General features: G+C 46.5%; 47 protein-coding genes (2 of these 47 running past the window's edge). 24 read left to right on the top strand and 23 right to left on the bottom strand.

Annotated features, from left to right (window positions below; genetic code table 11):
- Together C943_RS17380 and C943_RS17375 are read left to right on the top strand one after the other, a co-directional pair.
- A protein-coding gene (locus C943_RS17380; protein ID WP_008630491.1) for a linear amide C-N hydrolase crosses the window boundary here: on the top strand, positions 1-205 show its end. 1,175 nt of this gene lie to the left of the window's left edge; the window shows 205 of its 1,380 coding nt (coding positions 1,176-1,380); its start codon lies off the left edge, out of view; its stop codon occupies positions 203-205.
- A 143-nt stretch (positions 206-348) separates the two neighbouring features.
- Positions 349-996 (top strand): ROK family protein, encoded by a 648-nt coding sequence (locus C943_RS17375; RefSeq protein WP_040481147.1) that lies wholly within the window; start codon positions 349-351, stop codon positions 994-996.
- A gap of 90 nt (positions 997-1,086) precedes the next feature.
- Here the strand turns inward: C943_RS17375 and C943_RS17370 are convergent, their stop codons facing one another.
- From C943_RS17370 to C943_RS17360, 3 genes are read right to left on the bottom strand one after another with little or no spacing between them, the layout of a single operon-like run.
- The gene (locus tag C943_RS17370) at positions 1,087-2,046 is read right to left on the bottom strand and encodes an MlaD family protein (protein WP_157198592.1); all 960 of its coding nucleotides are present in this window, start codon (positions 2,044-2,046) and stop codon (positions 1,087-1,089) included.
- 20 nt (positions 2,047-2,066) lie between these two features.
- Positions 2,067-2,807: an ABC transporter ATP-binding protein gene (locus tag C943_RS17365; protein ID WP_008630488.1), complete on the bottom strand. Its 741-nt coding sequence runs from the start codon at positions 2,805-2,807 to the stop codon at positions 2,067-2,069.
- A gap of 4 nt (positions 2,808-2,811) precedes the next feature.
- The gene (locus C943_RS17360; protein WP_008630487.1) at positions 2,812-3,591 is read right to left on the bottom strand and encodes an MlaE family ABC transporter permease; all 780 of its coding nucleotides are present in this window, start codon (positions 3,589-3,591) and stop codon (positions 2,812-2,814) included.
- Between the two features lie 339 nt (positions 3,592-3,930).
- Here C943_RS17360 and C943_RS17350 point away from each other — a divergent pair, with 339 nt between their 5' ends.
- From C943_RS17350 to C943_RS17340, 3 genes are all read left to right on the top strand, one after another.
- Complete coding sequence (locus C943_RS17350; RefSeq protein ID WP_008630485.1) at positions 3,931-4,383, top strand: hypothetical protein; 453 nt, start codon at positions 3,931-3,933, stop codon at positions 4,381-4,383.
- Positions 4,384-4,960: 577 nt separating this feature from the next.
- Positions 4,961-14,647, top strand: a complete 9,687-nt coding sequence (locus tag C943_RS22110) for a T9SS type B sorting domain-containing protein (RefSeq protein ID WP_008630483.1) — start codon at positions 4,961-4,963, stop codon at positions 14,645-14,647.
- A 73-nt stretch (positions 14,648-14,720) separates the two neighbouring features.
- On the top strand, positions 14,721-15,746 hold the full coding sequence (locus C943_RS17340; RefSeq protein ID WP_040481190.1) for a PorP/SprF family type IX secretion system membrane protein: 1,026 nt from the start codon (positions 14,721-14,723) through the stop codon (positions 15,744-15,746).
- A gap of 133 nt (positions 15,747-15,879) precedes the next feature.
- On the opposite strand, the gene C943_RS17335 is transcribed toward C943_RS17340, so the two are convergent.
- The 3 genes from C943_RS17335 to C943_RS17325 form a co-directional block, all read right to left on the bottom strand.
- On the bottom strand, positions 15,880-16,647 hold the full coding sequence (locus tag C943_RS17335) for a DUF2490 domain-containing protein (RefSeq protein WP_008630481.1): 768 nt from the start codon (positions 16,645-16,647) through the stop codon (positions 15,880-15,882).
- Between the two features lie 55 nt (positions 16,648-16,702).
- The gene (gene pncA / locus C943_RS17330) at positions 16,703-17,326 is read right to left on the bottom strand and encodes a bifunctional nicotinamidase/pyrazinamidase (protein ID WP_008630480.1); all 624 of its coding nucleotides are present in this window, start codon (positions 17,324-17,326) and stop codon (positions 16,703-16,705) included.
- A gap of 73 nt (positions 17,327-17,399) precedes the next feature.
- A complete protein-coding gene (locus C943_RS17325; RefSeq protein WP_008630479.1) occupies positions 17,400-18,206 on the bottom strand; it encodes a M48 family metallopeptidase in 807 nt (268 codons plus the stop codon).
- 99 nt (positions 18,207-18,305) lie between these two features.
- Between C943_RS17325 and C943_RS17320 the strand changes: the two genes are divergently transcribed.
- The 4 genes from C943_RS17320 to C943_RS17300 all read left to right on the top strand — a co-directional run bounded on the left by C943_RS17320 (position 18,306) and on the right by C943_RS17300 (position 22,785).
- Entirely contained in the window at positions 18,306-18,785 is a 480-nt protein-coding gene (locus C943_RS17320; RefSeq protein ID WP_008630478.1) for a DUF4442 domain-containing protein, read from the top strand.
- A gap of 521 nt (positions 18,786-19,306) precedes the next feature.
- Positions 19,307-21,610, top strand: a complete 2,304-nt coding sequence (locus C943_RS17310; RefSeq protein WP_040481145.1) for a TonB-dependent receptor — start codon at positions 19,307-19,309, stop codon at positions 21,608-21,610.
- Between the two features lie 19 nt (positions 21,611-21,629).
- Entirely contained in the window at positions 21,630-22,235 is a 606-nt protein-coding gene (locus C943_RS17305) for a hypothetical protein (RefSeq protein ID WP_008630475.1), read from the top strand.
- A gap of 64 nt (positions 22,236-22,299) precedes the next feature.
- Positions 22,300-22,785 carry a hypothetical protein gene (locus tag C943_RS17300; RefSeq protein WP_008630474.1) on the top strand — a complete coding sequence of 162 codons (486 nt, stop codon included), beginning with the start codon at positions 22,300-22,302 and terminating at the stop codon, positions 22,783-22,785.
- A 57-nt stretch (positions 22,786-22,842) separates the two neighbouring features.
- Here C943_RS17300 and C943_RS17295 read toward each other — a convergent pair whose 3' ends face one another.
- Positions 22,843-23,769 carry an ROK family protein gene (locus C943_RS17295; RefSeq protein ID WP_008630473.1) on the bottom strand — a complete coding sequence of 309 codons (927 nt, stop codon included), beginning with the start codon at positions 23,767-23,769 and terminating at the stop codon, positions 22,843-22,845.
- 49 nt (positions 23,770-23,818) lie between these two features.
- The gene (locus tag C943_RS17290; RefSeq protein WP_008630472.1) at positions 23,819-24,310 is read right to left on the bottom strand and encodes a YkgJ family cysteine cluster protein; all 492 of its coding nucleotides are present in this window, start codon (positions 24,308-24,310) and stop codon (positions 23,819-23,821) included.
- Positions 24,311-24,413: 103 nt separating this feature from the next.
- On the opposite strand from C943_RS17290, the gene C943_RS17285 reads away from it, so the two are divergent.
- The gene (locus tag C943_RS17285) at positions 24,414-24,773 is read left to right on the top strand and encodes an arsenate reductase family protein (protein ID WP_008630471.1); all 360 of its coding nucleotides are present in this window, start codon (positions 24,414-24,416) and stop codon (positions 24,771-24,773) included.
- Here C943_RS17285 and C943_RS17280 read toward each other — a convergent pair.
- Positions 24,770-25,597, bottom strand: a complete 828-nt coding sequence (locus C943_RS17280; RefSeq protein WP_008630470.1) for a CvfB family protein — start codon at positions 25,595-25,597, stop codon at positions 24,770-24,772. The genes C943_RS17285 and C943_RS17280 overlap by 4 nt on opposite strands.
- Before the next feature lie 149 nt (positions 25,598-25,746).
- Between C943_RS17280 and C943_RS17275 the strand changes: the two genes are divergently transcribed.
- Positions 25,747-26,640, top strand: coding sequence for a 3-hydroxybutyryl-CoA dehydrogenase (locus C943_RS17275; protein ID WP_008630469.1), 894 nt, complete (start codon positions 25,747-25,749; stop codon positions 26,638-26,640).
- A gap of 38 nt (positions 26,641-26,678) precedes the next feature.
- Positions 26,679-27,296, top strand: coding sequence for a deoxynucleoside kinase (locus C943_RS17270; RefSeq protein WP_008630468.1), 618 nt, complete (start codon positions 26,679-26,681; stop codon positions 27,294-27,296).
- A 19-nt stretch (positions 27,297-27,315) separates the two neighbouring features.
- On the opposite strand, the gene C943_RS17265 is transcribed toward C943_RS17270, so the two are convergent.
- From C943_RS17265 to C943_RS22310, 3 genes are read right to left on the bottom strand one after another with little or no spacing between them, the layout of a single operon-like run.
- Complete coding sequence (locus C943_RS17265) at positions 27,316-27,963, bottom strand: DUF7255 family protein (protein ID WP_008630467.1); 648 nt, start codon at positions 27,961-27,963, stop codon at positions 27,316-27,318.
- Complete coding sequence (locus tag C943_RS17260; RefSeq protein ID WP_008630466.1) at positions 27,944-28,423, bottom strand: DUF2452 domain-containing protein; 480 nt, start codon at positions 28,421-28,423, stop codon at positions 27,944-27,946. The genes C943_RS17265 and C943_RS17260 overlap by 20 nt, the downstream gene beginning before the upstream one ends.
- Positions 28,420-28,578 carry a hypothetical protein gene (locus tag C943_RS22310; RefSeq protein WP_008630465.1) on the bottom strand — a complete coding sequence of 53 codons (159 nt, stop codon included), beginning with the start codon at positions 28,576-28,578 and terminating at the stop codon, positions 28,420-28,422. The genes C943_RS17260 and C943_RS22310 overlap by 4 nt, the downstream gene beginning before the upstream one ends.
- 217 nt (positions 28,579-28,795) lie before the next feature.
- Between C943_RS22310 and C943_RS17255 the strand changes: the two genes are divergently transcribed.
- The 3 genes from C943_RS17255 (at position 28,796) to ggt (ending at position 33,281) form a co-directional block, all read left to right on the top strand.
- Positions 28,796-29,128: a hypothetical protein gene (locus C943_RS17255; protein ID WP_008630464.1), complete on the top strand. Its 333-nt coding sequence runs from the start codon at positions 28,796-28,798 to the stop codon at positions 29,126-29,128.
- A gap of 90 nt (positions 29,129-29,218) precedes the next feature.
- Positions 29,219-31,573, top strand: coding sequence for a S9 family peptidase (locus tag C943_RS17250; RefSeq protein ID WP_008630463.1), 2,355 nt, complete (start codon positions 29,219-29,221; stop codon positions 31,571-31,573).
- Position 31,574: 1 nt separating this feature from the next.
- A complete protein-coding gene (gene ggt, locus C943_RS17245) occupies positions 31,575-33,281 on the top strand; it encodes a gamma-glutamyltransferase (protein ID WP_008630462.1) in 1,707 nt (568 codons plus the stop codon).
- Here ggt and C943_RS17240 read toward each other — a convergent pair.
- Positions 33,278-34,663 (bottom strand): Rossmann-fold NAD(P)-binding domain-containing protein, encoded by a 1,386-nt coding sequence (locus tag C943_RS17240; RefSeq protein WP_008630461.1) that lies wholly within the window; start codon positions 34,661-34,663, stop codon positions 33,278-33,280. The genes ggt and C943_RS17240 overlap by 4 nt on opposite strands.
- A gap of 1 nt (position 34,664) precedes the next feature.
- Entirely contained in the window at positions 34,665-35,915 is a 1,251-nt protein-coding gene (locus C943_RS17235; RefSeq protein WP_008630460.1) for an NAD(P)/FAD-dependent oxidoreductase, read from the bottom strand.
- 159 nt (positions 35,916-36,074) lie between these two features.
- On the opposite strand from C943_RS17235, the gene C943_RS17230 reads away from it, so the two are divergent.
- Entirely contained in the window at positions 36,075-37,304 is a 1,230-nt protein-coding gene (locus tag C943_RS17230; protein WP_008630459.1) for a serine hydrolase domain-containing protein, read from the top strand.
- A gap of 23 nt (positions 37,305-37,327) precedes the next feature.
- On the opposite strand, the gene C943_RS17225 is transcribed toward C943_RS17230, so the two are convergent.
- The gene (locus C943_RS17225) at positions 37,328-38,683 is read right to left on the bottom strand and encodes a DEAD/DEAH box helicase (RefSeq protein WP_008630458.1); all 1,356 of its coding nucleotides are present in this window, start codon (positions 38,681-38,683) and stop codon (positions 37,328-37,330) included.
- 39 nt (positions 38,684-38,722) lie between these two features.
- On the opposite strand from C943_RS17225, the gene C943_RS17220 reads away from it, so the two are divergent.
- The 8 genes from C943_RS17220 to C943_RS17185 all read left to right on the top strand — a co-directional run bounded on the left by C943_RS17220 (position 38,723) and on the right by C943_RS17185 (position 47,306).
- On the top strand, positions 38,723-39,859 hold the full coding sequence (locus tag C943_RS17220; protein WP_008630457.1) for a peptidase associated/transthyretin-like domain-containing protein: 1,137 nt from the start codon (positions 38,723-38,725) through the stop codon (positions 39,857-39,859).
- A 1-nt stretch (position 39,860) separates the two neighbouring features.
- Positions 39,861-41,708: a gamma-glutamyltransferase family protein gene (locus tag C943_RS17215; RefSeq protein ID WP_040481144.1), complete on the top strand. Its 1,848-nt coding sequence runs from the start codon at positions 39,861-39,863 to the stop codon at positions 41,706-41,708.
- 251 nt (positions 41,709-41,959) lie between these two features.
- Positions 41,960-42,598, top strand: coding sequence for a type IV toxin-antitoxin system AbiEi family antitoxin domain-containing protein (locus C943_RS17210; protein ID WP_008630453.1), 639 nt, complete (start codon positions 41,960-41,962; stop codon positions 42,596-42,598).
- A 68-nt stretch (positions 42,599-42,666) separates the two neighbouring features.
- Positions 42,667-43,440: a nucleotidyl transferase AbiEii/AbiGii toxin family protein gene (locus C943_RS17205; protein WP_245545562.1), complete on the top strand. Its 774-nt coding sequence runs from the start codon at positions 42,667-42,669 to the stop codon at positions 43,438-43,440.
- A 124-nt stretch (positions 43,441-43,564) separates the two neighbouring features.
- On the top strand, positions 43,565-44,161 hold the full coding sequence (locus C943_RS17200) for a hypothetical protein (protein ID WP_040481143.1): 597 nt from the start codon (positions 43,565-43,567) through the stop codon (positions 44,159-44,161).
- A gap of 195 nt (positions 44,162-44,356) precedes the next feature.
- Entirely contained in the window at positions 44,357-45,649 is a 1,293-nt protein-coding gene (gene tyrS, locus C943_RS17195) for a tyrosine--tRNA ligase (RefSeq protein WP_008630439.1), read from the top strand.
- Between the two features lie 189 nt (positions 45,650-45,838).
- Positions 45,839-46,495 carry a hypothetical protein gene (locus C943_RS17190; protein ID WP_008630437.1) on the top strand — a complete coding sequence of 219 codons (657 nt, stop codon included), beginning with the start codon at positions 45,839-45,841 and terminating at the stop codon, positions 46,493-46,495.
- Positions 46,496-46,604: 109 nt separating this feature from the next.
- A complete protein-coding gene (locus C943_RS17185; RefSeq protein WP_008630435.1) occupies positions 46,605-47,306 on the top strand; it encodes a TetR/AcrR family transcriptional regulator in 702 nt (233 codons plus the stop codon).
- 207 nt (positions 47,307-47,513) lie between these two features.
- Here C943_RS17185 and C943_RS17180 read toward each other — a convergent pair whose 3' ends face one another.
- The 8 genes from C943_RS17180 to alaS form a co-directional block, all read right to left on the bottom strand.
- Positions 47,514-48,791 carry a hemolysin family protein gene (locus C943_RS17180; protein WP_008630434.1) on the bottom strand — a complete coding sequence of 426 codons (1,278 nt, stop codon included), beginning with the start codon at positions 48,789-48,791 and terminating at the stop codon, positions 47,514-47,516.
- A 608-nt stretch (positions 48,792-49,399) separates the two neighbouring features.
- Positions 49,400-51,853 (bottom strand): leucine-rich repeat domain-containing protein, encoded by a 2,454-nt coding sequence (locus C943_RS17175; protein ID WP_008630427.1) that lies wholly within the window; start codon positions 51,851-51,853, stop codon positions 49,400-49,402.
- A complete protein-coding gene (locus C943_RS17170; RefSeq protein WP_008630423.1) occupies positions 51,840-52,679 on the bottom strand; it encodes a hypothetical protein in 840 nt (279 codons plus the stop codon). The genes C943_RS17175 and C943_RS17170 overlap by 14 nt, the downstream gene beginning before the upstream one ends.
- Entirely contained in the window at positions 52,676-53,254 is a 579-nt protein-coding gene (locus tag C943_RS17165; RefSeq protein WP_008630421.1) for a hypothetical protein, read from the bottom strand. Before C943_RS17165 ends, C943_RS17170 begins: the two co-directional genes overlap by 4 nt.
- Positions 53,255-53,276: 22 nt before the next feature.
- Positions 53,277-53,750, bottom strand: coding sequence for a hypothetical protein (locus tag C943_RS17160; RefSeq protein WP_040481142.1), 474 nt, complete (start codon positions 53,748-53,750; stop codon positions 53,277-53,279).
- Positions 53,751-54,010: 260 nt separating this feature from the next.
- Positions 54,011-55,126, bottom strand: coding sequence for a TlpA disulfide reductase family protein (locus C943_RS17150; protein ID WP_008630415.1), 1,116 nt, complete (start codon positions 55,124-55,126; stop codon positions 54,011-54,013).
- A gap of 3 nt (positions 55,127-55,129) precedes the next feature.
- Positions 55,130-56,590: an Asp-tRNA(Asn)/Glu-tRNA(Gln) amidotransferase subunit GatB gene (gene gatB, locus C943_RS17145; protein WP_040481186.1), complete on the bottom strand. Its 1,461-nt coding sequence runs from the start codon at positions 56,588-56,590 to the stop codon at positions 55,130-55,132.
- A gap of 71 nt (positions 56,591-56,661) precedes the next feature.
- On the bottom strand, positions 56,662-57,671 hold the end of the coding sequence (gene alaS / locus C943_RS17140; RefSeq protein WP_008630412.1) for an alanine--tRNA ligase. The gene runs 1,621 nt beyond the window's last position; the window shows 1,010 of its 2,631 coding nt (coding positions 1,622-2,631); its start codon lies beyond the right edge, outside the window — the gene reads right to left on this strand; its stop codon occupies positions 56,662-56,664.

Raw genomic sequence — 57,671 nt, 5'->3', positions numbered from 1 at the left:
CTACAATATGCCGAAGGCGCAGTTAGCCATAGCCTGTTTTCAGGACACCGAATTCAAAGGTAACCTTGAGGCAAAAATTGACGCACATTCAAACGGCTTCTCTTTTCTCAGAACACAAAGTCTCCATTCCGGGAATATCCCAAGGTATGTAGATGCAAAAATTGATTTAAGAACGGCTGCTGATATCACCGTCAGAATTAAATAAGAGCCTGGTAAACGAAAATCCCACTCAAAAATACAATAGGCTGGCTTCCAAATTTATGCGGTCAATTTCCAAATTCAGCGAATTTTTGGGTTGGCAGGCAAACCGAGTTTAATTAAATTGCCATCCCAACAACATGCAAGGAATTGGACAAGCTAGTAATCGATATCGGAGGCACTAACGTAAAGGCTAAAATTGAGGGTCCTGAGGAACGCAGGAAACTTCCCTCCGGCCCTACCATGACACCACAGATGATGGTGGACGGGATCATTGAAATGACCAAAGACTGGCATTATGACGTCATTTCAATGGGCTTTCCAGGAGTCATCAAGCACGGACTTATCCAGACAGAACCTAAAAACCTTGGCGATGGCTGGGTTGGATTTGACTTTAGCAAAGCCTTTGGAAAACCGGTAAAAATCCTAAATGACGCTGCCATGCAGGCCCTGGGATCTTATGAGGGCTCAGGGGTTTTGCTTTTTTTGGGACTCGGAACCGGACTTGGCACCGCGATCATCGCAGAAGGTACAATCCTGCCCATGGAATTGGCCCACCTCAGTTACAAGAAAGGAACCTTCGAGGATTATCTCGGGCTTAGGGGACTGAACAAACTCGGGCCAGAAAAGTGGGAAAAGCACGTTCACTCAGTGGTGGAGCGGTTTGCTGATGCATTTTTACCCGACGATATTGTATTGGGCGGCGGTAACTCCAAATTGCTGACAACCATTCCTCAAGGCTGTCGTCTTGGAAACAACCATCTTGCGTTTGATGGAGGGTTTAAATTGTGGGAGTAAAGGCAGATTATCCAGACTAAATCTGTTCTTTCGGTAGTCCTTTGCTGAAAATCGGATGGCCTGTGTTTTTGACTTCAGCACTTTGTCTGGTTATGGTTGGGACTTTTTCTGCTCTTTTTCCAACTTTTTGAAATACCTTCTAAAAAGGAAATTGTGCCGCATTGCTTCCATGTTGATATTGAACTCCTCCACGCCTTTTTCGATCATCATGATACTCTGATGGATGGATTCACGGGTGGCAGAATCCTTCAGAATCAAGCCCGCAGTGCCCTGCCCTGCTTCCACTTCAGCGACCATCGCTTTGATTTCCAAAATGGTACGATTTGCTTCAGCAGTGGCCTTTTCGGCGTCTTGGATGGTTTTGAAAAAACTATTGCTCATGACTGAGTCCGTAAATAATCTGTTGACAAGTCCGCCTCCGTTTTCCCAGGTATGCAACATCTCGTTGGCGGTCTTCCCAAGAGTCGTTGCTTGACTTCCCGCAGCTCTGAATGCGCCCAAGGTTGACTTCAACTCCTCGCTAATGGTCGTATCCCCCAACAACTTCCAAACACCTTCGCTAAGCTTGATCCGCTCAGTGATTTCAAATAGGTTTTCAGATGTCTTGGCAATTTGACCGGAAGTCACATCCAAGGCCTTGAATATGCGATCGGGATCGACTCCAGGCTGGGCGTAGAGAATATCGCCCTCCTCGATTGGGGGTGCGTCTCCCGCCTGTGGTACGATTTGGATAATTTTGTTCCCCATCAAGCCATCGGTGTTGATGGTTGTCATGGCGTTCTTTCGGATGAAAGGCCGCATTTTATTGAGCACATAGATTGTCACGTGAATGGTAGAGTCGTTGACCATTTCTACCGACTTGACGGTGCCGACATTGATGCCTTGGAATCGGACGTCATTGCCAGGAACCAGGCCGCTGACGTGTTCGACGACAGCCACAACGGTGATGGATGAGCCAAATATGTTCTGATTCTTGCCAATGATGTAGAGCATCATTACCAGGAATATCAATCCGGCCAACACCATCGCGCCCAATTTTGCGGTATTCATCATTTTGCTTTCCATAGTCACTAGGTGAAAAACTCTTTTATCTTCGGATCATTTGATTTTTTCAGGTTTTCAAAGGTATCATCGGCATAATTTCGCCCTTCAATCAGCATGATAACCCGGTTGGATGTAATGCGGATGCAATTCATATCATGGGAGATAATCACAGAAGTCGCATTGTACTTCTTCTGCACGGAAACCATAAGTTCACTGATCTCTCGTCCCGTAACTGGATCGAGTCCGGTCGTGGGTTCATCGTAGAGAATTACTTTAGGCCTTAATATCAGGGCCCTCGCCAAGGCTATCCGTTTTCTCATACCACCCGACAGCTCGCTCGGCATCATATCGATGGTATGCGCAAGTCCCACATCCGTCAAGGCTTCCATCACGGCGCTATACCCATTTTTTAATCTTTCCTCTTTGGTCCAATGTATCCGTAGAGGAAACTCAAGGTTTTGTCGAACGGTCATGGAATCATACAATGCGTTGCTCTGAAACAGAAAACCGATTTTGGATCGGAGATCGTCCAAGGGTTCTTGATCCAAGCCATTTATTTCATTACCCAATACTTTGATCGAGCCAGAGTCTGCATCGATTAGCCTGATGATGCATTTGATCAAAACGGATTTCCCAGAGCCTGATTTTCCCAAGATTACAAGGTTTTCGCCTTGGTTGACATCCATGGAAAAATCCCGCAAAACGTGGTTTTTGCCAAATGACTTGTTGACTTGGCGGACTTCTATGATTGGTTCATTTTCCATCATCAGTCTAGGTAAGTCCAAGTAAATCTGTGATCTGTACTGCAATCAGGTCGATGATAAATACCAGCAACGAGGCGACGATTACCGCTGTAGTCGCGGACCGTCCCACACCCTCGGTGCCTTTTTGGGAATAATAGCCTTTGTAACATCCTATAATGCCGATCGCGAAACCGAAGAAGAAAGTCTTGATCAGGGAGGGTAGAACATCCCCGTAATTCAGGACATTGAAAACCTGAAACCAATATAAATTCCAACTCACATTTCCCCGAATGTTTGCACCAAGGTATCCACCATATAGTGAAATCGCGTTTGCAAGGCTACTCAACACGGGAAGCATCAACGTGGCAGCCATCACCCGCGTCACAACCAGGTATTTGAAAGGATTCGTTCCGGAGACTTCCATCGCGTCGATTTGCTCCGTGACACGCATGGACCCGAGTTCGGCCCCGATTCCAGAACCGATTTTCCCGGCACATATCAGAGCAGTGATCACAGGGGCAATTTCCCGGATAAGGGAAACTGACACCATGGAGGGCAGCATGGATTCGGCACCAAATTCGACAAGTGTCGGCCGCGATTGAATCGTGAGCACAAGTCCCATGATAAAACCAGTCACCCCAACAAGTATGAGCGACTTGTAGCCGATCCAAAAACATTGGTTGAGAAATTCGGCATATTCTTGTTTGGGTTTCGCTATTTCCTTGAAAAAACGCTTGGTAAATAGCGCGATCTCTCCTATTTCTTTAAGGAACGGACTCTCTTTGATATATGTACTAAGCGGGTTCATTTTTCTGCCTTTACCAAATTTGATTAATTGGTTAGCTTAAGTTACCAATGTTAATCAGCCAAAATCATGATTAAAGTCAGTTTCGGTAAATTAGTCGAGAAAAGCAAATGACCTTTGAAAATTGCCGAAAGGAGGTTCAAATGGGATTTCCAATTTTTTCAGGAAACCTATCGATGGTACTTCCGACGCCAACCATCAAGCCTGGAGAGGACATGCAATTTACCATGATTACAATTTCGCCCACGGCCGCTCTCCAACCGCAGTCTCTCCCAATCTACCTCGTAAGGTCATATGCTTAAAAGAATTCCATTTCTCCCAATTTTCAACTTAATTTGCGGCATGAATACGACGACCAAACCTTCTTTACTGGCAAAAGCCCAGGAGATTTTAAAGGAACAAATCAAAGACATCCAGCGCCAATTGGCGGAATTGCAGGAATCATCCGAAGTGGAGGAGAAAAGCTCTGCGGGCGACAAGTTTGAAACCCACCAAGAAATGCTCCACCAAACGAGGGATATTTTGGAAAAAAGACTGTCCTCCAGCAAGGCAATGTTGGCCCAATTAAATGCGGTTCCTATCAAGCAGCTAGACTCCATTCAGGAAGGAACACTTTTCGAAGTTCCGATGGGTAGAATTTGGGTTTCCATCCCCATGGGCAAAGTAGTCATGGACGGAGTGGATTATCAGCTCGTTTCCAAGGACTCTCCCTTGGTGGCTGCACTTTGGAACCTAAGGAAAGGCGAAAAGGCTGATTTCAGGGGAAAAGGAATCGAAATCAAGGAGCTCGTGTGAAACTTCACTCAAGTTCAAGAAGGGTTTTGATTTCCGTTTTTCCCTAACTTTTGAACCGAAAACAGCAGCGATATTTTTCCTCAATATTTTATCCCGACCTGTATCGACAAGTCGGGATTTTGTTTTGTCCAAAGTCAAACCGTTTATACAAATAACTTGTCCTTTAGCATTGTCCTGCGTATAATATCTAAGTCGCCTTTTTTTGAAATCCTGCCAAATCCGGAAAAAAACAAAGCATTGCGAGGCCAAACAAATGTTGTGAATGAGACTTTTAATTTTTTGCTTTGATTCTTTGAATTAAGAATATTATTCCATTTATTACTCTGAATCACCCAATTCAAAGTATTTCTTTTATCTATATATAAAATGCATAGAATTTTATATTAAAGAGCGAAATACCTTTTACAAGGAGTATTCTGCAAAATACCCGAAACAAAATAGCTGGATTAATCACCCAAATCGCCAGCTGTTGTTTAATCACCCTGCAGAATTTCCTTCCAATTGGGCTAAATGTTATGAACGGGTTCGTGGCATGACTTGACCTCATCCAAAGGGTCTTGTTAAAAATTGGATCATTATGAAAAAATTTTACGCTGTATCATTCGCTTGGGCTTTCCTCTTTCTTGGGATGCTTTCCCTTGTAAACGAAGCGGTAGCAGCCCCGATTATCCGAGATGTCTTTATTTTTTCCGAATGTGAAAAGAAAGCCTCAATTCGGGTGAGAAACGGTGTGGCCCCATACACCTATGTGTGGAGTTATGGTGGCAACGTGATCCAAACGGATGCAAATCTGAGCGAAAGTGAATTCAGTACCATCGAACAGGCCCAAGCAGGAGATTATACACTATTCGTCACCGATGCAGGTGGCAATACCTACACAGAGGTCATCAACTTCAAGGGCAGCACCAATTTTATCCTCAATATACTTTATGATGAAGCCCAACAATGTGCTGGAGAAACATTTGGGATAGTATACGGAACGATCGAAAATGGTATACCTCCATTTACGATCAATTTTTATGATGAATCAAACACACTTGTCCGCACCAATATCATCAGTGGACGCAATATAGACCTGAGTGGCGTTCCCGCGGGAAAATACCTCGTTGAAGTGATCGACGCGACAGGTTGTAAAGAGCTTACAGAGATCGAGATCGAAGAAGTCGAGCCTCTTGTCTTAAATCCAGCCTCCGGTGCAGGCACTTTTCCAGAAACCTGCGTAGCAAATGGAGGCGTGAGTTTTGACGCCAGTGATTTCGAAGGCGAGGTAAGGTTTAGAATCAGAAGGTCCAATGGAACCTATGTGACGGATTGGATCGTAGCTCCAGGGGGACAAATCAGGTATGACCAACTTGCCGCCGGTGATTATGTGTTGGAGATTTCGGATCGTTACAGACTACCCGATTGTCCTGAAGAGCTGGTTTTCAATATTGGAAACGAGCAATTGCTCAACATCGTCCCTTCTGCCACGGGGGTGGTTTGTTTTGGGGAAACCAACGGGACGATCAGGCTCCAGGTGAACCGCCTGTTTATGGCGTTCCCATTTCCGCCAAATGAAGTTCGTGTTGACATCATCCGACCCAATGGTACCACTGCTTATAGCAACCAAAGCATTTCGATCGGTGCTACCAATGGAGAGAGAACATTTACAGGATTTGGTGCTGGTACGCATACCATTGTAGTAAGGCATGGAGGTGGGGACTACCCTGAATGTACCTTGACTTATACAGTCAACGTGCCTGCACCACCCGCACCGCTCACCGCATCCGTCACCACGACCTCCGAAATATGCTTCGGCACCAATACCGGAACCGCCAGGGTAAACCGCTCGGGAGGATGGGGCGGATATAAGTTCAAATGGAGCGACGGTCAAACTACAAGGACTGCTTCCAACCTTGCCCCTGGAAATTACACCGTAGAAGTATCTGACGCTCAGGGCTGTAAAATTGTACTAAATGTAACCATCGATGGCCCTCCAGGGCCAATCACCGGCCAAACAGAAGTCCTTAAAGGCCTCACTTGCGCAGGTTCAAACGATGGATCCGCCCGGATCTTCAACGTAGCAGGAGGATGGGGAGGATTCACCTATCTATGGAGCAATGGAGAAACTACAGCGACGGCATTCAATCTTCCTTCAGGCACCAACACGGTTAGGGTAAGGGACTCTAGGGGTTGTGAAGTAAACTATACCGTCAATATCCCGGTACCTGATGCTCCTACGGTTGACTATACGATCACAGACCCAACCTGCTTTGGGGCGGCAGACGGTAGTGTCAGGGTGAGGATAAATGATCCGAGTACCGCATTCAACGTAACGGTAAATACAGTCACCCAAACTGGAAATGATGTCACCTTCAACAACCTTCCAGCCGGACAATATGAAGTGGTTATTTCCTACGGGACAAATTGCGCGATCACGGATTTTGTAGATGTAACCAATCCGCCACAATTGGTCATCAACGAGAATAACCTCCGGATTACTAACATCCTTTGTGCAGGAGACAACAACGGATCAATCACTGGGCTAACCGCAAGTGGTGGTACCGCTCCCCTCAGCTACCAATGGCAAAAGGAAATTTCTGGCGTTTTCACGGATTTGGCTGGAAAGACACAGTTGGATTTGACCAACCTGTCGGGAGGGGTTTACAGGCTAGTTGTAAGGGATGCCAATGGCTGTACCGTCTCAAAAGATTATCCCGTAACCGAGCCAGCCCCCTTGGCCGTAGGACCTCCAACAATCGTCAATGTGGTCTGTGCCGGGGAATTTTCAGGTTCGGTAAGTTTCACTATCTCAGGTGGAACTGCGCCTTATTCCTATGCACTTAACGGCGGAACCGTCACTACGACTTCAATTGGTGATGTAACGATTAGCGGTCTTGGCGCTTCCACCAACAACTTTATTGAGATCCGTGACGCAAATGGCTGCGTGGTTCCCAACATCAACTTTGACATCACCTCGCTCCCTGCGATTTCAATCAGCAACCCTGTCATCCAACAAGAGACCTGTTTTGGTCAAGGAAACGGTGGCATCAGCATCAGTATCGGTGGCGGTACCGGCAGTTTGGGTGTGGAATGGTTCGTCGCAGGCAATTTCTCTACGGTTATTTCAACCAATCAAAACCTTATCAACGTTGGGCCAGGACAATATACCGTGAAGGTTTATGATCTCGGCAACAACTCTTGTTTTGTCCAAGAAACATTCACGATCCCTCCAACCCCCGAATTGTTGCTTGGTTTGGATGGCCCGCCTGTAAATGTACTCTGCTTTGGCGAAAGCACAGGCGCCATCAATATCGCTGTATCTGGAGGTACCGGGACATACACCTATGCTTGGACGGGTCCTAGCGGATTCACTTCTACACAGAAAAACATCAATGGTCTGGCCGCAGGTCTTTACAACGTGACCGTGACCGACGCCAACGGATGTATCAAAGAGTTAAAGGACATCCTGGTTTCACAGCCACCAAGTGCGATTGCCATCAACCTCCTTACCAAAATTGAACCTAAGTGTTTTGATTCCACAGATGGAAGAATCGAGGTCCAAATCGGTGGCGGCGTGCCGACCTATTCGATCCAATGGCAAAAGGAGACAAGTCCCGGCGTTTTTGACCCGATCCCGGGCACGAGCCCTACCCTATCCAATATTGGGGCTGGAACCTACAAAATACTTGTAACAGACGCCAACGGCTGTACCAACGAACGGATCATAGACCTCGCCGCACCCGCACCTTTGGTAGTAACGCTTGTGTCAAAAGATGATGTCACTTGTCATGGCCGCAATGATGGTCGAATCACAATCAACGTGGCAGGCGGTACAGGCTTGTATTTCTTCAGTTGGGATCATGGATTTATCAACCAGAATCCTTCAAACCTCAGCGCAGGAATTTACAGCGTAACGGTCACAGACGCCAATGGATGTAGCACCAGATTGGAAAACATCGAGATCATCCAGCCGGATCCTCTTGATATCAACTTAGTGAATATATCTGGTCCAAGCTGTGCTTACACTGATGGCAGCATCGAAGTAGATTTTGTGGGATGGATCCCGGGCTTGAGTACGAGCAGGTGGATCAAATTGGCAGACAATTCGATTGTGGCAGAAAACACCAACACGATCACAAATCTGGCTCCGGGCTTCTACAGAGTAGAGTACAGCCTTTCTGGCGCATGTACCGTAACCAAAACCTACAGCGTTCCAGGACCAAGCCAGCCCTTGACTTTGTTTACCAATCCACAGGACGCAAGCTGTCCTGGTGAATCTGGTATACTCTTCATCAATGCAATTGGCGGCGTTCCTTCCTACACCTACTCGATATTTGTGGGTGGCGTTTGGCAAGTGATTACCAACTCAATCCTTTCCGGATTGACTGCGGGTACTTATGACGTCAAAGTAACGGATGCTGCAGGTTGCGAGGATTTCTCCACCATCACAATCGACGAACCAAATCCTCCTGTTTTCGATGCTGAAGTAGAAAAACATGTGACCTGCTTTGGCGGGTCTGACGGAGCGATCAGGTTTGCAGTATCTGGTAATACCACAGGAATCGTGGTTCAGTGGTATAGAAGGCCAATCGTAGGCGGGCTTATCCCAATAGCTGAGGCAGATCTGGATAACCTAATCGCCGGTACCTATTTCATGGAAATTACCTACGCGGGAGGTTGCAAAATCAATTCTCCAGACTATATCATCAACCAACCTGATGAAATTGTAATCAATACCTCCATTGTGCAGCCAGTCTGTGAGGGAGACTTGGGAAGATTTACCCTGAACCTCGCCGGAGGATCGCTCGGTAAGACCATTCGTGTCACTTCGATCAATGGCTATTCGAAGGAATTTGTCAATGAAGATGCCGGAAGCTTCCTATTCGAGAACCTCCCAGCAGGTGACTACGAATGGTTGGTCGACGATGCCGGCTGTCCAGACAGGATCGGCACGTTTACCATCATCAATCCAATCAAACCAACTTTCACGGTCACATCCCAAGATGTAAGCTGTTTCGGTGCAAATGACGGCCTATTCCAAGTTGTCAATCCAACGGTACAAGGCGGCAGAACATACACTGTATTTGTGAACGGGGTGTCCCAAGCCACGCAAACTTCGTTCATCAACATTGCTCCAGGAAATTACCTAATCAAATTGGTGGACAACCTTGGTTGCGAATCCGATCCGGTTTTGGTCGTTGTTTCCCAACCATCCAGACCTTTGGAGATTTCTGATTTGGTGGCTGAAAATGTGAACTGCTTCGGCGGAAATGTCGGTGCGATCAAGTTCAAAGTACTTGGTGGCCGACCAACCTACACTGCATTATTGACTCCGCTTTCAGGTCCAACACAGTCACTTTCCGCCATGGTGGAAGACACAGAATACTCTTTCTCCTCTTTGGTAGCGGGTTCTTACACACTTGAAGTTCGGGACAAAGACGGTGTCTGCTTGGCGACTGAAACAGTCACGATTTCAGAACCAGGAACATTGGCGGTTTCTGCCACAGCAGGTGTGATTGCCTGTGTGGGAGGTGCTACCTTTATCGATCTCACTATTTCAGGTGGAACAGAACCGTACACTATTCTTTGGGAAAAATTCAACACGGGTACAAGCACCTGGGAAACCCTTACCGAAACAAACAGACGCATCGAAGGGGCAACTGCTGGTCAATATCGATACACGGTAATTGAGGCAAATAATTGCTCCGTCGTCACAGACACCGTCACAATCGCTGATGGAATACCTGTAACGCTCACCTATGTAGCCAGTCCGATACTCTGCTTCGGCGAATCTGCCCAAGTGACCTTGACAGCATCTTCCGGAAGCTCTACCAACTTCACCTACTTCGTCAACGGCAGCCAGATTTTTGGCAATCAGTTCCCTGCCAGGGCAGGATCATACATCGTCTATGCGGTAGACAATGTCCGCGGCTGTAAATCAGACGACGTGATTATCAATGTGACCCAGCCAGCCTCTCCTTTGAGCCTGAAATCTATCGTGACAGAGGACCTGAGCTGCTTTGAGTCTGCCGATGGCAGCATAACGCTTACTCTTACTGGAGGCACAGCGCCTTACACCATCACCTTCCAAGGAAATACCTATAGTGCCCTAGATGATCAAGCCCTAGTGTTTGGTAACCTGCAGGCAAATGTAACTTATACATTCAGTGCTGTTGACGCCAATGGCTGCTCGGTGAATATTCCTCCGAGAACCCTTGGCCAACCACTGCCATTGCAGGCTACCGCAAGCCTCCAGTCCATCGTTTGCTTCGGTGGTACTGGAGGTATTTCACTCCAGATCACCGGCGGGACCAAACCCTATGCGATTGAGTGGGCCTATTCCCCAGATAACTCCACTTTCTCAGTGATTCCGGCCCATGCCGATAAGACCTCAATCAGCGGACTGGTCGCAGGATTCTACCGCTATAAGATATCCGACGGGGGTTGTGCGGATATTATTGAAACCGTTGAGTTGGCTCAACCGCCACAGGTAATCCTCGCAGCAGTACCTACAGATGTTTCTTGTTTCGGAGGAAACGATGGAACAATCGCTTTCTCTCCATCCGGTGGGGCATTTTCTACCTACAGAATTTTCTTCAATGGCCAGGAAATTGCCGGCAACACGGTCACTGGGCTCACAGCAGGTGTTTACAACGCCTTCGCTATGAACGGAACCTGCCGATCCGATGTCATTCAAATTGTCATAGCGCAGCCTGCAGCTCCTTTGTCAGCGACTGTGACCTATCTCGATGAGGTACCTTGTTTTGGGGACGTTTCAGATATCGGACTAAAAATCACTGGCGGTAACGGAGGATACAGGGCTTTCTTGAATGGAACTGAATTCCCTGTACCGGTAAGCGGTGATTTGACCTTCCCTGACGTGGCGCCTGGATCCTATACCATCAGGGTCGTGGATTCAAAAGGCTGTGAATGGACCACTGCTATCTCGATCGATAATCCTGATCCTGTCGAAATCCTTCTCGAAGATATCATCGATATCTCTTGTTTTGGCGGATCGGATGGACAAATCAAGGTGAATGTCCTTGGTGGATCCGGTGGATACAGATATGAGTGGCGAAACGCCACGGGTCAAGTTGTCGGGAATGCTGAAGACTTAACCGATGTACCCGCTGGATTCTACACGCTGACAGTAACGGACGAAAACAATTGTGTTGCCTCCGAAACCTATGAGGTCAAGGATACCACTCCTGTTGACTTTGTTCTAAGTAGCACGAATGTCAATTGTTTTGGCTCCCAAAACGGAACCATCAGTGTGGTGGCGTCCGGCGGAAAGCCAGGCTACACATTGGTTATTGATGGAATTCAATATGGTAGCTTGACAGCGACAGGCTTGAGACCAAAGAAATATTTTGTTTTTGTCATGGATGCGAATGGCTGCTCCTCTCCTATCCAGGAAGTGGAAATCACGCAGCCGCCTGCGCTGAATCTTTCTGTAAATTCTGCTGACATTACTTGCTACGCGGCAAACAACGGCGAGGCTTCCATTACAATCTCCGGCGGTACGGCCCCATACAGCGTAAGGTGGTCTGACGGAAATGTAAGTGAATCCAGAACCGGCTTAGCTCCTGGAAACTATGAGGTGGTCGTCACTGACGCCAATGGCTGTATCATCAGAAGCAATGTCGTCATCAGACAGCCTGATCCGATTTTTGTTACCGCTACTGCTATTCCGGTGAGTTGCTTTGGGGGAAGTGATGGTGCGATGAATCTGGAAATTACAGGAGGAAATGGAGGATTCTCATTTGTATGGACTGACAAAGCCACAGGCGCGGTCGTCAGTACTCAACAAAATCTTCAAAATGCTCCGGCTGGAACCTACCAGGTAGTTATCAAAGATTCAAAGGGTTGTGAATTGATTCGGGAATACATCGTCACGCAACCTGCAGAACCGCTCACTGTAACTGGAATTGTCAGTGACGTGAGATGTGCCGGAGAAGGAAATGGCGGCATCGAGTTGATCGTAACGGGCGGTACGGGTCCTTACACCTATAGCTGGTCATCCGGCGAAACCACGAGAGGAATTTCTGGTAAATCCGGCGGTTCATTCACCGTAACCGTTGTCGATGCCAAAGGATGTTCCGTAACCCAAACCTACGAGATCGCCGAACCTAAGCCCTTGATCGTCGACCTTGTGGACTTGGTGGATGTTTCCTGCAAGTTTGGATCTGATGGCCGAATTAAATTGAACATTACCGGAGGAACGGGCAAATACAATATCCAGTGGAGCAACGGCCGAAATACCCCAGAAATCACGGGATTGAGGGCTGGGCTTTACACGGTATTTGTCATCGATGAGAACTCTTGTTTTGTCAGCATCCAATACGAGGTAAAAGAACCTGCTGAAGAACTGTCTGTCAAGGGATTCACCTCAAGTGAGTTGTGTAAGTTTGACGGCGTGATGGAACTGGTACTTGAAGTAAAAGGCGGCACCGCTCCATATACTTATGCTTGGTCCAATGGCGCCACCACCAAAGACTTGTTTGGATTGCTACCAGGTGTTTACTCGGTCGTCGTAACAGACGCCAAGGGTTGCGTAGTCCAAGGCACCTACAATGTCCCTGTTCCTTCGCCTCCGATGAATCTGCAATTCAGCGGGAAAATGGCTGTTTGTACTGCAGGTGAGCGTGGACAAATCATCGCCGATGTCACAGGTGGCGTGGGGCCTTACAAATACCTTTGGTCGAATGGAGATACTACCTCCACGATCACTGACTTGCTACCTGGTACTTATGAGTTGGTAGTTACCGACGCAAATGGCTGTACCGTCATGGGTACTGCTGAAATCGCTCCGCCATTGAACTTGAGGGTTGGATTGGTTGCAATCAAGTCCGTCTCCTGCTTCGGCGGACAAGACGGCATGATCCAAGTAGAGATCACCGGCGGAAGGGCTCCTTACAAAGTCTCATGGAGTCATGGACTTAAGGACCAATTGACAGCGACAAACCTATCGGCTGGTATTTACACTGTGACGGTCGAAGATGAAGTAGGCTGTATCGTCACAGGTACTTACAACATCCGTGAGCCAGAATTACTCAACTTCCGCGAGACCGTGGTGGATGTAAGGTGCTTTGGTCAAAACAATGGATCAATCACACTTACAGTGACCGGTGGGGCTGCACCTTATTCCTACAAATGGTCAAATGGCGCCAACAGCCGTGTGGTTAGAAACTTGGCCCCAGGCACTTACAGCGTGATCATCACAGATAGGAACGGTTGTACCACTGGTGGTAGTTTTGCCATCAACGAACCTGAGCCCTTGCAGATCATAGATGACTACAGCGACATTTTGGATTGCCATGGTGATCAAAACGGCTACATCAATATCAACGTGGTGGGCGGTATCCAACCATATAAAATAACCTGGTCCGACGTTCCTGGCCTTGAAAGCTACAATAGGTCCAATCTTGCCGCAGGAACATATACAGTGAAAGTCGAAGATTTCAATGGGTGCGTAGTCACAAAAACTTTTGAAATCAAAGAACCACCTGTCTTGGAAGTGAGGCTGTTCACGCGTTGGGATGTGGATTGTGAGAACAAGTTGTTGACTGGCGTTGCTTGGCTCCAAATCAAAGGCGGAACCCCTGACTACAAAATCGAATGGAACACAGGATCTGCCAATGTGTTGGAAACCAACTTCTACGACGCTGGTGAAATACGCGCTGTGGTCACCGACAGAAATGGATGTCTAGTCGAAGTATCCAGAGTCGTGGATAAGCCGCTGGCATTTACCGAAGCTGAATTCACCTACACAATCATCTCCTTGGGCACATTCGGCGAAATTCTCGTCAACGATCCTGTACAGTTCGTGGACAAGACCCTTGGAAATGTCGTGTCGTGGGAATGGGATTTCGGTGACGGCAATACCAGCACCGATCAAAACCCTGTCCATACCTACAAGAAACCCGGGGTCTACATCATCACCCTCAAGACCTTCGACGCCTTAGGCTGCTCTTCCGAATCGAGTCTTGTGGTCGAGGTATTGGCCTCCTACAGAATCCTCGTTCCGGATGCCTTTACACCAAATGGCGACGGGCTAAACGACTACTTCATGCCGAAGATGAGAGGTATCGATGAATTTGAGATGTTGATCTTCAACAAGTGGGGCGAACTCATCTACACCACGACCAGCAAAGAAATAGGCTGGGATGGTACACTCAACGGCAAGTTGAGCCCTAACGGAAACTATGTATACAAGCTGGTCTTCAAAGCCATGGATGGCGAAAAAGGCAGTCAAACAGGAGTATTCACCTTGGTATTGTAGTCACCATGCAATGCCAAGGCTTTCTATATGATAAGTTCAAATGATTGGTTCTACCAAACAGTTTTTGGTTATGATGAAGCGAATTTTACTTACAATCCTCGGCATCTGGCTTGGCTTCTTAGCTAAGGCCCAAGATGTCCAATTTTCGCAGTTCTATGCTGCGCCCCTGTTTCTTAATCCCGCATTCACGGGCAATACCGAATTGACGCGTATTGGGGCGAATTACAGGAATCAGTGGCCGGGTTTGGACCATTCTTTCAATTCTTACTCCGCCTACATGGACCACTATATGTTTGACATCAATAGCGGCATAGGTTTGATTTTCAATGGAAACAGGGAAAGCAAAGCAAAGCTGAGTACCAATGAAGTCGGACTTACATATTCCTACAGACTACAGTTGGGATTTGAATCGTTTTTGAGGTTTGGCGGGCAGGCAAGTTTCATCACCCGTGACGCCTATTTTGGGGATCTGGTTTTTGGTTCGCAGCTTGACATCAATCGGGGCGTAATCAATCCAATCAGCGGCGAACTCTTGACGGATGATTACAGGCACTCCTTCATGGACTACAATTTCGGGATGCTTTTCCACAACGAAATCTTGTGGCTCGGCGTGGCCGGTCACCACCTTACCCAACCAAACACCTCCTTCATTGATGGGAACATCAGCAAGCTCCCGATGAAACTTTCCGGCCATGGCGGTATCAAGATTGATTTGGGCGAGGGATTTATTAACAACTATTTCAGCAACTCGCGGCAGGAACGTGCACTGTTTTTAGCGTTCAATTACAAACATCAAAATCCATTCAATCAGCTGGATATCGGGACGCAATTCTTTATTCAACCTTTGGTGGTCGGTGTATGGTACCGCGGATTTCCGGTGAAATACAACCTGCCCAACCAAGAGGCATTGATCGGGCTTTTGGGATTGACACTTGAGAGTGGACTGGATATTGGATACAGCTTCGACTTTACGACATCCAAGTTAGGCCTTTCCCAATCCGGTGGCGCACATGAGGTTTCTATTCGCTACTCCTTCCTTTTCGGTGATCCAAACCAGCGCAACAGAAGGAGTACGATTATTCCTTGTTTCAGATTCTAATTGTTTTGCTGTCGCAAGGGCCGAAATTTTATAAATTGGGGCAAAATGATTCCGAAGAATTTTCCAACAATGCAGAATTAGGCTAACAGGCTGGAAATTTCAATGCCGGCCTTTTATTTAAAGGTTTAAAGAATCAAAAATTCACAAAATTGCTGACGATTAGGCCCCTGTTATATTGGAAGTAATTTTTTCCCCCGACCAATCTTCCGAATTGGAGAATTTGGCTAAAATATCCTGCTTCCAGTCTGTATTTTCCTGAAAACCTGAATCCTGCGACTGCTGCAAACCGGTTTTGGTCAAATACGTTTTGGTTGACATTTTTCCCAAATCCGATTAATATCTCGTCATAAACTGCCAAATAGGGCTCCTTATCGTCCAACGTCGGGCCTTTGAGAGGTAGATCGGTGCGCAGCATGTAGCGCATTCTGTTGCTATATACCCATTCGTCAAATTCGGTGGCATTGGGATCCAAACTCCTACCTACCCATCTTTGCTCGAGCATCAGACGATGCGAAAGTGCGACCCTCCCGATTGGATTATTGATAAGAAGCATTTGATATGCCCGATGTTCTGGAAAGCGTATCCCGTTTGACTGGATAGGCTCGGAACCATAGTTATAAGTGTCGGCAAAGGCATAACCCGCTCTGAACGTCACCTGAGGATGGATTTTATAATTGATTCCTGTCCTGTAGAGATTTTGTTGCGGAGATGCAATCCATTCTGTGCGACGCAGTTGTACTTCGCCGTGGATACTCCATTTGTCATCGACTTTGTATGTCATAAAAAGGCCGTACCAACCGATTGCATTTGATTCGCTGGCGCGGTTGTTCTGTGCAAAGGATGAATGCGAGAACGCGAATAGGATGAGGGCAAAGAATACCCTGAAAGCGTGATTTTTCACTGGTGAATTTTTGTCACAAATGTAAGCCTACCCACCCTACCAATAGTAATCTAAATCACAAACGGCTCAGTATTTCTTCGGAAGTTGTAATTGTGGCCCCAGCGGCTTGCATTTGTTTGATCGCCTTCATTTCATCGGCAGGATCAAGATTTACCGCGCGGCAGGCGTCTTTCACCAAATGAGTGTCAAATTCCAGCGAAACTGCATCCAAAACGGTGTACTTGACACAATAATCCGTCGCGAGCCCACAGACAAAAACAGAATCCACGCCTGCCTTTTTCAAAAATTCCCCCATGCCGGTGTTACCTCTTCTTCCGTTGTCAAAAAAACCGGAATAGGAATCCACGTCCCTATCGGTTCCTTTCCTAAAGACACGTTTCCAAGTGTCCCTAACCAAACCAGGATGAAACTCGGCGCCATTCGAGCCTTGGACACAATGTACCGGCCAAAGCACCTGCTGCAGTCCATGCAAATCAATCAACTCTCCCGGCTGTTTTCCTGGGTGGTTGGCGGCAAAGCTACCATGGTCAGCGGGATGCCAATCCTGTGTAACGACGATGAAATCGAAATGTCGTTGAAGCCGATTGATAATCGGTACCACTTTGTCGCCATCCCTGACGGCAAGTGCTCCGCCTGGAACAAAATCATTCTGTACATCAACGATGATCAATGCTTTCATAGGCTTCAAATTAAAAATCAGGACATTCTCCCGGGTTTTCTCCCCTTGAAAAGTATCCTGATTCGTGTTTGGTTTATTTCGCCTTGCTCCTCTCGTAATACTCCAAAGCGATCGGCATTTGTTTGATCAATTCCTCTTTACGTTTGTTTGGACCTGGGTGTGTGGAGAGAAATTCCGGTGGAGCCTCCCCTTCCCTACCCTGGTTCATCCTATCCCAAAATCCAGGCGCTTCTCTTGGATCATATCCAGCCAACGCCATGAAATTTAGCCCGAGTTGGTCTGCCTCAAGTTCGTGTTTTCTACTAAACGACAACATTCCAAGTTCGCCACCGGCTCCGAAAGCCTGTAGGAAGATGCTCTGAGTCAGGGTTGGGTTTTGTCCCATCGCTGCTTGGGCAGTTCCCAAAAGTCCATTCATCACCATGGCATTGGACATTCTTTCCCTTCCATGGTGCGCTATCGCGTGCGCGACTTCGTGCCCCATCACCACCGCAATTCCGGTCTCGTCTTTGCAAATTGGGATAATCCCGGTATAGAATGCCACTTTCCCTCCTGGCATGCACCAGGCATTCACGATAGCATCTTGAATCAAGTTGAACTCCCAAGCAAAGCCCTGCATTTCCTTCTCATATCCGTTTTCCTTCATGTATTGGTCCACAGCCGCGGCAATTCTCTTACCAACGCGTACCACCATTTGACCATCGGGCGTATTGGTGATTACTTTGTTTTCCTTCAATACTTGATTGTATTGCTGATAGGCCATTGGCAACAGCTCCTCATTGCTTACCAAGGCCAATTGTGACCTTCCGCTCATGGGCACCTTTGCACAGGCATAGATGACCAATCCCAATAGCACGATTGCAAAAATTCTCCGAATCATATACGCTTATTTTTAGCCCGAAATTGTCCAAAAAAGATGCCATTTCAAAAATGAGTTTGGGTTTTTCTTTATCTTCAAGTTTCATAAATAGACAAAACGATGACCGAAGCTGCCAAAAAATACCGCTCACGTATGCTCAATCCCTTTATATTTTGGTGGGCCATGTTTATCAAATTGCCTTCGGCAGTTTTTTGGCGGCTTAAGGTCAAGGAGATCAGCGAGGAAAAGTGTGTGGTAACCATTCCCTATTTTTGGCGCAGTCAAAACCCCTTCAAATCCATCTATTTTGCGGCATTGGCCGGGGCAGCCGAATTAAGCACCGGCGCTCTTTGCCAATTTTCCATGGCTGGAAAAGGTCAGTACAGCATGCTTGTGGTCGACTTCAGGGCGGAGTACCACAAAAAGGCAAACCAAAAAATCAGCTTCACCTGCAACCAAGGCAAAGAACTATTCGCCCTGATCGATGGGTTGGCTGCGGGACAGACAGGAAGCCTGACTATGGTATCAGAAGGAAAGAATCCTCAAGGTGAAACAGTTGCAAAATTCTACGTCACCTGGTCATTCAAGCGGAAGTCCTGATATTTTGCAGTACAACTTGGAATATCCATGTGCATCGGGGGCTGATTTTCAAGCCCATGCTAATTTGAATTCCACTCGCTACTCCGATTATTTCCACAACAAAATTCAATCACAACCATAAAATCATTCAATATTGAAAAGCTGGCCTTTTGCGTAACTTAGGCATGAAGAAGACAGTTTGAGAAAGTATGAAACACGCTTACCCCCAAGTCCTGCTTTTCGTTTTCTGATAGGTGGCTTTTGAGCCTATTGAGGGGCAGGCACCAATTGTACCCCTTCATGTTGTGTTTTGTTTGGTCAAAAGGCTGTTCCGAAAGAACAGCTTTTTTATTTTCAACTATCGCAAAGGAATACACCTTTTTCCTTTAGCAAATCGCCAAATAAGCTCCTTACACATTCATCAGAGATACCCCCAAAGGTGCATGCCCTCACAGCAATCCTTGGGTGTATTTTGAAACAAAGTTGCATTTGCTCTTGGAATCCCGCGCTCCCCGATCTACTTTTGCAACATAGTTTCAAAAATGACCCTGCGACTCTTCCCAATACTACTGCTATTCCTACTTCCATTCCTGACAAATGGGCAAGTAGATTGCAAATATATACTTCGGGGAAAAGTCGTCCATTTGGAAAATAATGAGCCGATAGAAGGCGCATTGGTTTGGTTGTTTGAGCATGAAATCAGTGCTGTGACTGACGTGCAGGGCAATTTCCGAATCGGTGGCCTCTGTGCAAAAAAAGATCGGGTAAAAATACAATACATCGGCCATCAAGAGCATCTCGAGCAGATCGAAATCAATGGAAACCTGAGTCTCACTTTTCGATTACAGGCTGAGGATATCGATTTGGAAGGTGTGGATATCCATGGGCACCAAGAAGCTTTGATGACAGCCAATACACTAGGCATATTTAGGGGAGATGAGTTGAAAGCCTCTCGGGGGGAAAGCCTGGGCGAAACGCTTCGCCGAATACCAGGGGTGACTTCCTACAGCACCGGCTTTACCATCCAAAAACCGGTGATCCATGGCTTGCACAGCAACAGGATACTGATTCTCAACAATGGCGTACGGTTGGAAGGACAACAATGGGGTGCAGAACACGCACCTGAAATTGACCCTTTTCTCGCGAAAGAAATCACAGTGGTCAAAGGTGCTGAATCTGTACGTTTTGGACCGGATGCAATGGGAGGCGTAATTCTGGTAAATCCGGCACCTTTGCCTGTTTCCGCTGGACAAAAAGGAGAGGTCGATTTGGTTGGTTTTTCCAACGGTCGCGGTCTTGCAACAGCCGCATATATTTCCGGAGGTTCTGAAAAGATCAGAGGATTAGGCTACCGTGTACAAGGTTCCGGTAGGGTCGCAGGCAATTTGCATACGCCGGAATATATGCTGGACAACACAGGTATTCGGGAATTGAATTTTTCTGGAGCGGTCGGTTACAGCAATGACAGACTTGGCACTGAGGCTTATGTGAGCCATTTTCAAACAAACATAGGCATCTTGGCAGATGCACATACCGGCAACCTTTCTGATTTGGAAAGCATCATTGAAAATGGGAGACCGTTTAGGGAGGCTGATTTCACCTATTCGATCCGAAATCCCCAGCAAAACGTCAGCCATCAAATCCTGAAGTTGAAGGGCCACTTCCACCTCAGTCCTGCTGCCAAAATCAATGTCCAGTATGCTTTTCAAAGAAACAACCGGCAGGAATTTGATAGAAGAAGAGGTGAAAGAAACGAACGGCCATCGCTAGACTTGGAGCTCTTCACCAACACATTGGATGCTTTCATCAGCCATCAGACCAGGAAAAATTGGAGCGGTTCCGCTGGATTTCAAGTTATCCAACAGGCTAATTCAAATATTCCCGGCACTGGCGTAGTGCCTTTGATCCCCAATTATGACATGGTCAATCTGGGGGCCTTCGCAATCCAAAAATTTACCAAAGGGCCATTGGAAATCGAAGGAGGCCTACGGTACGATAGAAGGTGGCTGGAAACTGCCCGGATTGTCAGAGGTGAATTGCAGGAGAGTGACCTGCGATTCGAGAACTTCTCGGCATTTCTCGGCGGACTGTATGCCCTGTCCAGAAACATTACATTCAATTCCAACTTGGCCTCTGCTTGGCGCGCGCCCAACGTGAACGAACTCTTCAGCCAAGGTCTTCACCACGGGCTTGCAGCTGTAGAGATTGGGAATCCGGATTTGGTTTCCGAAAAATCATTGAAATGGATCAACACGCTTCAATACACTGATAAAAACCTTGTCGTCGAACTTACCGGATACGCGCAGCAAATTCGTGATTACATTTATCTCAGTCCAAAGGACGAGCAATTTGTTTCTCTTAGGGGGACCTTCAATGTCTTCGAATACCTACAGGCGGATGCCCGTTTTTTGGGAACCGATTTGAACCTGAATTGGACATTCATGCCAAAATGGGAGGTGTTTACCCGTGGCTCAATCGTCAGGGCAAAGAATCTTGAGTCAGATACTTACTTTCCCTTTATCCCTTCAGATCGAATCGAATCTGGTTTGGGTTTTCTCCTTCCCCAACATAAACGGAGAAAGGAAAGCCGCATCTCGATCAGTAATCTCCTGGTAGCGGAGCAAACCCGTGTGCCAGACTTTGACTTTGCCCCTGCCCCACCCGCCTATAGCCTTTGGAACATTGCCGCACAGACGGGATTTCAGGCCGGCAAAAACAACCTGACACTCGGACTACAGGTCAATAATCTCTTTGACGTTTCATATCGGGACTACATGAACCGTTTCCGATACTTCTCCCATGAAATCGGGAGGAATGTACTCCTGAAAATCAATTTTGAATTTTAAAACCAAATCAACTAATACAATGAAAAAAGCAAATCTAGCCTTTATCCTATTATTGTCATTCACCGCAATGATGGTCTTTTCCTCCTGCAAAAGCGAAGATCCAGAAGAAGAAAACGAAGGTGAAGTAATCACGGAGGTTACCCTGAGATTCACTGAAGTCGATCCAGTGGCAGGCCTTGGTACTCCGTTCGAAGTGAAGGCATCTGATCCGCAAGGCTTGGAAAGCGGTTCTGCACCTACGATCGGTACGATTAATTTGACAAAGGGCAAAACCTATCGTCTGGAAATCAGCCTATTCAACGGAATCGCCAATGAGGACATCACCGAGGAGATTGAAGAAGAAAAAGAAGAACACCAATTCTATTTCCTAGGTACAGCCTTTGTGGGATCACCTGTTGGTGCATACACTTACGGTGACGAGGATGCCAATGGTAATCCTGTCGGACTACTCGGAGCGGTTACGCTTATCCCCACGCCGGGATTCAACAACGCCACGTTCCGGTTGATCCTGAGACACGACTTGGACAAAAATTTCCCCGGCGCCAACAATCCGCACTGGCAGAATTTTACCCAGGCGGGAGGTGAAACAGATCTAGACATCTCATTTCCATTGGTGCTGAACTAACCTAATTCACAAGGGCTGTTTTTATAAAAGACAGCCTTTTTTTAACTTGACAAAAAAAAATAAAATGGAAAAGTTTAAAAAACCCTTTCTGCTGCTGCTTTCTGCGGGAATCATGGCGGCTTGTAGCCAAGAAAAAAAGATCGAAGGAAATCCTGAAATCTATGCCGAAGCCAATGATTACCACCAGAAATCACTAGACCTACGTGAAGAGATTCTTGAGCTCGAAAAGCAGGTAAAGGAAGCTGGCATCGACTATTCAGAGCTAAAGGACCAGCTCAAGACTTGGGATAAGGACATCATTGAGGTGCCGGGCTATGAGCATGCACATGATGACCATGAGTCGCATGACCACGAACATGGTGAGGCACACGAAGGGCACAAGGAGCGAAAATACCATGTCCATAATCCTAGCAAACCTTTCAGTGACGCGGAGCACTTGGACTACCAAAAGGTACTGTATGAAGAAATGGTCCTTATTCACGGGAAATTCAAAAGGCTTTTGACGCCTGAGGTGATGGAAAGCGATAGTGCAAGCACCTCCAAGCAATAAATGAAAAAGGCTGCCCAATCGTTTGGACAGCCTTTTTTATTTCTAGTTTGAAATCCCTTAATCTTCCATGAAACACAAAGCAGCTGCTCCGAGCGTACCGGCATTATTCTCCAACGTCGCTTTCATCAAGTTAAGATCTTCCACATAATAAGGCGTCAAATATTGCCTGACTGTCTTGTCCAAGGATGGCATCATGAATTCCAACCCCGCGGAGATCCCCCCTCCAAAATAGACGTTTGTCACATCTAAAACCCGGATTGTAGAGACGATGGCTTCACCCAAAATCCTGCCGACTTCCTCAAAAACCATCAGCGATACCTCATTGCCTGCCTTGGCGGTGTCCACCAAAAGGTGCGTTCCCAATTCTTTGTCCCGCAAGTCACCCGCGAGTCTAGGATAGCCTTGGATAAACCGCTCCATGATACGAAGGATTCCGTTTCTGCCGATCAGCTTTTCGAGGCCTTCGTTTCCCCGGGAAAGCATGTGGCCCATTTCCAGAGCATTTCCGCGCGCACCTTTGAATATCTCTCCATCCAACACCAAAGCCGAACCGATGCCTGTCCCCATAGTGATGAACAAAAAGTCGTCAGGCGGATTATTCTTCCCAAATCTGTATTCTCCTATTGCTGCTGCAGCGGCGTCATTTTCGAGGTAAAATGAGATATTTGGATACTTTTCTTTGAGCGCACCTTTGAGATTGAATCCATTCAAGTCGGGAATTGCGGGGATTTCAAGTGTAGTAGTCCTGTTTTTACTGATGAGGCCTGGGAGGCCGATTCCGACCTTTTTCACTTCTGGGTATTTGGCCAAAATACTGCCCATTCCCTCAGTAAAGCGGTTGCTGAAACCCGCCTTATCATCGCGATAGGGAGCGGTATCAATTTTCTCAAAGGAAATAATCTCTCCCTTTTTCGAAACCAAACCAATCTTTAGATGGGTCCCACCGACATCCACACCCAAAAAGTGCTGTTCTCCTTTATCCATGGTTATTATTTAATAGGTTTTGCGCCCTAAAATAAGAAAGAGATTGCATTTACTTTCCATATTGACTACCAAAGTCCTGAAATATTTCAAACACTGCTGGACAAACCAATGTATTCCTGAGCGTTAGATTCAGGATGCCGTGCATGTTTTTTCGATTGGTGTGAGGGTATTCCCTACAGGCTTTTGGTCTTTCAGCATACACCAAACAGGTATTGTCGGCATTCAAAAACGGACAAGGGGATGAATTCAACACATAGTCCCCCACCTCGTCCCGGTGCAGATAGGCATCAATGAACTCGGAAGGTTTCATTCCAAACACCCTGGCGAGGCGCTCGATGTCAGTCTGTAGAAAAATCGGACTGGTCGTTTTGCAGCAGTTCGCACAGGTGAGGCAATCGATCTTTTGAAACTTTTTCTCATGGGCTTCTGCAAATTTCCCATCCAGTTGTTTTCCCTTCAGTAGCTTGAGTTTCGCTACCAACTTCCTGTTTCCGGGATACTCACTGCTGCTTTTTTGCCTAAATAATTCCAAGTCAATCATGGATAAAATCTATTCAGTCTGATATTAAATGATGTTCAATCTCAAATATTCTTGGTATTTCTACCAAAATTTACTACCTTATCTATCCTAAAATCAGACAGTTATGAAATCACATCCCAACGAACTGTTTCTGTATTATAATCCGAGTCACTCGGTGGACAAACAGATGAGGGCTTACGCCAAGGCCGTTTCGAATCATGTCAATGAAATCAATGTCGAAAAGGAGCCGATCACAAGTACGGGTTGGAGAACTATCTTGGACAAACTGCAACTGAGACCAAAAGACCTTCTCAACCGTGCCCATCCGGATTATCAAAATCTGATCGCCGGAAGGACTTGGGATGACGAAGGATGGCTAAATATCCTGATCCGGAATCCGCACTTGCTCAAGGCACCGATAGCCATCAAGAGAGAACGCGCGGTGCTTTGTCTTACCCCCAACAACCTGTTGGAGTTGGATTAGACAAGCTCGATTCCGTCATCCTTGATAAGAATCATTTTTGCCTTGTACAACTGACCGATCGACTGTTTAAAGTGTTTTTTACTCATTCCCAGCAACTCTTTGATAGATTCAGGGGATGATTTATCGTGAAGGGGCAAAAATTTCCGGACTTTTAAGACTTCCAGGATTTTTTCAGCCCCTTCTTCATATTTCTCTCTTCCCATCGGTGTGAGCTGAAGATCCAACTTCCCGTCATCCCTCCTCTTTTTGACATAAGCCTTTACCACATCACCGATTCTTAAAGGCTTGAAAACCTCATTTGCATAAATCAATCCCTCGAAGCTTCCTTCTATCAGCACCTTGTATCCAAGATCAGTAAGTTCAAAAATCAGCACATCGACCTGGTCACCTGGCTCAAATCCCTGTGTATCCCTGTAAATAAAGTCCTCATACTTATTTGAGCCTATGAGGCGATTGGTACGAAAGTCCATGCAAACACGGACCAAATGCTTTTGTCCTTCTTCCATGCGGCGACCAATCTCGGCATTGGGAACAAAAAGATCCTTAGGCAATCCCCAATCGACAAAAACCCCAAACTTCGTCACCTGTTTCACTTCCATGACGGCAAATTCATCCAATAGCGCCTTGGGTATTTGGGTGACTGCGACGGGACGATCTTCGCTGTCGGTATACACAAAAACCTCGATTTCCTCTCCCTCCTTTTCATTTCCCTTCAAATATCCTTTGGGCAACAGTACTTCTCCCCCTTCTTCCAAAGCAAGGTAGGCTCCATTGGGAGAAAACCTCGTGATGACAAGCGAACTGATTTTTCCTAGTTCTTTCATGCGCCAAATGTAGCCAAATTAAGTGATTTGGAGGTTGGAATTGCTTTCAATTCGGTATAGATTTGGCCATCAGAAATCCAAAAAGAGGCAAACGTCGGGTCAATTTTCGCCTTTGCTATTGATCCTCAATCATATAAACCCAAATCTTTATGCAGTACATTTCGGTAATTGGTTCCGGGACAATGGGCAACGGAATCGCACATGTTTTTGCCCAATTTGGATATCAAGTTTCCGTGATTGACATCAATGCGGGGGCATTGGAAAAGGCGATCCAGACCATTTCCAAAAACATGGACCGCCAGGTTTCGAAGGGCCTCCTCAGCGAGCAGCAGAAGACAGATGCCCTTGGCCGGATCAAAACCTTCACGGTTTTGGCAGAAGGTGTTTCCAATGCGGATCTCGTCGTCGAAGCAGCGACAGAAAACATGGCCATCAAACTAGACCTCTTCAGACAGTTGGATGCAGCTAGTCCAGCGCATGCCATTCTCGCGAGCAATACTTCATCCATCTCCATCACCAAAATCGCGGCGGTAACCAAAAGGCCCGAAAAGGTCATCGGAATGCACTTCATGAACCCCGTACCCGTGATGCGACTTGTAGAAGTAATTCGAGGGTACGCGACAAGTGATGAGGTCACCAAAACTGTGATGGATCTTTCGCAAAAGCTCGAAAAGGTACCGGTAGAGGTTAATGACTATCCAGGATTCGTTGCCAATAGGATTCTGATGCCGATGATCAACGAGGCGATTTACACGCTTTTCGAAGGAGTAGCGGGTGTTTCGGAAATCGACACCGTGATGAAACTCGGCATGGCACATCCAATGGGTCCTTTACAACTAGCAGATTTTATAGGCTTGGATGTGTGCCTTTCCATCCTGAGGGTGCTGAATGAGGGGTTTGGCAATCCAAAATACGCCCCTTGCCCGCTGTTGGTGAATATGGTGGAAGCAGGCTTCAAAGGCGCCAAAACCGGAGAAGGGTTTTACCAATATACCGCGGGAAGCAAGGATTTGGTGGTGTCCCCGCGCTTTGTCAAAAGATAGTGTTATCAATTAAGCCCAAGTCAAGAAATTAGAGAATCATGCATATTGCGGTATCCGGAAACATCGGAAGTGGAAAAACAACCCTCGCCATCAAGCTTGCCAAGCACTACGGCTGGCAGGCGGAATTGGAAGCGGTGGAAAACAATCCCTACTTGGCGGACTTCTATGAAGACATGAAGCGCTGGTCTTTCCACCTGCAGGTCTTTTTCCTCAACAGCCGATTCAATCAGATCAAGCGCATCCGCGAAAGTGGACAATCAGTCATCCAAGATCGGACGATTTATGAAGATGCTTACATTTTCGCGGCAAATCTGTATAAATCAAAACTGATCTCCGATCGGGATTACCAAAACTACCTGGCGCTTTTTGATTCGATGATCCATTTTGTGAAAGCGCCGGATTTATTGATTTATCTTAAGGCCGATATCCCAAAACTGGTCGGACAGATCGAAAAGCGTGGAAGGCACTATGAAAATGCCATCCGGATTGATTACCTCAAGAACCTCAATGCCCACTATGAGGACTGGATCGGTGGATACGACAAGGGGAAGCTCCTCATCGTCGATGTCAATCAAATGGATTTTGTGGAATTCCCTGAGGACTTTTCCTCTATCGTACAGCGGGTCGATCGGGAGATTTTTGGGTTGTTTGCGTGAAAATACGAGCCAACAAAGGTCACTGCTGGACTTTCCTTATAAACCAATTTCTTATCCCTGTTCGATATTCCTCTTTGGGATGTAAAAGCAGGTCATCGATTTTTTTGAGCGAGCCGCCGATCATGATGTTTTCGTAAACAGGAATCCGCACCAATTTAAATCCGTGAAGGCGACTTACTAGATCATACTGCACATCATTGTAGGCGTTCAACTTCCAGCCCGCGGAACCATTGCCAGATAAATCACCTGGGTCCTCACTTTTACCAAAAACCTTAGCTGCAATCGGCGGGCCGTTCCATAAGCGCTCTTGCATGCCAGTTTTCAGACAATCCTTTTCATGATTACGGCAAAGGCGCTTGTAAGCCTCCACCCAAGGAAATGAGAAAATATTATAAATATCTGATTTAAAAGTATTTAACCGATATCGATTGAAGTGGGCTTCATCATCATACACGAATACTTGGCGGCCGATTTTGAAGTCAAATTTCAGTGTATCCAATGTTGGGACATCTCCCTTTCCTCCAAGCAAATCGAGGACATCTCGAAGTAGGTTTTGCTCTTTTTCACGAATGTATTGTGCATGAACTTCCACCCTGAATTGGTAGTCCAATTCTAAATTCGCCTCTTGGAGGACTTCAAGAAGATTGTCAACTTTCAGTTGATGCATCAGTAGGTCCTTTTCGGATAATATCCCAAGTATGGTCAGCCAGCAGCTTGACCTCTGCAATAAATTTCGCAAATCTTTTCTTTCTTCCCCACTCTTCCGGCGAAACCATGCTCATAAAGTCCGTTCCGTCCTCCTTTTCATACAGAAAATAATGGTGGTTGATCAGGGGCTCGAAAGAAATGGAGGTGCGGTAGATACGTTCGGAAATCTCCACCCGTTTTTGGATCATTTTTGCTTGCTCCGCCAACAGTTGCATTTGTTGGTAAATCTGACCCATCTGCATTTCGGTTTGGGAATGCATCGCCGCCACGGCCCGTCCGGTTATTTTCCCTTTATCTTCGGGTTTGATGACACCGCTTCCAGCATGGTGCGCATAGGGCAAAAGCCCGGGCTGATCGGTGGTTTTTTCCTTCATCCGATCCAAGTCAATGCTTTCAATGTCGATTTTTATTGGTTTCATTTGACTGGAATGGAATCAGAAGGTGCTATTCTTTCTTTCAAATTTCCTTTTGAACCAGGAAAGGTGGTCCTTCTGGATATATCCAGCCCGATGAGGACCATGCCCAAAAGGAATACGATCGCCAAAATCAAAAAGATGACTTTATTCTTTTTCATACAGCTATAACTGATCGATCAGCCAGTTGTTTGTGGGTGTAAAAATAGCGAATCCGTAACTTTCAGAAAGACATCTTGCGGCAAATCTGTCCACACTTCAAACAATGAAACTACCATGCAAAGAATGATTTCAAAAAAAACCCGTGAAACAAAAGATTATTCATTTGAAATACATAAATTTGAATGTTATATACATTATTCAGATATTTAACACTTTATGTATCAGCTAATTAGCCCACAAACTATTTTTCAGTATTTTGGAGACGATGACAAGGAGATGTTGGAGGAAATGATTCAGATTATCTTGGACACGAATCTTCAAGAGCTGAAGCACATGGAACCTCTCTATGACACGTCAGATTGGGCTACTATCAAGAAAAAGTGCCACAAGGCAAAACCAAGCCTCAGTTATATCGGTGCCATTCAGACCAGGAAATTGTTGGAAACCATTGAAGGAGACCTGGAAAATTCATTCGGTCACTACCAGGAATTGACCCGCGAGATCGGAATCATTGAAAACGAGCTCCGTTCGTTCCTTGCCTCCATCTGAACCTACATCATTTTTTAACCTCTCTACATTTTTATATTTTACTTCCGCAATCATCGGCCAAATTTGTTCCCAAGAATCAAGACAAACCTTATGAAGAGAATCTGGATACTTCACATCCTTTTGTTTGCAGTTTCTATTACGGCAAACTCCCAACAACTCAGTGTGGAGAAAATCATGCGGGACCCAAAATGGATGGGTACTTTTCCGACTGATATTCAGTGGGATGACAAGGGTCAGACGATTTACTTCAGATACAATCCCGATCAGAATCCAGCGGACTCACTTTATAAAATCTCGTTGCAAAATCCTAGCGATATCCAAAAAGTCAGCCTTACCGAACAGCGGTCGCTGACGCCTAGGAACGCACGTTATAATCATGCAAAAACGAAAAGGATCTATTCCCAAAATGGTGAGTTAATGATCCTGGACCTTGTTACGGGCAACAAGCAAAGTGTGCTGAAGTGGGGCGAGAGAATCGGAAACCCCAATTTTTTGGCCAATGAAAATCGAGTTTCCTTAGAGTCAGGCAACAATCTCTACGTCCTTGATATCCAATCCGGAAAGCTCCAACGTCTCACACGAATCCAATCTGGAAACAAACCCAGCGACAAAGAAGATAGGGCGGCTGACCGCGAAAAATGGTTGAAAGAAGACAACCTTGCCTTGCTTTCGGTAATTAACGAACGCGAGCAAAAAGAAGCTAAATCGAAGGCTTATCAAGAAGCAACACGGGAAAAAGAGCCGTATTCATTCTATATAGGATCCAAGGCTATTTCAAATCTACAGCTTTCACCGGATGAAAATTTCGCGACAATATTGTTATTCACCCGGGCGGAAAACAAATCCACAATCGTCCCTGACTACGTCGACGCCTCCGGGTACACTGTAAACCTGCCCACCCGAAGCAAAGTTGGAGACAACCCTCCCACGCTTGAATTGGCAATATATGACCTGAAGAAGGACACAGCCTATATGGTAGGAGTAGCGGACCTGCCGGGCATTACCGACCTACCAGATTATGTGAAAGACTATCCGGAAAAAACCTGGGAACCGAAGGAGCGAAAAGTGACTTTTGGCGCGCCTGTGTTTTCCAGAGATGGAAAATACGCCGTGGTCAACATCCGTGCGATTGACAATAAGGATCGTTGGATTGCACTGATAGACTTGGCTGAGGGCAGATTGAAATCCCTTGACAGGCAGCGGGACGAGGCTTGGGTAGCCGGACCTGGAATTGGTGGTTTTGGCGGAGGCACTTTGGGATGGCTTCCTGACAACAAGCATGTTTATTTCCAGTCTGAGCAATCCGGATACTCCCATTTGTACATTCTCAACGTCGAAACGGGTGAAAAGAAAGCCCTCACCGCAGGGAAATTTGAAGTCTTTGACCCGTTTATTTCGAAGAATGGGAAATACTGGTACCTGACGACTTCAGAGGTACATCCCGGTGAAAGGCATTTTTATATGATGCCATTGATGGGTGGGAAAATGGAAAAACTCACCACGATGACGGGCAACAATGAAGTAAGTCTTTCACCTGATGAGAAAAACCTGGCGATTCTATATTCCTACAGCAACAAGCCTTGGGAGCTTTTCATCCAAGCAAACACACCCAAATCCCAGCCAAAACAACTCACATTCGGGCAAAGCGAAGAATTCAAGACTTACGCATGGCGCGATCCGGCTTTGGTGACTTTCAAAGCCGCGGATGGCGCTGATGTCCCAGCCAGGCTCTACACCCCCGATCCTGCAAAGAAAAACGGCGCGGCAGTAATTTTTGTCCACGGTGCCGGGTACCTGCAAAACGTGCACAAATGGTGGTCAAGCTATTTCCGTGAATACATGTTCCACAACCTGTTGGCCGATATGGGCTACACCGTCCTCGATATCGACTACCGTGGCAGCGCAGGATACGGCAGGGATTGGAGAACGGGAATCTATAGGCATATGGGTGGAAAAGACCTTTCAGACCAGGTCGATGGAGCGAAGTTTCTTGTCCAAAACCACGGCGTCAATCCCGGCAAAGTCGGCATTTACGGGGGCAGTTACGGTGGATTTATTACCCTGATGGCATTATTTACCGCTTCGGATACCTTCAAGTCCGGTGCGGCATTGCGTTCCGTAACCGACTGGGCGCACTATAACCACGGCTACACTTCCAACATTCTGAACGAGCCATTCAATGACCCCATCGCCTATCGCAGGTCCTCGCCGATTTATTTTGCAGAAGGATTGAAGGGAAATCTTTTGATCGCACATGGAATGGTGGATGTCAATGTGCATTTTCAGGATGTTGTTCGGCTCGCGCAGCGACTTATCGAATTGGAAAAAGACAATTGGGAAATTGCAATTTATCCAGTTGAGGACCACGGATTTGTGGAACCCAGCAGCTGGACAGATGAGTACAAGAGAATACTGAAACTCTTCAACGACACCCTTTTGAAATAACATGAATAAAGGCCGATTCCATAAATTCCTAGCGCTATTCCTTCTTCTTTCGCTTTCCTATTGTACAGTAAAAAAGGACCAGCAAGAAGCAAATCGTGGCCTTGTGTCCGAAAAGGGCATGGTCGTTTCCGCCCGTGTTGAAGCTTCTCAAATCGGCATGGAAATCATGCAAAAAGGCGGAAATGCCTTTGATGCGATGGTTGCTACAGAATTGGCATTGGCCGTTGCGTTCCCCTTTGCGGGAAATATCGGAGGAGGCGGATTCATGGTTTACCGGCAAGCCGATGGCTCGATCGGATCATTGGATTACCGGGAAAAGGCGCCCATGGCCGCACACAGGGACATGTATTTGGATGAGGAAGGAAACGTGATTCCGGAATTAAGCACACTCGGAGCGCTTGCGGTGGGTGTGCCAGGAACTGTAGCTGGCATTTTTGCGGTTCATGAAAAATTTGGAAGTATTCCATTTGCCGATATCATCGATCCGGTGATCAAACTGGCAGAGAAAGGAGTCGTCGTCACGGAGAATCAGGCACGCAGTTTCGCCAACAGCCGTCCAGCGATCATCAAAGTCAACGGTCCGGAATCGACATTTGCAAGGGAATTTCAAGCCGGCGACACGATCAAATACCCTGCATTTGCAGAGACGCTGAGACGTATTGCCTCCAACGGAAAAGATGAGTTTTACAGAGGCCAAACCGCCCAAGCATTGGTTAGTTTCCTTGCTGAAAAAGGGGGGATTATTACCCTCGAAGATTTGGCGCAATACGAGGCCAAATGGCGGGAGCCCATCCTATTCGAATATAAAGGCCACAAGATCATATCCATGGCGCCCCCAAGCAGTGGCGGTGTCACCTTGGCCCAGATACTGGGTATGCTCGAGCGATTTGATCTGAGTTCGATGGGACACAATTCGCCAGAATATGTCCAGGTGCTGACAGAAGCCGAACGCCGGGCCTATGCCGACCGAAATTACTTTTTGGGCGATCCCGATTTTGTGGAAATCCCGGTTTCCGACTTGATCTCAAACGAATACCTCCAGGAAAGAATGTCTACTTTCAATCCAGATAAGGCTACTCTTTCCTCGGAAGTCTCCGCAGGCAATATCCAATTTGTCGAAAGCGACGAAACGACCCACTACTCCATCGTGGACCCATTTGGCAATGCCGTCTCTGTGACAACGACTCTCAACGGAGCCTTTGGATCCAAATTGTATAGCGAGGAATTGGGCTTTTTTCTGAACAATGAGATGGATGATTTCAGCGCAAAAGCAGGCGTACCCAACATGTTTGGATTGATCGGCGCCGAGGCAAACAGTATCGCACCAGGGAAACGCATGCTAAGCTCCATGACACCGACGATTGTGGAAAAAGACGAAAAACTATTTATGGTTGTTGGAACGCCCGGCGGGTCGACGATCATTACCTCGGTGCTGCAGACAATCCTGAACGTCATCGAATTTGATATGACCATGCAGGAAGCGGTCAACGCCCCTAGATTCCACCACCAATGGCTTCCCGACCTGATCAATTTTGAACCCGAGGGTTTTTCTGCCGAAACACTCGCGGCACTCAAATCCAAGGGCTATCTCATCAATGAAGGCAACAGCCCCATCATAGGAAAAGTCGACGCTATCCTGTTGCTTCCAAATGGCCGACTGGAAGGAGGCGCGGATCGTCGTGGGGACGACAAGGCGGCCGGGTTCTAGCTTCCCTTGTATTGCTCGAGGTACTTTCTAAAACTCTTCATTACCCATAGGTGGATTTTGGCCTGTGTGAGGATATATACGAACCAAGGTAGCCTGGGAACAAACTCGTGGATCGCCGAAATCACGTATTTTCCTCCCAATACTTCCCTGAACTCCAGCCATCCATAGTCGAAGCGCTTGACAAGCCAACCGCCTGAAATGTAAAAAAGCTGTCTCTTAATGTCGCTGCGGTCCGGAATCCAGGTGAGTTGGAGCATGGGCTTTTTCCCGTAGGCAAGAAAGAACCCCAAGTCTCCCCTACTGTTTTCCTCAGCCCTGATCAAAAACCGGAAAAAGGTCGGCAACCAAACTTTGTACCTATTGGCAATCCATAGTGCGCTTTGGTGGCGGGTATTGGGAAGTCTTTGGATGCTGCGGACTGTATTCAGAATACGCTCGTTCTTTTTGAATTTCGGAAGCCTTGGGATGGCGTTTTCGAATGCCAAGGCATGCCGCACGCTCTCAGAATAACTATCATAGGCGATTTCTTTCAAGTCAAACCGATACTTCGAGGCGACAAGCATGTCGTGTTTGAGGCTTTCGATCAGCGGTGCGACCAACTTTGCCGGACTTTCCCCAAAATATCCAACCCAAAGCTTCGAAAAACCGACACTCAGGAAGGGCACTGAAAATATAAATCGCTTTTTCCCCAACACATCCGCGGTTTGCTGTAACATGGATTTGTAGGTGAGCACCTCGGGGCTACCGATTTCATAGATTTTTCCAAATGCTTTTGGATTCCCAAGGCAAGATTGGAGTATGTCAAGGTTGTTTTGAAGGGAAATGGCTTGGGTCTTGGATCCTGTCCAACTTGGACAGACCATGATGGGCAACTTTTGGACAAGCTTTTGGATCATGCTGAACGAAGAGCCACCGGGACCAACGATTATTCCCGCACGTACTGCCGTCATTGGCACTGATCTGCTTCCCAGGGTTTTTTCGACCTCCAATCTTGAACGCAAGTGGGCCGAAAGATCCTCCTCTTTCTTGCCTTCAGGAATGATGCCTCCCAGATAAATGATTTGCTTCAGTTGGTTGATTTCGGCTGCCCGGACAAAATTGTCTGCGAGCAATAGGTCTGTATCCTCAAAACTTCCTTGGTTGAGACGGGTAGTGGCGCCCATCGAATGGATCAGGTACAGCGCATAATCCACCCCTTGCAGCGCCTCCGAGGTTGAGGTGATCGAAAACATCTCCACCTTTCTCCACTCTACCTCACTGTCAACCGGCACCGCCACATCCGAACGACTGAGCGCAACGATATGGTAACGGTCCTTGAACCGATCGATAAACCATCGGCCTACATATCCCCCGGCACCCGCTATGGCTACGGTTGGCTTCAAATCAAAAAGTAGATTGGAGTGCCAAAATCACCGCCTCGGCAGCCCTGCGTCCTGACAACATCGCGGCGTTGAGCGAACCATAGAGCAAATAGTCACCCGCCAAATAAACATGGTCATGTACCTTGGTTTGCGTTGGAAGTAGATTGTATTTCAGCTCATCTACCCGCGGAAGTGCCTCCTCGATTTCATAGGTTTTAACAGGAATAAAATACGCCGAGTTGATTCCCGTGAGTGCTTCCAATTCGATTTGAACGAGCTTGATGAGATGATCGTCCGCCGAGACATTTTTGGTGATGCTGACCGAAAGCAAAGCCTTTCCAGTTTGGCTGTATGCCTTGGAGACATCGGTAAGGAAAACAAAGTTGTTGATCAGAAAATCCTTGTCTGGAATCAATCCGATAATCGGTTTTCCGACAAATGACTTTTCCAAGCTGAAGTAAATATTGATGACACGATGGTATTCGCTGCCCTGACCACTCAATTGGGGCAGTACGCGATCTGGCTGACAGGCTACGATCACCTTGTCAGCGGGGAGTTTTTCTCCATTTGACAACAAAATGCCATCGGATTCGATACGCTTCACCGCAGCATTGAACCGCAGCCTCGTCTTCTTTAGCTTTCCCAGCAATTGGTTGGGAATCTGTTGCATCCCATTTTCAGGAACGGCCGCGTGGCCGATGGAAAACATCTTGAAGACAAATTTGAACATCCTGGAGGACGTCTGCAGCTCGTTTTCAAGAAAAATTCCTTTGAAAAACGGAGCGAAGAAATTCTCAATGATGCGGTCTGTGAATCCATACTTCTTCAAAAAATCCATCGTACTCATCGACGGTTCGGAGAAAATCTCCTCATCAGACATCTTCTTGAGCTTGTTGGTTAGGTTCCAAATCCGAATCTTATCCATCGCCGTACCTACTTTGGAGAATGCCATAGTCAGCGCCTGGAGCGGGTTCCTGATAGGGTCTTGAACGATGTAGATATCCCCAGGCTTGAAAATCATGGCGCCTGACTCAAAATTGCGCAGCTTGAGGGCATCATAGTCCAAATAGCGCTGAGCTTCCGGATAAGCAGTGAGCAAAACCTGAAAACCCCTATCCAGTAAAAAACCGGCCACTTTATCTGTCCTTACCCGTCCTCCAACACCGTCGGAGGCTTCCAAAATAGTGGGCGAATATCCAGCAAGTTCCAGCTCATATGCCGCAACCAATCCAGAAATCCCCGCACCAATGATTACAATGTTTGCTTCCTTCATCCTGATGAGTCCTGTTTGTAATATGACCAATTTCCATAAAAATTGTTTTCTAGGCCAATTATTTCACTGATTTCAAGCCAATCGCCATGGCAGGTTGCAAGTCCTGTAATATTCCGATCACCCTGAGTGATTTCCCCTTAATTTTCTCAAAAAATCACCATGAGACCGGTATTCAAAACCATCCTTTTTGTTTTATCCCTCCAAATCAGCCAGGAAGTCATCGGCCAATCCGCGTATTTCCCACCTTCGGGATCTTGGGGGGAAAAGAAACCCACAGAAATGGGCGTCGATGCAGCGAGACTACAGGCTGCAGTGGATTTCGCCGTTGCGCAGGAGAGTGAAGAAAGCAAAAATCTAAAACTGGCCCATTACCAGAGTGCCTTTGGCAGGGAGCCTTTTGGTTTTCCGGTCGGACCTATGAAAGACCGCGGTGCAGCAAATGGTCTCGTGATCTACAAAGGATACGTGATCGCAAAATGGGGCGATCCAAATCGGGTTGACCTGACTTTCAGTGTGGCGAAGAGTTTTCTCTCCACTACGGTGGGACTGGCCGTTGATAGAAAACTGATTGCAAGCGAAAAGGACCTTGTGCATCCTTATATGGGTCCAATCGTCCCTTATGATCCTAACAGAGCTTTTCAAAACAAAGCCGACCACCTGATGGAAGAAGATGTATTTGACCTATTTGCGGGTGAACACAACAGGAAAATTACCTGGGAGCATCTTCTGCGTCAGACTTCCGATTGGGAAGGAACGCTTTGGGGCAAACCCGACTGGGCAGACCGTCCGCAAGGCAGTAGCAAAGATTGGCTTACGCGACCTCGAAATGAACCCGGAACCGTGTACAAATACAACGACACCCGCGTCAATGTCTTGGCCTTGGCAGCTTTGCAGGTGTGGAGAAAGCCGCTTCCTGTGGTTTTGAAGGAAGAATTGATGGACAAAATCGGCGCTAGCCCGACCTGGAGGTGGACGGGTTATGAAAACTCATTCGTGATTTTGGATGGTCAAATCATGCAATCCGTGAGTGGAGGTTCACATTGGGGCGGAGGACTTTTCATTTCGGCCTATGACCAAGCCCGATTCGGATACTTGACCCTTAGAAAAGGGAAATGGAACGGCCAACAGGTGATTTCAGAGTCTTGGATCAGATTGTCCCGCACGCCGACGTCTGTACAGCCGAATTATGGATTCATGAATTATTTTCTAAATACGGACAAAAAAGAAATCCCTGCCGCACCGGAAACTGCTTTTTTCCATTTGGGGGCAGGGACAAATATGGTCTATGTGGATGAGGAAAACGACCTCGTGATTGTGAGCCGCTGGATCAAAAACGACCAAAAGGCCGAATTGGTCAGGATGGTTTTGGAAAGTCTACCCAAGAAATAATCTTCTCCGACTATTGGTTTTGATCAACCTTCCCCACCGAGCACATTCTTTCTTTTCGAGTATTTAGAATCACCCTGTGATGCTGGGGCGGGAGTTTGACTGGGCTTTGGTGCGGCAACGACACCCTCCTGAATAGGCCTGGGTTTGTTTCCAGGTTTTTTCTTTTTCCCGAAGGGCTTTTTCTTTCCCTCCTTAGGACCCCTATTAGATGGCTGGTGCGATTTGGCAGGTTGTGCACCTTTGTACGCAGGCGCATCACCAAATCCCTCCGGCAGCGGCAACTTCTCGATTTCCATGCCAATCAGTTTCTCGATCCTGACAAACTTGTACTGGTCCTTGTCACTGATGAATGTGATCGCCTCACCCTTGGCATCGGCCCTGGCTGTCCGCCCGACACGATGTACATAGTCCTCAGGATCGTTTGGTGTGTCAAAATTGACTACCAATTCGATGCCCGTGACATCTATCCCACGCGAGATAATATCCGTACCGATTAGGATTTTGAGCGATCTGTTTTTAAATCTGGACATGATCTTCTCCCGCTCAACTTGCTCAAGATCAGAATGAAATGCTTCCACCTCAAAGTCCTTTTTCAACAGCTTGAAAATCGACTTGACCTTTTCTTTGGTAGAGGCAAAAATGATCACTGCCTCGTAGTTTTTCCGGGTGAGAATATCACGGATCAAAGCTTCCTTCTGCGACTCAAAAACCATGTAAGCAGCTTGGGTCACCCCAGAGGCAGTCTTCCCAATTGCGATGCTAATCTCCTCCGGTTCGTTCAAAAGTTGCTTTGCAAACTGTCTGATTTTTGGTGGCATCGTCGCGGAAAACATGACTGTTTGGCGATTCTTGGGTAGATAGTTGACGATCTTCAAGATATCATCCGAAAAACCCATGTCCAACATTCTGTCCGCCTCGTCCAGCACCAAATGCTCCAGACTTTCGAAGTTGATCTTTCCTCCCGCCAGCAAGGCGATGAGTCGTCCCGGAGTAGCCACAATGATTTCAGCGCCAAACTCCAAGGCCTTCTTCTGCTGCTCCCAAGCGATGCCGTCACCACCACCATACACTGGAATGGAGGAAATCCCAAGAAAATATGCAAATCCTTGGATCTGTTGATCTATTTGGATTGCCAATTCGCGTGTAGGCGCCAAAATGAGCGTATTCAGACCGCTGTTTCCGCTGCGGGTGATCTTGTCAAGAATCGGCAAAATGAACGCGGCGGTCTTTCCCGTTCCGGTCTGGGCGCAAGCGATTACGTCTTTTCCTTGCTGTATCAATGGAATCGCGGACTCTTGGATGGGTGTAGGGCGATCAAAACCCATCGAATCCAAGCCTTCCTGTAGGCTGGATTCAAAACTAAAATCGGTAAATTTCAAAATCTATCATTATATTTCATTTTAAAAGTACTCGAAGGAATGCATATTCCAAAACTTTATCCCGAGAGCGGCGATTATATTATCACCAACCTAAAGCTTACCACCTTGAAGGCCAAATATTTGCATGCTTTTCCCCTCTTTTTGTTGATGCTTGTTGCTTTGACATTGCCTTTGGAATCCTTCGCACAAACATTCCATATAAAGGGTATTCTCCGTAATGGGGCCAACGACGAATACATCTCAGGCGCCACGATCATCCTCAAGGAAACGCCCTATTTTGCATTGTCAGATGATGCGGGCAACTTTACCATTCCCGGTGTCATTCCTGGGGATTATATCATGACGATCAACTTCGTCAATTTCCAGGGCTACCAATCCCGGATCGAAATCAAGGACAAAGACTTGAATTTGGGGATGATCACTTTGTTTCCATATGGATTTGAGGATCCCTCAGGTGCAGCGCTGCAAAAGACAATCCGTGCCACCAACGTCGCCGAACTGTTTTCAAAAAGGCCAAATTTTGTGGGAGGACAGCAGGTATTTGGGATTCCACCCGAACCAAAAAGACTATTCGGCAATTTCTACTTGGACCAAAAATGGAACAAGGCCTCGATACTGCTCTATAGGAACGATGAAATCATGGAAGGATACCTCGTTCGCTACAATATCAATTCCAACAATTTTGAAATCAGGGCCGAAAATTCCAACGAAGCGAGCTCCCTTCCAGGAATCCGGGTACGGAATATCGTGTTGATCGATGGTGAGCACAAAGTGCCCCGCTATTTTGTCAACGGTTTGGATTTCAGGGATGAAGGCGCACCGATCGCGGGTTTTTTTGAAGTACTGGTGGATGGAAAAATGCCCCTCGTACGCAGAACCGTTGCCTCAATTCGTGAATCCAACTATAATCAGGCGTTGATGGTCGGTGACCCCGATGACCGGATCGTAAAACGGAACGTCTACTACTATCTGGTAGGGAAAAACCTATTCGAAGTACCGAAAAAAAAGAAGAAATTCTTTGAGATTTTCGGGGAAAAGGCTGAGGAAATGATGGCTTTTGCAGAAGAAAACAGACTTGAGACCAAAAACGAAGCGAGCTGGTTCAGCCTTTTCACCCACTACAACAGCCAATTTGAGGGCTTTGCTCCCCTCGTTGATAGCATAATCGATAACTGACATGAAGAAAACAATTATTACTTGTCTCATTGTCGTCCTGATCATGGGAACGGTTTTTTCACAGTCGACACAAAAACCTCCCCTCCATGGAAAACATTGGATGGCGATCACTGGAAAGCCACTCGGAGCGACTGCAGGTGCTATGATTTTCAGCCAAGGAGGCAATGCGGTTGATGCCTCATGCGCGATGTTGGCGGCAGTATGTACCATGTGGGATGTACTGAGTTGGGGTGGAGAGACACAAGCCCTGATTTACAATCCGCATACCAAAAAAGTTATTGCCATCAACGCCATGGGTGTGGCTCCGACTGGCGCCACGGTGGAATTTTATAAGGAAAAAGGGATGGCCTACCCACCAGAATTTGGACCACTCGCTGCCACCACACCCGGTACTCCCGGTGGACTGATGACCATGCTGGCAGAATATGGCACGATGAGCCTCGAACAGGTACTTGCCCCCGCCATGCAAATGGCAAAAGGCTATCCGATCGAAGCCCAAACCGCCAACATGATCGAAAACAACAAGGATAAGATCAAAGAATGGCCCTATTCTAAAAAGGTATTCCTTCCGCATTTGGGTGAGGAAAGGGAAGCTCCACATGCCGGGGAAATATTCGTACAGGAGGATTTGTACAATACACTGGCCAAGTTGGTAGAGGCCGAAAAACAAGCATTGAAGAAAGGGAAATCGCGCAAAGAAGCCATTTACGCAGCCTATGAGCGTTTTTACAAAGGTGATATCGCACAGGAGATTGTGAGGGGTACCCGCGAGCAGGGCGGCTTGTTCACCATGGAAGATCTGGCCAAATGGAAGGTAAAAATTGAAGAACCATTGACGGTCAATTACAAAGGGATCGACGTTTACAAGCTTCAGGAGTGGACCCAAGGTCCAGCCCTCCTGCAAAGCCTGAATATCCTCGAGAACTTCGACCTGAAGGCAATGGGCTACAATTCGGCCAACTACATCAATACCCTGTACCAAGCAATGAGTTTGGCTTTTTCGGACAGGGACTTCTACTACGGGGACCCCGATTTTGGACCTAAGAGCCCAATGAAAGGTTTGTTGTCAAAGGAATACGCAAAGGAACGGGCAAAACTGATTCAGGAAAAGAATGACGAAACAATCGGCCCTGGGGACCCCTACCCTTTTCAGGGCGAAACAAATCCCTTCCTCGATCTACTTTCAAAACGAAAGGATGCCCTCGCCTATGACCGTCCCGAGCTGCCAATCCAAGGTCCCGAGGATCCGTTCCTAGCACATTTTCTCGCGGGCACGACGTCCATCCAAGCCACTGACAAGGAAGGCTGGGTAGTTTCAGTAACGCCCTCGGGAGGTTGGGTGCCAGCTACCATTGCAGGGAATACCGGTATCGGACTCAGCCAAAGGATGCAGAGCTTTGTCCTCGACGAGCGCCTCAATCCGTTCAACGTACTTGAGCCCGGTAAGCGCCCACGCGTGACGCTGACGCCATCCATGGCTTTGAAGGACGGGAAACCGTTTTTGTCATTTTCAATTCAGGGAGGCGATACCCAAGACCAGGACTTGCTGCAGCTTTTCCTCAACATTGTAGAGTTTGGGATGACCGTGCAGCAAGCCACGGAAGCCGCCAATATCCACAACTACCAAATCCAGTCTTCATTTGGTGCACATGAATCGAAACCCGGTTCGATAGAGCTCAATACCCAAATCCCTGCGTGGGTGCGCAATGACCTGCGCAATCGAGGCTACAAGATGAACTTCCTTGACCGCACTTCAGGTCCTTTGAACGCCATTTGGTTTGACTGGAAGCACGGGACCTTTTGGGGCGGTTCCAGCAACCATGGCGAGGATTATGGAATTGCGTGGTAGTGGGAAATTGGGAATTGAAGAATTTTAAAATTGGAAAATTGGGAGGTTGGAAACGGTAAAAAGTGTTGGCAAGCTGGAGGGTTTTCCTTCGTGATTGAGAGAAATTAGGAGTTTTTCGCCTCGCCAATTTTAAGAGTTCGTTCCTAGGAGCTTTTTTCCATACCAATAAATCGGTCATTTAGCAATGAATTAATGTAATTTTTATGATATTAATTCGGAATTTTTTCGAATTAATATCATATTTTTGACATATGAATGAATTGTTGGAATTGATGAACCTTGGAAAAATCCCTCTTGCGACCTCATCCATTTTGCCCATTCTAAATGGATATCGACGACCCTATGACAAGATTAACTATTGGGTGAAAAAAGGGGATTTGATTCAGGTGAAAAAGGGGCTATATGTGCTAGGGCAAAAGCTATCTAACAATATCCCCAATCCCTACCTCCTCGCCAATCAACTCCATGGGCCAAGTTATGTCTCATTGGATTCCGCCCTTTCTTTCCATGGAATGATCCCAGAACGGGTTTTTCAAACCAGTTCCGTCACAACCCGACCGAACAGAATTTTCGATACGCCCTTTGGCCGGTTTGACTACTCGCAAGTGAGGGCAAGCTATTTCTCACTTGGAATCATCAGTCAGGGGAATCCTGAGTCAGGTTTTTTCATGATAGCCAGCCGGGAAAAGGCACTTTGGGACAAGATTGTGCTGACTTCTGGGACGTTATTTCGTAGTAAGTTGGAAGTGAGGGAATATCTTGAGGAGGATTTGCGCATGGACATCGCTGAATTAAGGGACTTGGATTTGAGAACGATGGGTGAATGGGTTCCACTTTCTCCCAAAAAAACGAGTTTGAAGTTATTGGTAGACACCCTTGTTGAATCATGATCGTATCGTGGATTGACCAATATAAACCTAAAAGTGAAGAACAGTTTGTTTCCGCTTTGAGGGAAATCATGCAAGAAATCGCACTGGCTGGACTATATCGTGCCGGATTCTTCAAGGAAGCCGCATTCTATGGAGGCACTTGTCTACGGATATTTTATGGACTTCCAAGATTCTCGGAAGATTTGGATTTCACACTTTTAAAAAAGAGCCAAAGCTTCTCGCTTGTGGAATACCTACCTTTCCTGACGGCCGAATTTGAGGCATTAGGAATGAACGTCTCGGTAAAGGAAAAACCGAGAAACCCAAATTCTCAAATAGAATCTGCCTTTCTCAAGGCGGACACCGAGTGGAAAGAATTGGTCTTGGAAAGTGCCAGTTTCAAACTACCACTCACTAAACCTTCCCTAAAAATCAAAATTGAAGTAGATGTGTTTCCACCCTTGCAGTTTCAGACTGAAAACAAACTCTTGTTGAAGCCCTTTTCTTTCTATGTCAATTGCCTAAGAATTGAGGATTTGTTTGCAGGTAAAATGCATGCCTTGCTTTTCAGAAAATCGAAATCCAGGGTGAAAGGCAGAGATTGGTTTGATTTGGAGTGGTATATCAGAAAGGGAGTTCCTATCAACCTCGAACATTTCTCAGTTCGGGCCATTGAATCAGGTGACCTCACACGGCCGGTGGATGAATCAGGGATCAGAGCGCTTTTGAAGCAGAAAATAGAGAGTCTGGATTTCGATCGGGTAAAACAAGATGTGGTTCGGTTTATTCCTGACCCGGAGGGGTTGGATATATGGACAACAGCGTATTTTTTGGAATTGGTTGAAAAACTGAAGACGAAATAAATTAATTTTCTTGTCGTAGTCCTTTCAAGCCATAGTATTGGCTAAAATGAAAATCATTAGTTTTTGTTATTTCTTGTGGGTGGAAGTATCCAATTTATTTGCAAACATTGACTAAATTTCAAGTATGCGCACTCAGAATAAACTGATTATTGGAATTGGACTGGCCTTTTTCGTCGCAGTTAACACAATTGAGCTTTGGGGCGACAATCTTGGATTTTGGTCATTTTTGATTTCCATCCTACTATTTTTTGTTTTCTTAGGACTTTGCATAACTGCGTTTACACAGATATACTTTGGTTTTAGGGAAAATTTTAGAAATAGAGAAAGATTGAAAGTAATTTGCTTTACCGCCATTGTTTTGGTCTTGATTTTTCTGGCGCCATTAGGCCTTTTTAATCTTGAAAACCTTGAAGCAAATGACATTATCATTGCCCGACGAGAGGGTGTCGCAGGTTGTTCTATCATTTTAAAACTGAAAGAAGACAATACATTTGTTTTCAACAACATTTGTTTTGGAACTTCAAAAACAACCGGCAAATACCACTTCGTAGGTGATAGTTTGTTTTTTAAAGACATCAAGATTGGTAGAGACGACTCCAACTTCTATGAATTTGGATTAAAAGATACGCTTGACATTATATGGCTGTACTATGACAAACAAGACACTTCCGGGATTTGCCTTCACATAATTAACTCCAATCAAAAGAATCAAGAAAAGTGATTTCGCCATTTCCGTTAGATTGAATGGATTACCCCTAACTGCATTGCTTTATGGATTGATTCGCGCGATTCTGAATGATGTCCCATCAAATTAATTTGAAAGCCCAAATCTTCCCCTTTTTCATTTCTCCCCTGCCCAAAATCCCAAACCAAACCTATTCCTTCTATATTTGCAGCTCGAAAAAACACAGAGTCAATGAACAATTTTATAGAGGAACTGCGCTGGAGGGGTATGTTGCAGGATATGACCCCCGAGATCGAGGAACACCTGACCAAGGGCATGGCTGCGGCCTATCTTGGTTTTGACCCAACGGCAGATTCCCTTCATATCGGGCACTTGGTGGGCGTGATGACTTTGCTCCATTTCCAAAGAGCGGGACACAAACCCTTTGCACTTGTCGGTGGTGCGACGGGCATGATCGGTGATCCAAGCTTCAAGTCAGCTGAACGCAACCTGCTCGACAAAGCCACACTCGACCACAATGTCGCCTGTATCAAGGCCCAACTTTCGAAGTTCCTCAACTTCCAGGAGGGCAGCGCCAACAAAGCCGAACTGGTCAACAACTACGACTGGATGGCGGGTTTCAGCTTTCTGGAGTTTATCAGGGATGTCGGTAAGTACATCACTGTGAACTATATGATGGCCAAGGATTCGGTCAAGCGCCGGCTGGAAGAAGGCAGTGGGCTTTCCTTTACCGAGTTCAGCTACCAGCTAATCCAAGGCTACGACTTCTACTACTTGTGGAAAAACCGCAACGTCAGCATCCAATTGGGTGGTTCCGACCAATGGGGCAATATCGTCACCGGCACAGAACTCATCCGGAAGATGGAAGGAGGCAGTGCCTTTGCACTGACTGTACCCTTGATCACCAAAGCCGATGGCAGCAAATTTGGCAAGACCGAAAGCGGCTCCGTTTGGCTTGATCCTGAGAAAACGTCTCCTTATGCCTTTTACCAGTTTTGGCTCAATGTATCCGATGAAGATGCGGCGAAATACATTCGAATCTTCACCACTTTGGACCGCAATACGATCGAATCCTTGGAAGCGGAACATGCACAAGCGCCCCATCTGCGCCTGCTGCAAAAGGAAATCGCGAAGCAGGTGACCATCATGGTGCACAGCGAAGCCGAATATGAGATGGCCGTGAAAGCATCGGAAATCCTGTTCGGCAAATCCTCTACCGCCGATTTAGCGGCTTTGGATGAGCGGACATTCCTGCAAGTATTTGAGGGAGTTCCCCAGGCCCAGATCAGCAAGCACGATTTGGAAACCACCGCCAACGTCGTGGATCTTTTGTCGGAGAGAACCGGCAACGAGATTTTTCCCTCCAAAGGCGAAGCCAGAAAAATGATCCAAGGGGGCGGCGTTTCGATCAACAAGGAAAAAATCTCCGATCCGCAGCAAGTCCCCAATTTCCCTTTGCTGCAGGGAAAATATCTCTTGGTCCAAAAGGGGAAAAAGAACTACTTCATCATATCCATCAAATAGAAATCAAAAAAAGCCCCGGATTTGGGGCTTTTTTTGCTTGATCGGATACCTAAATTACTCTCAAGGATTTAGGAGGTTTATACTACCGAGTTGCCTTTGTTTGTTGACGATTGCCCAATATTTTACCTGATACGATTAGCATGGATTTTGCTACTTTTACGTTAGTACTTAATCAAACCCCCAATTCAAATGAAAAACAATCTAAAAACCCTGGTAATGATGGCGGCTGTAGCATTTTTAGCCTTTGCCTGCCAAAACAATGACGACTCAAATCCCGCGCAGTTGGATGCGGAACTGGATGAAGTAGTCAATTACATCGCTAATGAAATCCTTCCTATTGGCGTGCAAGGCGGAACGGAAAACACACCTTTTGGGCTCCGGACTACCGAAGGAGAAGATCTGAATGCGAGAATTGCAATGGGAAGACGACCATTCCCATTGATTAGGCTTGGTGCCTGCGCTGAGGAGTTGGAACTCACAGAAGAACAAATTGCCGAAGCCAGGGCATTGGCGGAAGGCCTGCTGGAGTGCCGCAGGGATGTGCATGAGACTTTCCTTGCAGAGCTAAAGGAAGTAATCGGAAGCATGGAAGCAGCTAGGAAAACAGCTGTCGAAAAGTTGAGAAAAGAGGAAATCACCCCGTCGCAGTTTAGGTCGGAAATGGAAAACATCCGAAAAACTTTCCTAGAGGCCATGAAAGAAATCCGTGAGAAGCACAAGGAAACTATCAAGCCTTGTGTAAGGGATTATGTAAAACAGCTAAAAGAACTTTTGGGTGAAGAAAATTGGGAAAGCCTTAAAGCGTGTTTGAAGGCTAAAAACCAAGAATCAGAAAGCGAAGACTGATTTTTTTTACCTGAAAATCATACTCCTTAACCCATTGATAAACGGCGGCAGATAGATATCTGACTGCTGTTTAATATATTTGACCCTTGTTCGAAAACAATGTCAAGCAATGGGTGTACAAGAAAGACAGCAGAAAGAAAAAATGATTTTGGATGCTGCGATCAGACTTTTTACAGAAAAGGGATTTGCGGCCACTACAATGGATGATGTGGCTAAGTCCGCTAAAATAAGCAAGGGCCTTACCTATTTTTACTTCAAAAACAAAGAGGACCTTTACCTGGCGATGACCAAAAAGGCTTTTGATGAATTGAAGGATGTTTTTCGGGAAGTCTACAAAAACAAAGCGAGGACGGGGTTGGATATGATTACCGAATTGGCAAACAACTATGTGAAGTTCGCCCGCGGCAGTCGGATTTATTATCAGGCTGTTTTGGATTTTTTGGGTACAGTCCAGCTTTATAATGATGAACATCTCCGCCAAAAAATCAATCCACTGATTCTGCAAAGCGAGCATTTCCAAAAGTTACTTGAAATGCACCATGATTGTGCCAAAATAGGCGCACAGATGGTGGCACTTGGTACGAAGGACGGTAGCATACGTGCCGAACTCAATCCTGAGGTTGCTTTCTACACCGTTTGGGCGATGCTGATTGGCTTTGAAAAGCTCATGGGACCAGTGAGTTATGAGCCCAAGGACACCAAAATCCAATTGGAGACTTGGAAGCCAGGATTCACAAAGCTGCTGCAGGATATGCTGAAGGGAACCTTCCAAGCCGTGAAAGTCCAGCCTGTACAAACGAGCCTATTCTGATGTGAGCGCCCGATTTGTTCGGAATGAATCTTGGCCCCCTTTTGGTACCTAGTGTTCAATTTTCCAACCAAAGATTGGCATAGATCAATTCACATTTATATGCATTACCCACCATTAGCTGTTGGTATCGTGATAGCTGGGGTCAGCAGAAAATGGACAACCTTTAAGAATGCCGAAGGGAACACGTTAAGTCAAAAAAGAAAGGACCTATTTTGCCCGGGTCACAAGAATCTTGTCAATGCGTTGACCGTCTTTGTCTATCACTTCCAATTGTAAATCCCGATGCCTCATTTTGAATCCAATCTCGGGTATTTCGTTGGTTTCATGCATGATCATGCCCGCGACGGTAGCAAACTTGCCAGAATAGTCGTAATCGAGGTAGGTTTTGAAATACCGCAAAAACTCCACTACGGGATATTGTCCATCCACAAACCAAGAATTTTCATCGCGTTGGGTGATCTTGTAATCATCCTGGTGTGATTCGCTAATATCCCCCACCAATGCATCCATCAAATCGTCCATGGTAACAATGCCTACAGTGACACCATATTCATCGACCACGATCCCGCAATGGAGCTTTTCTGCTCTAAATTTCTCCATCACGTGGTAAGCACTCGAATTCTCATTTAAAAAAATCGGCTTCGTCAGGTATTGCATTATGTCAAAGCCATCGCTCCCCGATACAAAAAAAAGATCCTTCAACTGTACGACTCCGACAACATCATCCAAATTGCTGGAGTCCGAAACAGGGTAAAATGAATGCTTTTCTTCCTTGATGGCCGCTCTGATCGCATCCCAAGTATCGGTGGTTTTGAAAAAGACAATGTCGCCACGATAAGTCATCAGCGAATTGATCTTCCGGTCACCCATTTCAAACACCCGCTCGACGATGTTATGCTCCACCTCTTGGATCTCTCCCACTTCGACACTTTGGCGAAGCAGGGACTTGATTTCTTCTTCGGACACCTTGTCACTGGATGCCCCTGCGATGCCGAGAACTTTCAGCATGAAGTTATTTGAAATAGACAAAAGCCATACAAATGGGGAGGTAAGTTTGGAAAGAATCTGCATCGGTTTGGCTACAAAACTGATGATCACCTCCGGGGAGGTCATGCCGATGCGTTTTGGAAGCAGCTCACCCAATACAATCGAAAGATAGGTCACGAAAACGACGATGATTACCGTGGCCAATCGCTTTGCATAGGGCTGAAGTGCTTCGATTTCAAGAAACAAGCGTTCAACGCTTCCAGTGAGATTCTCGCCACTGTACACACCAAGGAGAATCCCAATTAAGGTGATGCCGATTTGTACCGTGGACAAAAATCGCGTCGGATTTTCCATGAGCTCCAATGCAGCCCTAGCTCCTGAGCTTCCCTTTTTTCTGGAATTCTCCAATTTGAATTTCTTGGAGGCAACCAAAGATATCTCTGACATGGCGAAAACGCCATTCAACAATACCAACCCTACTAAGATCGCAAGCTCCATACAATTCTCAATTTAATCCGCACAAGGGAAGATTTCGATAACCCCGAATAACGGCAAAATTCAATTAACGAACTTAATTTCCCATAACAATTTGTTGCAAATATCCTGAGGCAAAAGCAGGGTCTTTTGGATCGTGATCAAGGGAAGGTGTATATCTATGGATGCCTTCAACTGTGTGGTTGTTCCATTGTACCCAACATTTTCAAAATCATCCAGAGCTTCCCTGAAAATCCACAAACAATTGTTGGCAGCTAAGGCCTACCTCACTTTTTGACCAAGCAGGAGAAAAGTGTCTTTTAAAAGATCATGCCCCTGCCGACAGATGGTCAATCAAAGGGTTCAGCCAAAAAATAAGAAATTGAATTTTTGCAAAAAAAAGGATTCGTTTAGATCGTGACCCGCGGAGGGATGACCGGCTGAGTCTCTTGCCTAAAGTAGCCTTAGAAAAATCAATTACTACAACCGAATTTGTCTTCCAATGCGACAGAGTAAGGCTTTTACCAAAGTGCTCCTCGAAAGGATCCCAGGAAAGGCCTATTGAAACGCAAAGCCCGCCGGAAGGTATGTCCTCGGCGGGCTTTGGGTTATGCAGCAGATTATATCCTCTATCAATAAAACCTCACTTCACAGTCAGGGTTGAGTTTCTTGTATGCGTCTACCGCCTTTTGTTTCAGTCCTGAATTAAAGCAAACCAGGCGCTTGATTTGAAGACCTTGCACCGGCTTCAGAGAGCTTACATTGGTGCCAGCGATATCCAAGTGCGCCAAGTTGAACATACCTTCCAATCCACGCAGTACCTTGATATTATTGCCCGTGAGTGTCAGGCTTTCCAAGGAACTCATCGTCGCCAACAACCTCAAATCGGATATGCCGGTGTAAGACAAATCCAAAACCTTGAGTTCCCGCAATGCAGGCAAGGCAGTAAAATCGACCACAGGTGCATGGCTTATTTTCAGACTTTCAAGAAGCTGCAGTTCCGAGACATGGGAAATATCCGACATGGATACATTATCGACAGAAAGCCTTCTGAGATTTACCATGATGGCCAGAGGCATTAGGTTATTTATAGACGCCCCGTTAATAGAAAGTTCCGGTTTTGCGGTCCAAATGTGAAGCGTTTCGGAATTAGGTTCAGCCTCACCTTTGCCAAATTGGCTTTTAAACACTCCTTTCCAAGCATCATCCAAGCTCGACCACCAAGCCACCAGGCTGTCTGAACGAAACACAATATTAACCTCAGGACTGGCAATAAGGAATTGTGGGATATCCGATTGCCGGATCTCTGATTTATCCATGTTGAGATAAGCCAAATTGGACAAAGACGTCAATGACAGGAAGGAATTGATTGGCGCGCCTTCAAAATTCAATCGTTTGATTCCCCCAAGGTTCGCAAGCGGCTCAAGGGTTTTTACCTTGGTTCCTTTTCCTGAAACTGTCACCAAGGTCTTCAATTCTGACAGTGGTGCGAGGTCAGCGACTTCCGTATTGTCAAAACGCAAGTCCTGCAACATCCTGAATTTCAGGATTGGATTCAATGAAATGATCTTGCTATCCGTAAGATCCAGAGAATCCCGGGTCACCATAGACGCCAATGTTTCCACCGTTGGATTTGGCACGTTCAGTCGCGAATCGATAGCAATCAGGGCATTTTTCCATTCTTGGGGAAGCGATTCCCACCATGAATGCAGGGATTCGGTATGATGTATCAACAATACAGAACGGTTTTTTCTGGAATATTCCTCAGCCTCTGCCTCCGACACGCCAGTACCATCGGCATATACATTCCGCAGGGCAGGCTTATTGTTCAGCGCTGAGAGGCTTGTAACGCCGGTTTGGTTGAAATTGATCCAAGCCAACTTCGGCAATGCGGCAACCGGGCTGAGATCCGTCACATTTGTGCTCTGCAAGTTCAGCTCGGTCAGGTTGGTCAAGGACGAAATCTGGTCAAAATTCGTCAAGTAGTTGCCGCTCAAGTCAAGCTTTTCCAGATTGGACAAAGCGTTGATGTTTTCCAAGTTGGTGAAGGTGCTGTTGGAAACATCCAACGCAGTAAGCGTGGAATAAGCATTCAACACCTCGTAGGACTCGACAGGTGTACCAACGATACGCAGTGATTTCAGACTTTTGAGGTTTTCAAGCTCGGCGATGTCCTTGATTTGCGTGCCGGAAATATCCAAATGCTCCAGCCTGTCGGAATACTTGATGAACTGTATATCCTCAGTAGGCGTGTTTGAAATGTTCAGGCGCGTCAAGAAAGTGACATTGCTAATAGGCTTTAGATCCAAAATCTTGGTATTGGAGATATCTATTTCCTTAAGATCCCTCAAGGCTTCGATCGCTGCCAAGTCTTGTATATATTCGTTGCCGCTGAAGTCGATTTTCTCTATCGCTGCGATTTTGTAGAGGTGATCCAATGTCACAGAGTCTTCTTCCATCAATCCGATTGATTCCTTCAAATACGAAGTCCAGGTGTAAGAAAGGCCCTTCCACCAATCCTGTAGCTCTTGGTCACGGCTGAGTTTGGTGGTATAGATACTAGCTATCTTGAGTTCGTTTGACTTTTTGTCCACGTTAATCTCCACAAACCGCGGCTTGGTGTTGGTGATCTTTTCCTTGTTGAGACCCGTAGCGGTCAAGGTCCTGTCCATCGAGACCAAAAAGGATAGCTCGCCATTGTCCCTCAGGAAAGGCTTCACCTCACGGATCTTGAATTTAAAGGACGCTTCTTTGAAGAAAAACTCAATATCCTTGAGATAAGCAGGCACGTCCTTATTGGTAATTACCTTTCTATCGAGCAGGAGATCATCCTCCACTTGGACTTTGCCATCCCGGAAAATCTTCTTGTAACTTTCCCTGATGATGACATCCTTGTCACGTGCTGGCGTCTCAGAACTGCCCAACGTGTTGAGGAAGTACTCTAAAAACGTAATTTGGTCTTGGGCCTTTTGGCTCAGGTCCTTGATTTCGTTCTTGTTGTACCCACCGATATCCTGTGCATTGGCGGAGTAGAGGACGAAAAACAAGCAGGAGAAAAATAGAACATGATGCCTATTTCTGATCATAGATGTAGCGTAGTAAGGTTTCTTTGTCGCCTGGCTTCAATTTAACCAAATTTCCGATCAACCAACCAGTATTGAATCCAGGCCTGTTGTATTGGTTGACTTCGAAATACCAATTTCGAATCTGGAAGAAGTGAAACTTGACGTCTTTGATCGTTTCAAACCTGATCGTACCTTTTTTCATTTCATACAAAAACAAAGTCAGGTAATCTGGTGTGTATTCCTTAGGCGTAAACGCTTCTGGAGTGTCAGTGTCTTGAAAGGCTTTCCGAAGATTCATGAAGCCCAATTCATGGCTCAAAGGATGCAAAAAGCCCTTGTCGGTACCGGTGGGCTTATTAAAGATGTTTTTGAAAGGTTGGAAAACTACCTTGTCGATGACCCATTCGTAGCCCAATCCCTCAGGTTGAATCTTCAGGAAGAGTGTGACGTCTTCCGGTCGCCCATTGTACATGAATACGGCCGTTACCTCGGCAAACCAATCCTCCCGATGGAAATTGAGGTATTGGGGATATGCCTCGGAGAGGACTTCCTTCATGAAATCAGTCTTAAGCTCTCTTGGAATTCCTGAGGTTTCGTTGTCAAACAGGATACTGATGAATTGGCCTCTCAGCTGTCGGTCGCGGTAGAGTGGGTTTCCCTCATAATACCGGATATTGCCGTCTTGGCTTTCCTCGGCATTGAATCTTCTGAAAAATTGGTTGAGTTGCTTGGTGGAGGCGGCGAACCTCCCATCATCCTTGGGGGAACCGGGACTGAAAAGTCCCTGTCCCGGTGCCAACCCAAATGATGAAATCAGTAATAAGATTAAGAAAAAGGTTTTTCTCATGCGGAAGTTTCAGTGACTCTGATATCACCCAACATCACGTCCCAAAACTCGATGGTCCTACCAGCGATTTGTGTTTGTTTTTTCTCGACGTAGATGGTGATATCTTTTTTGGTAGTATCCTTATAGTTCATGCCACTTTCGATGGATGTCCCTTCGAATCTTTGGTATACAGTGATTACCCCCACGTATCTTCCATCAGGCTGTCTTTCCAAATCGGAGATATAGTGGATGTCGTACCAAGTGATATTGACACGGTCATAGTTCAAAGCCATCAAACGCTCGAAGTATCTTCTTACTTTATAGTAAGCGATTTCTTTTCTGTTGATAGACGAAACACCCATTTCAGCATCAGGAGCAAAAAGCTCCTCGGCCCTGTCCATAACGCGGTTTGCCTCGGAGAATTGTGTCTCCTTGCTTCCAATAATGGAAATGTACTTACTCAAGTCCTTTACTTTCTCAAGCGCTAAAGAATCGATGGCTTGTTTTCTGGCTGGGCTGATATTGTCTGACTGGGCCAGGGATACTGATGCAAATGCCAAGAAAAGCACCAGAAAGAGGGAAATATGTTTTTTCATTTTTATAGTGTTTTTCGAGTGATTACTTTTTACGACGAAGCTCCAATTCAGATACCTTCCCGCTTCCGTCCAACTTAATGTCGGAGATGAAGTTCAGGTTCTTTTTGGTGTCTTTCAAATAGTTGAGGTATTTGTCGATCGTGGTAGGCTCGTCATAGTCCTTCACTCCTCCATCCTCATGGATTACAATCAACACAGGTGTATTTGGGTTTGAAAACATGCCCTTTGCCTCATTGATAGTCCTGTTGGCGGCATCAACGTTGGAAGAATTGGCAACGCTGTTAAAATAGTTCTCCAATTTACTTACAGCCACCTCTTCAGCAGAAGGTCCTGCTGGTGGTGCTGGTGGAGGTGTGGGCTTTACTTCTTCAACTGGAGCAGGCTCCGGTGCTGCAGCAACTTTCTTCTTGCTCTTACATGCACCCATTGCTAGAAGGCCCACCAAGGCGATCATAGCAAATTTGCCAAGGCTTGATTGGATGGTTCTTTTTTTCATAATTGATCGGTTGAGATATATAAATTGAGTTTATTTTTTTAGCCACAATATAGAATTTTGATCGAGATTTGCACACCTATTTTATGTATTTGGCAGCTCTAGTTTCGATGAAAACCCATCAAATGACCCTTTTTTTAAAGTTGCACAAATCTAATCGAAAATTTTATTCAAAGGTTTGCAAGACCAATTTGGCATACAAATTTTATGTAAAAAATACAAAAGGCCATACCAATGGATGGCAGGGCCTTTTTCGGGATAGATTATTCCCCAAACAGCTCCTTTAGCTTGTTTTCCAAGCTGGCGCCGCGCAGGTCTTTGGCAATTATCTTTCCCTCCGGATCGAGCATGTAGGTCGCCGGAATGGCATTTATCTGATAAAGGGCTGCAGCTTCGGAATTGAAGTACTTGAGGTCGGATACATGTGTCCAAGTCAGGTTGTCGTCTGCAATGGCTTTGACCCAAGCTTCTTTGGTCCTGTCCAAGGATACTCCAAACACCTCGAAGCCTTTGTCTTTGTATTGGTTGTAAAGCCTGACAACGTTAGGGTTCTCCTCCCGACATGGTTTGCACCAAGCTGCCCAAAAGTCAATCAGCACATATTTCCCCCTCAGGTCAGAAAGTTTGATCAACTCACCATTTGGGTTGGGAAGGGCGATCTCTGGTGCTACTTGCCCGATAGAAAGCGCCCGCATATCGTCCAACTGCGCCTTCATGGCATTGATCATCTTGTTGTTAGGGTACTGTTGGTCCAAACCCGCCACGAGCTCGTCTATAAATTGGAAATCAACTTTGGGATTGAGCATGGACACGCCTGCGAGTGCGGCGAAACTATCCTTCATTTCACTGAGGACAGTTTTTACTTTTTCCGACTGCTTGATCTCCAGGTCCTGCGCTTTGGTTTGAATACCCACAATGGCCTCTTGGTCCCTTTTGCTCATCGCCTCAAAATAGGCCGTATTGAGTTCGTTGATTTGGTTTTGGTACTCAGCAACGAGCGCCTCAATCTTCTGAAGATTCTGAGAATCTACCGAGCCTTCGACTTTGAGGCTGTTTTCATCGGTGAAATCGTAGCTCAAGTCTACATCCTCGGCATAGAGGGCAAGTTTTACGGTCTTTTTGCCACCCAAGTCCAAGTCAAAAAACCCGGCCTGGTCAAGTGTCACCTCAAGTTCAAAGTCACCGTTTGCTAGCGGTATCTCCTGTACCGTCTCGGTACTTTGATCGACATACTTCATCAGCACAAGCTTTCCGGAGGGGACATTGGACAAAGTGCCACGTACAGTCACATTTCCGTCAAAGGATTCTTTGGTTACCTGTTTGCAGGAAAACAAAGCTGCAAACGCGATGATAAGGGAGATTTGGTTCAAATATCTCATTGCTCAATTTTCAAGTAATTCTGTCAATAGTTTTGTTGCAACTTTGGGGTCAGCTTTACCCTCGGATTTTTTCATCACCTGGCCCATAAACATTCCGATGAGTCCTTTTTTGCCTGAGCGGTATTCGGCGACTTTGGCGGCATTCTCAGCGAGGACACTTTCCACGATGGGCAAAAGCGACCCTTCGTCACTTTCTTGGATCAAGTTCTGGGCTTGGGCGATTTGCAAAGGCGAGTGGGTGGTATCCTGCAGCATTTCGGGGTAGATCTTTTGAGAGGCCGCAGAAAAGCTGACTTTGCCCGCATCTATCATGTCGATCAATTCCGCGAGGCTTTTTGCCGGAATCGGGAAATCCGAAATATGTTCGTTATGCTCGTTGAGGTATGACTTCACAGGTCCCATCACCCAATTGGATGCGGCCTTGAAGCTGCTGGTATGGTGGCAAAGTTCCTCAAAGTACATGGCGATCTCTTTGGAATCCGTCAATACCCCGGCATCATACCCCGGAAGCCCGTATTTGTCTACAAATTTGTGGTACAATTCCCTTGGCAATGGGGGCATGGATGCCTTTACGCTTTCCAACCACTCTTCTGAAATCACCACCGGACTCAAATCAGGCTCTGGGAAATATCGATAATCGTTGAGGTCCTCCTTGGTACGCATACTGGCCGTAGTTCCGGTGTTGGCATCAAAGGTCCTCGTTTCGGAAACAATCTCCTTGCCCACTTCCACCAATTCGACCTGTCTTTCGAACTCATGTTCAATGGCTCTTGCGACGTTTCGAAAGGAATTCATGTTTTTAACCTCAACCTTTTTTCCGTATTCCTTTGCTCCCCGAAGCCTCACGGAGACGTTGGCGTCGCAGCGCATGGAACCCTCTTCCATGTTTCCATCACAAATCTCCAGGTAACGGACAAGCTTTTTGATCTCCACCAAATAGGCATAAGCCTCTTCAGAGGACCTGATGTCCGGTTCGGACACGATCTCGATCAAAGGCACTCCCGCCCTGTTGAAATCTACTAGGGTATCTGGTTCCTCCGCGAGATGGATTGACTTCCCAGCATCTTCCTCCATATGGATGCGCGTCAACGCGATGGATTTCTCGGTGCCATCAGGAAGGGTGATCGGAACGAAGCCTCCTACACAGATCGGATTTTTGTCTTGGGTGGTCTGAAAGCCTTTGGGAAGGTCGGGATAAAAATAATTTTTCCTAGCAAAAACATTGTGGCGGGTGATTTCGCAGCCGCAAGCCAATCCCATCTTCATCGCATACTCGACCACCCGAGAATTTACCTTTGGTAAAGTGCCGGGATGGCCCAAAGTGATGACGGAGATTTGGGTGTTGGGCATCTTTCCAAACTCAGTTGTATCTGTCGCGAAAATCTTGCTTTTGGTGAGCAGTTGGGCATGCACCTCTAATCCCACCACCAGTTCGTACTTACTTGTTATTTCCGCTGAAAGCATTTCTTTTTCCATCTTCGGGGCCAAAATGGCCCCATATTATTCCAAAACCAAATCGAAGGGTTGTTATTCCACTAACGACCGGCAAACATTTCGATTGCCTTTTGCACCACTTTGGGCAGGCCTGCAAGGTCTTTACCACCTGCAGTAGCGAAGAAAGGCTGTCCTCCTCCCCCACCTTGGATTTCCTTGGCCAAGTCGCGGACCATTTGGCCTGCATTGAGCCCTAGCGAATCGACAAGGCTTTCCTGAAGGATCACGGCAATTTGCGGCTTGCCCTCAATTTCTGCGGCAAGCACCACCACCACATCCGCCACCTCATTTTTCAGCTCATAGGCAAGCTTCTTGAGCGATTCCGCGGACGGTAATTTGACTTGGGAAATAATCAGGTTGAAACCATTCCTTTGCTCCTTCGCTGCTATCAATTGCTGCTTGATGGCAGCTGCCTGTTGGGCATGGAGGAATTCGATTTCTTTTTTGAGCTCGTTTCGTTCCTGTACCAATGTTTCCACGGACTTTTTCAAATCCCTTGGGCTTTTCAGCATTTCCCCGATTTCCTTGATCAACTCCAACTGTGAATTGACGAAATCCTCGGCAGTCTTGGCCGTAATGGCTTCGATTCTCCTCACGCCCGCGGCAATAGAGCTTTCGGAAACAATCTTGAATAAACCAATAACACCTGTGGCAGATACGTGCGTCCCACCACAAAGTTCTACTGAAAACTGTGGATCAAAGGTAATCAAACGGACAAAATCCCCATATTTTTCGCCAAACAAGGCCGTCGCACCTTGTTTCTTTGCCTCTGCGATTGGTACATTCCGCTGCTCGTAAAGCGCGATGTTTTCCCTGATTTTTGCATTGACTATGGACTCTACCTGGGCGATTTCCTCTTCCGTCATTTTGGAGAAATGGGAAAAGTCGAAGCGCAGCAGTTCCTCATTGACCAAGGAGCCTTTTTGTTGGACGTGGTCGCCCAAGACCTGCTTGAGTGCCGCGTGTAGAAGGTGCGTCGCCGAGTGGTTGTTCATGCTATCCTTTCTCTTGGCAGCATCTACTTTTGACTGGAATGTGGCATCGAATTGAC

The sequence above is a fragment of the Mariniradius saccharolyticus AK6 genome, from assembly GCF_000330725.2.
In the GTDB taxonomy this organism is placed as follows: Bacteria; Bacteroidota; Bacteroidia; order Cytophagales; family Cyclobacteriaceae; genus Mariniradius; species Mariniradius saccharolyticus.
The sequence above is the reverse complement of the archived record's forward strand: the minus strand, read 5'-3'. Positions and strand labels throughout refer to the sequence as shown.

Bases quoted from the DNA above. Each gene is read 5' to 3' on its own strand.
- C943_RS17370 (WP_157198592.1), bottom strand. From the start codon at position 2,046: ATGAATACCGCAAAATTGGGCGCGATGGTGTTGGCCGGATTGATATTC.
- C943_RS17365 (WP_008630488.1), bottom strand. From the start codon at position 2,807: ATGATGGAAAATGAACCAATCATAGAAGTCCGCCAAGTCAACAAGTCA.
- C943_RS17360 (WP_008630487.1), bottom strand. From the start codon at position 3,591: ATGAACCCGCTTAGTACATATATCAAAGAGAGTCCGTTCCTTAAAGAA.
- C943_RS17350 (WP_008630485.1), top strand. From the start codon at position 3,931: ATGAATACGACGACCAAACCTTCTTTACTGGCAAAAGCCCAGGAGATT.
- C943_RS22110 (WP_008630483.1), top strand. From the start codon at position 4,961: ATGAAAAAATTTTACGCTGTATCATTCGCTTGGGCTTTCCTCTTTCTT.
- C943_RS17340 (WP_040481190.1), top strand. From the start codon at position 14,721: ATGAAGCGAATTTTACTTACAATCCTCGGCATCTGGCTTGGCTTCTTA.
- pncA (WP_008630480.1), bottom strand. From the start codon at position 17,326: ATGAAAGCATTGATCATCGTTGATGTACAGAATGATTTTGTTCCAGGC.
- C943_RS17325 (WP_008630479.1), bottom strand. From the start codon at position 18,206: ATGATTCGGAGAATTTTTGCAATCGTGCTATTGGGATTGGTCATCTAT.
- C943_RS17320 (WP_008630478.1), top strand. From the start codon at position 18,306: ATGACCGAAGCTGCCAAAAAATACCGCTCACGTATGCTCAATCCCTTT.
- C943_RS17310 (WP_040481145.1), top strand. From the start codon at position 19,307: ATGACCCTGCGACTCTTCCCAATACTACTGCTATTCCTACTTCCATTC.
- C943_RS17305 (WP_008630475.1), top strand. From the start codon at position 21,630: ATGAAAAAAGCAAATCTAGCCTTTATCCTATTATTGTCATTCACCGCA.
- C943_RS17300 (WP_008630474.1), top strand. From the start codon at position 22,300: ATGGAAAAGTTTAAAAAACCCTTTCTGCTGCTGCTTTCTGCGGGAATC.
- C943_RS17295 (WP_008630473.1), bottom strand. From the start codon at position 23,769: ATGGATAAAGGAGAACAGCACTTTTTGGGTGTGGATGTCGGTGGGACC.
- C943_RS17290 (WP_008630472.1), bottom strand. From the start codon at position 24,310: ATGATTGACTTGGAATTATTTAGGCAAAAAAGCAGCAGTGAGTATCCC.
- C943_RS17285 (WP_008630471.1), top strand. From the start codon at position 24,414: ATGAAATCACATCCCAACGAACTGTTTCTGTATTATAATCCGAGTCAC.
- C943_RS17280 (WP_008630470.1), bottom strand. From the start codon at position 25,597: ATGAAAGAACTAGGAAAAATCAGTTCGCTTGTCATCACGAGGTTTTCT.
- C943_RS17275 (WP_008630469.1), top strand. From the start codon at position 25,747: ATGCAGTACATTTCGGTAATTGGTTCCGGGACAATGGGCAACGGAATC.
- C943_RS17270 (WP_008630468.1), top strand. From the start codon at position 26,679: ATGCATATTGCGGTATCCGGAAACATCGGAAGTGGAAAAACAACCCTC.
- C943_RS17265 (WP_008630467.1), bottom strand. From the start codon at position 27,963: ATGCATCAACTGAAAGTTGACAATCTTCTTGAAGTCCTCCAAGAGGCG.
- C943_RS17260 (WP_008630466.1), bottom strand. From the start codon at position 28,423: ATGAAACCAATAAAAATCGACATTGAAAGCATTGACTTGGATCGGATG.
- C943_RS22310 (WP_008630465.1), bottom strand. From the start codon at position 28,578: ATGAAAAAGAATAAAGTCATCTTTTTGATTTTGGCGATCGTATTCCTT.
- C943_RS17255 (WP_008630464.1), top strand. From the start codon at position 28,796: ATGTATCAGCTAATTAGCCCACAAACTATTTTTCAGTATTTTGGAGAC.
- C943_RS17250 (WP_008630463.1), top strand. From the start codon at position 29,219: ATGAAGAGAATCTGGATACTTCACATCCTTTTGTTTGCAGTTTCTATT.
- ggt (WP_008630462.1), top strand. From the start codon at position 31,575: ATGAATAAAGGCCGATTCCATAAATTCCTAGCGCTATTCCTTCTTCTT.
- C943_RS17235 (WP_008630460.1), bottom strand. From the start codon at position 35,915: ATGAAGGAAGCAAACATTGTAATCATTGGTGCGGGGATTTCTGGATTG.
- C943_RS17230 (WP_008630459.1), top strand. From the start codon at position 36,075: ATGAGACCGGTATTCAAAACCATCCTTTTTGTTTTATCCCTCCAAATC.
- C943_RS17220 (WP_008630457.1), top strand. From the start codon at position 38,723: ATGCATATTCCAAAACTTTATCCCGAGAGCGGCGATTATATTATCACC.
- C943_RS17215 (WP_040481144.1), top strand. From the start codon at position 39,861: ATGAAGAAAACAATTATTACTTGTCTCATTGTCGTCCTGATCATGGGA.
- C943_RS17210 (WP_008630453.1), top strand. From the start codon at position 41,960: ATGAATGAATTGTTGGAATTGATGAACCTTGGAAAAATCCCTCTTGCG.
- C943_RS17205 (WP_245545562.1), top strand. From the start codon at position 42,667: ATGCAAGAAATCGCACTGGCTGGACTATATCGTGCCGGATTCTTCAAG.
- C943_RS17200 (WP_040481143.1), top strand. From the start codon at position 43,565: ATGCGCACTCAGAATAAACTGATTATTGGAATTGGACTGGCCTTTTTC.
- tyrS (WP_008630439.1), top strand. From the start codon at position 44,357: ATGAACAATTTTATAGAGGAACTGCGCTGGAGGGGTATGTTGCAGGAT.
- C943_RS17190 (WP_008630437.1), top strand. From the start codon at position 45,839: ATGAAAAACAATCTAAAAACCCTGGTAATGATGGCGGCTGTAGCATTT.
- C943_RS17185 (WP_008630435.1), top strand. From the start codon at position 46,605: ATGGGTGTACAAGAAAGACAGCAGAAAGAAAAAATGATTTTGGATGCT.
- C943_RS17180 (WP_008630434.1), bottom strand. From the start codon at position 48,791: ATGGAGCTTGCGATCTTAGTAGGGTTGGTATTGTTGAATGGCGTTTTC.
- C943_RS17175 (WP_008630427.1), bottom strand. From the start codon at position 51,853: ATGATCAGAAATAGGCATCATGTTCTATTTTTCTCCTGCTTGTTTTTC.
- C943_RS17170 (WP_008630423.1), bottom strand. From the start codon at position 52,679: ATGAGAAAAACCTTTTTCTTAATCTTATTACTGATTTCATCATTTGGG.
- C943_RS17165 (WP_008630421.1), bottom strand. From the start codon at position 53,254: ATGAAAAAACATATTTCCCTCTTTCTGGTGCTTTTCTTGGCATTTGCA.
- C943_RS17160 (WP_040481142.1), bottom strand. From the start codon at position 53,750: ATGAAAAAAAGAACCATCCAATCAAGCCTTGGCAAATTTGCTATGATC.
- C943_RS17150 (WP_008630415.1), bottom strand. From the start codon at position 55,126: ATGAGATATTTGAACCAAATCTCCCTTATCATCGCGTTTGCAGCTTTG.
- gatB (WP_040481186.1), bottom strand. From the start codon at position 56,590: ATGCTTTCAGCGGAAATAACAAGTAAGTACGAACTGGTGGTGGGATTA.